Genomic DNA, 52,636 nt, shown 5'->3' with positions numbered 1-52,636 from the left:
CTGAAAGGGGGCAACGAGGACCTCCAGATGCGCTCGGACTGGTTCATCCCCCTCTGCACCGGCGAGGAGCGGCTGAAGGATGCGGAGGGCCGCAAGGTCCACCCGACCCAGAAGCCCGAGGCCCTGCTCGCCCGGACGCTGCTCGCGGCGACGAATCCCGGCGACGTGGTGCTCGACCCGTTCTTCGGCACCGGCACGACCGGCGCCGTCGCCAAGCGCCTCGGCCGCCGCTTCATCGGCATCGAGCGCGAGGCGACCTACGCCGAGGCGGCCCGGGAGCGGATCGCCGCCGTGGAGACCCTGTCGAGGGCCGCCCTCATGGTGGCGCCGACCAAGCGCGCCGAGCCGCGGGTCCCGTTCCTGTCGGTGATCGAGGCGGGCTATATCCGGCCGGGCGAGACCGTGACCGACGAGCGCCGCCGGTTCCGCGCCACGGTGCGCCCGGACGGCCAGCTCGACAACGGCCTCGTCATCGGCTCGATCCACAAGATCGGCGCGCTGGTGCAGGGCCTGCCGGCCTGCAACGGCTGGACGTTCTGGCACGTGGAGCGCGGCGGCAAGCCGGTGGTGATCGACAGCTACCGGGCCGGTCTCCGGCAGGCGATGGCCAACGGCTGAGCCAGCACACCGTATCTGCGAGCGGAGCGAAGCAGTCCAGCAGCGCCACGCAGACAGATGTCGCGCTGCCCTGGGTCGCTTCGCTGCGCTCGCGATGACGGTCGGCTACCGCTTCCGGGCCGGCCCCGGTCGCCGCGGCGATGACCAGGCCCGCGCCGGTGCGGGCGATGGCTCGACCTCCCCGTCGAACAGTTCGTCCGTCTCCTGCGGCGGCACCGGCGCCGCCTTCGGCTGCGGCTTCGGGACGGCGCGCACGCGCGGGCGCGGGTCCGGATCCGGCATCGAGACCGGTGGCTCCATCGCCGCCAGCAGCGGCATCGGCGGCGGTTCCTTCCTCGGGCGCCCGCGCGGCTTCTTCTCGGGCTCCGGCTTCGGGTCGAAGGCGTGCGCCAGGACCTTGCGCATGAGGCCGGGCAGCGGTTCGTCCGCGAGGGCGCCGCGCGGCGTGAAGCGCATGCCGGCCGGAGCCGGCGTCGCCAGCGCGACGCGGGCCACGAACACCGTCAGCTCCAGGGGAAAATGCGTGAAGCCGTGGCGGACGAGGCCCGGGAGCCGCTTCCACCGCGCGTCGAGGGGCGCGTCCAGCAGGGCGGCGGCCACGTCGTAATCCGGCTCCCAGGCGCTCCCCGGCGGCTCGGCCATGTTGCCGAGCAGCCCCTCGGGGGCGCGGGTCCGCAGCAGCACCGCCTCGTCGCCGCTGCGGATCGCCACGAAGGCGGCGCCGCGGCGGAGCGCCCCCTTGGCGACCCTGATCTTGCGCGGGAAGGTCTCCTGCGTGCCCAGCGACCGCGCCCGGCAGGGCCGCATCCACGGGCAGAGCGCGCAGGCGGGGCGCTTGGGCGTGCAGATCGTCGCGCCGAGGTCCATGAGCGCCTGGGCGAAGTCGCCCGGCCGCTGCTGCGGGACGAGCGCCTGCGTCAGGCGGCGGATCTCCGGCCGGCTGCCCGGGAGCGGCGCCTCCACCGCGTAGGCCCGGCTCAGGACCCGCTCGACATTGCCGTCGACGGCGGCCTCGGGCCGGTCGAACGCGATCGCGGCGATCGCGCCGGCCGTGTAGGCGCCGATTCCCGGGAGCTTGCGCAGGCCCTCGGCGGTGTCGGGGAAGCGCCCCCCGGCCGCCGCGACCGCCTTCGCGCAGGCGTGCAGATTGCGCGCGCGGGAGTAGTAGCCGAGGCCGGCCCAGGCCGACATCACCGCCTCCTCGGGGGCCTCGGCCAGGGCGAAGATGTCGGGGAAGCGCGTCAGGAAGCGCTCGAAATACGGCCGGACCGCCGCGATGGTGGTCTGCTGCAGCATCACCTCGGACAGCCAGACCCGGTAGGGATCGGGGGCCGCGCCGGCGAGCGCCCGCCAGGGCAGCACCCGCCGATGCCGGTCGTACCAGGCGAGCAGGTCGTCGGCGCGCGGTCCGGGACCGGCTTCAGGATCCGTGGCTGGGCGAGGCATGGGCGGGTCGACAGGGGTCGCGCTGCATAGCCGGAGCGCCGCGGCGATCATAGGGCGGCGAAAGCGCCGGCGCGTGCTCCCTTCGTCAACCATCCTGCGCTAACCTTCTCGGATCCACGGGGCCGGAACCACCATGGCGCGCGTCAAACCGCTGGCCGAACTGATCGAGAGTTGCATCGGGCCGGCCTTCGCGGCGCAGGGTTTCGCCTCGACCGACATCCTGGCCGCGTGGCCGGAGATCGTCGGCGAGCGGCTGGCCCGCTACTGCCGCCCGTCCAAGCTGGAATGGCCGAAGCGCCGCCGGAGCGACTCCGCCGCGCCCGAATCCGGCACGCTGGTCGTGCGCGTCGAGGGCGTCTTCGCGCTCGAGTTGCAGCATCTCGCACCGGTGGTGATCCAGCGGATCAACGCCCATTACGGCTGGGCCTGCGTCTCCCGGATCGTGCTGCAGCAGGACCGGGTCGGGCGCGCCGGCCGGGCGCCCGCCCGCGCGCGGGTCGATCCGGCCGCCGCCGTCGAGGTCCAGCGCGCCGTGGCGGGGATCGCCGATGATGGCCTGCGCGCGGCCCTCGACCGCCTCGGCACCGCCGCCGTGGCGACGCGCCCGGAGCGGTGAACGGTCGATTCGGTCACCTTGCCAGGACGGTCGCGCCCGAGTACCGGCATCCGGACGCCACGACTGATCAATCCGGCGGAGCCTGCCCGATGACGACGCGACGCGACGCTCTCAAGTTCTCCGGCCTCGCCCTCGGCGCCGGCCTCGCCCTGCCGTATCTCGGGCGGCCCGCCCGGGCGCAGAATTCCGAGATGGCGGCCCTGCTGCAGCCGGGCCCGCTCGGCGATGTCTGGCTCGGCCCGGCGGACGCCAAGTGCACGATCATCGAGTACGCCTCGATGACCTGCTCGCACTGCGCGGCCTTCCACCGGACCACGTGGCCGACCCTGAAGGAGCGCTACATCGACACCGGCAAGGTGCGGTTCACGCTCCGCGAATTCCCCCTCGACCCGCTGGCCACCGCGGCCTTCATGCTGGCGCGCTGCCAGGGCGACGCCAAGTACTACCCGATCACCGACCTGCTGTTCGATCAGCAGTCGGCCTGGGCCTTCACGCCGAAGCCCGTGGACGCGCTGGAGCAGATGCTCCGGCAGGCGGGCTACAACAAGCAGACCTTCGAGGCCTGCCTGAAGGACCAGAAGATCTACAGCGCGGTCAACGCCGTGAAGCAGCGCGGCCTCGACGTCTTCAAGGTGGATTCGACCCCGACCTTCTTCATCAACGGCGAGCGCTACACCGGCGAGATGACCGTCGAGGGGATGGAGAAGGTGATCAAGCCGATCATCGGCGCCTGATCGACCGGCCGGAGCCTCGTGCGCGACGCGGCTCCGGCGCATCGCACAAAGTTGGAATACCAGACTAAAATCAATTACTTACGGTGTATGGGGTTCGCCTTGACACTCAAGATAGGCGAAACTATGGTGCGCCCCGCTTGCTGGGGGTGTCCAGCCGGTTCCACAGCCTCCCGCCCGATGAGTTTTGAGCCGTGAACGGCGACGATCCGAGGGACGGGAGAGGGACCGAGCAGACGCCGACGGACAGCGAACTCTCCGCGAGGCTCAGACGTCTCGAGACGCAGATCGAACGGAAGCGGCCGCAGGCTGCTCCCGGTCATTCCACGCGCCCTCGGAACGGCGGGCCATCCTCGCTGGGCCAGGCCATGACGCTCTCCACGGAGTTCGTCGCGGGCGTGATCGCGGGGGGCATACTCGGCTGGATCGTCGATCATGTCTTCGGGACGAAGCCCTGGGGCCTGATCGTCCTCCTGATGCTGGGGTTCGTCGCGGGGGTCTACAACGTGATGCGGGCGTCGGGTTTCGCCGGCGCGCGTCCGGGACGGCGCGATCGGCAGGAGCCATAAGGCGCGCCGGTCAGTGGGGAATGTGGGGCGGCCGACACCCGTCGGCGCGCCGGACAAGAAGGGCGGAAGCGGGAATGGCGGTCACGATCGACCCGATCCATCAGTTCGAGCTGAAGCCGCTCGTGTCGCTGGGCCATATCGGCAACCAGCAGCTCGCGTTCACGCAGTCGGCCCTCTACATGTTCGCCGCCGTCGGCGTGATCGCGCTCATCACCATCGTGGCGACCGCGTCCCGCTCGGTCGTTCCGGGCCGCATGCAGTCGCTGGCCGAGATCTTCTACGAATTCATCGCCGACACCGTGCACCAGGCGACGGGCGACGGCGGCAAGCGGTTCATGCCGCTCGTGTTCTCGCTGTTCATGTTCGTGCTCGTCCTGAACCTGTTCGGCATGATCCCCTACGCCTTCGCGGTGACCAGCCACCTGATCATCACCTTCGGCCTCGCCGCGCTGGTGATCTCCACCGTGGTGATCTTCGGCGTGATGAAGCACGGCACCCACTTCTTCGGCCTGTTCGTGCCGTCGGGCGTGCCGAAGCCGCTCCTCGCGATCCTGGTCCCGATCGAGGTGATCTCGTTCATCTCGCGCCCGATCAGCCTGTCGGTCCGTCTGTTCGCCAACATGCTGGCCGGCCACATCGCGATGAAGATCTTCGCGTTCTTCGTGGTCCAGCTCCTTCTCGCGGGCGCCTGGAGCGTGCTATCGCCGCTCCCGCTGTTCCTGACGATCGCGCTGACCGCTCTCGAGTTCCTCGTTGCGGCGCTTCAGGCCTACGTCTTCGCGACGCTGACGGCGATCTACCTCAACGACGCCCTTCACCCCGGCCACTGATCGGCCGGCTCCACCCGCCGCAAACGTCACCGCACGTTTCGATCTGAAGAGACCTCAGGAGTTACCATGGATCCCGTCGCTGCGAAGTACATCGGCGCCGGCCTCGCCTGCCTCGGCATGGCGGGTGCGGGCATCGGCCTCGGCAACCTGTTCGGTCAGTTCCTCGCCGGCGCCCTTCGCAACCCGTCCGCGGCCGACGGCCAGCGCGCCACCCTGCTCCTGGGCTTCGCCCTCACCGAGGCGCTCGGCATCTTCTCGCTGCTGATCGCGCTGCTGCTGCTCTTCGCCGTCTGATCGGCGCCGGAGGCCGCGGTCCCCGCGGTCTCCTCCCGGGCCCCGGCCCGATGAACGGGTGGACGCTCCCGCGACGGGGCGTCCGCCTTCGTCCGTCACCGCGCCGGCGGTGGCCTCAGCGAACGGTGTCAGTGTAGCGGTCTCATGGCGCAGCCCAATCCCCTCACCACGCCGCCCCCGGGCGCCGACACGCAGGTCGTGCCGGGCCATGTCGAGCATACGGAAGCGCATTCCGGCGCCTTCCCGCCCTTCGAGACCTCGGGCTTCCTGGCGCAGCTGATCTGGCTCGCCCTGGCCTTCGGCCTCCTCTACTACCTGATGGACAAGATCGCGCTGCCGCGGATCCAGTCGATCCTGCACGCCCGCGCCGAGCGCCTGCGTGCCGACCTGGACCAGGCGCAGGCGATGAAGGCCGAGGCGGATGCTGCCGGCGTGGCCTTCGAGACCGCCCTCCGGGACGCCCAGGGCAAGGCGCGCGACATCGCGCAGACCACCCGGAACGAACTGGCCGCGGAAGCCGAGACCAAGCGCAAGGCGCTGGAGGACGAGCTGAACGCCAAGCTCTCCGCCTCCGAGGCGACGATCCGCACGCGGACCGAGGCCGCCATGGGCAACGTCCGCTCGATCGCGGGTGAGGCCGCGTCGGCCATCGTCGAGCGTCTGACCGGGCAGGCCCCGGACCGGATGAGCCTCGACCGCGCCCTCGACGCCACCGCACACTGACGGGATCCCACGATGCTGCTCGAAGCCGAATTCTGGGTCGCCGTCGCGTTCGTCATCTTCATGGGCATCGCCTGGAAGGCCGGCGCCTTCTCGACGATGCTCAAGGGCCTGGACGGGCGCGCCAACCGCGTCCGCCACGAGCTCGACGAGGCCAAGCGCCTGCGCGAGGAGGCCGCCGCCGTGCTGGCCGACTACAAGCGCCGCCGCGCCGAGGCCGAGAAGGAGGCCGAGTCGATCGTCGCCGGTGCCCGCGAGGAGGCCCAGCGCGCCGCCGAGGAAGGCCACCGCAAGCTGGACGACTTCCTGGCCCGCCGCACCAAGGCCGCCGAGACGAAGATCGCCCAGGCGGAAGCCCAGGCCGAGGCTCAGGTCCGCGCCGCCGCCGCGGAGGCCGCCGTGAAGGTCTCGGAGACGATCCTGCGCGAGCGGATGCAGGGCGACGCCGCCCAGAACCTGATCCGCGCGAGCCTCGGCGAGGTGCGGACCCGCATGCGCTCCTGATCCGGACGCAGCAGCGCGACGTTCACGAAAGCCGCCTCCGGGCGGCTTTTTTCATGGTCGACGGCCCCTGTGGGCCGACGCGATCCCGCCCGGCGCGGGATCGGGGGACGGGCCGCGCAGGACGCGCTTCCGACGCCGGGCGGAATCGGCGCGCGCCGCGGCGAACATCGAGGCCGTGACCGGCGTTCCCGACCCGTGAGGATGCGGAGACGTCATGGCGGAGAGACCACGGATCGTGATCGTCGGCGGCGGCGTCGCCGGGATCGAGGTGGCGACCAGCCTCGGACGCGGCGGCCGGGCCGACGTCACCCTCGCCGATCGCAGCCTCTCGCACGTCTGGAAGCCGATGCTGCACACCTTCGCGGCGGGTACGGCCCGGGCCGACCGGCAGAAGGTGGATCTCTTCGCCCAGGCGCGCCGCAACGGCTTCCGGTTCCAGCCCGGCGCCCTCGTGGGCATCGACCGGGCGGCCAGGCGCGTCCGGCTCGCGGTCGAGGCCGCGGAGGGGGTTCCGGAAGTGGAGCGCGCCTACGACCTGCTGGTGCTCGCCATCGGCAGCCGCGCCAACGATTTCGGCACGCCGGGCGTGGCCGAGCATTGCCTGACCATCGACGACCTGACCGAGGCCGAGCACTTCCACGAACAGCTGCGGTGCCATCTCCTGGCCCGGCTCGACGGCGGCGGCCTGCTGGAGATCGCCATCGTGGGCGGCGGTGCGACCGGCGTCGAGCTGGCCGCCGAGCTCAAGCACGCCATCAACCTCTTCGCGGCCTACGGCTCGCCCGACCTGCCGGGGCGCCTGCGCCTGACGCTGATCGAGAGCGGGCCGCGCCTGTTGCCGGCCTTCCCCGAGAAGGTGTCGCGCGCCGCCGCCCGCACCCTGTCGGATCTCGACGTCGAGGTCCGGACCGGCGCGACGGTGACGGCCGCGGACGCGGACGGGTTCATCCTGAAGGACGGCCGCCGCATCCCGGCCGGGCTGAAGGTTTGGGCCGCCGGCGTCAAGGCGCCGGACGTGCTCGCCGGCCTCGACGGCCTGGAGCGCTCGCGGGCCGGGCAACTCGTCGTCTGCCCGGACCTGCGCACGACCCGGGATCCGGCCATCATCGCCCTCGGCGACTGCGCCAGCCTCACCGACTGCCGGACCGGCCACCCCGTTCCGGCAACCGCGCAGGCCGCACGCCAGCAGGCGCAGCATCTCGCGCGCCATCTCGGCCGCGCGCTGGCCCGCGGGGATTCGCCCGACGCGGACCTGCCTCCGTTCCACTATGCCGAGAAGGGCGCGATCGTCTCGCTCGCGGATTTCAACGGCTGGGGCACGCTCGGCCGCTACACGTTCGGCGGCGGGCGCCTGAACGGGCTCTCGGCGCGGCTGACGCACGACCTCCTCTACCGGCAGCACCAGATCGGGCTCTACGGGCCGCTGCGCGGGACGATGACCTGGGTCCTCGACGATCTCGACCACCTGATCAGCCCGCCGGTGCGGCTCGACTGAGGCGGTCGGCGCGGATCCGGCGTCGCGGGCGACGCGCGGTGCCGCCCGGCTGCCCAGTCCTCGGCCCGAGTTCTCGGTCTCAGTCCGGACGTTCGCCCTCGACCGCCTTGGTCTCCTCGACCTCGGGGGCGACCTGCCCGTAGTTCAGCACCGCCACCAGCGCCACGCCGCCGAACGTGTTGCCGAGCAGCGTCGGAAGGAAGAACTTCACCGCGTAATCGTGCAGCGAGGCGGCGCCCGTGACTACGAGGTAGAAGGCCTCGACGGAGCCGGCCACGATGTGGGCGAGGCTGCAGAGCGCGACCAGCCACGTCATCAGGAGGATCACGAACGGCGCCGCGCTGGCGGTGGCCGGCAGGAACCAGACCATCAGGGCGATCATCCATCCGGCGAAGACGGCCTTGATGAAGGTCGCCCAGAAGCCGTGCGCGATGGCGTCGTGGCTGATCTCCGCGAAGGCCCGGAGGACCGGAGGCTCGAAGGCGCCGGAATAGGCCAGCAGCGTCGCGATCGCGAGCGTGCCCAGGATGTTGCCCGACAGCACGATCGTCCAGAGCCTGACGACGCGGAGCGCCGTCTTCACGGAGCGGTCGTGCAGGAGCGGCAGGATCGGCGTGATGGTGTTCTCGGTGAAGAGCTGCTGGCGCCCGAGGACGACGACCAGGAACCCGACCGCGTAGCCCATCGAGCTGACGATCTTGGCCCAGTCAGTCTCCGGGAGATGGCTTCGCAGCACGCCCGGCACGATCAGCGACAGGGCGATGCTGAGCCCGGCCGCGAAGGCGGAGAGGAACAGCGCGAGGCCGTGGCGGCGCAGTTCCTCGTCGCCCTCGAGCCGGATGACCTCGTGCAGGACGTAGGCGTCGGGCCGGCCGATCTCGGAGACTTCCTTCAGCAGCTCGTCCCGGCGCGTCTCGGGGTCGGCCCGCTTGTCCCTATCCCGCACCATCCGACAGCTCCGCTACGCAACACGATCGATCGGACGGGACGAGTCAGGCCGAGAGCCGCGCCAGAAGGGCCTCGACGGCGCCGCGCGCCTCGGCGAGGGCCTCCGGGTCCCGGCTGCGCACGACGATCCGGTTGCGGAAGCCCTCCGGCGTGATCGCCGGGTACGAGCCGATGGATACGGCTTGCCGCGCCCTCGCGATCTCGCCGAGGCCGCCCGCGTAGCTGCCCTCCGGGAGGCCGGCCGCCTCGATCGTCTCGGACAGCATCGCGGCGCCGCCCGTCAGCTTCGGGGCGATCGAGTCCAGCATGGCCTGCATGATGCTGGGCACGCCGGCCATCACGTGGACGTTGCCGATGCGGAAGCCCGGCGCCTTCGAGACGGGATTGGCGATCAGGTCGGCCCCGAACGGGATCCGCGCCATGCGCAGGCGGGCCTCGTTGAGATCCTCGGGTTTGTGCCGCTCCAGCAGCATCGCCCGGGCGCGCTCGTCGACGTCGATGCCGACCCCGAAGGCCTCGGCCACGCAGTCGGCGGTGATGTCGTCGTGGGTCGGGCCGATCCCGCCGGTGGTGAACAGGTAGGTGTAGCGGGCGCGCAGGGCGTTGACCGCCTCGACGATCATGGCCGCCTCGTCGGGCACGATCCGCACCTCGCGCAGGTCGATCCCGGCGGCGGTGAGGAAGTCGGCGATGGTGCCGATGTTCTTGTCCTTGGTGCGACCCGAGAGGATCTCGTCGCCGATGACGAGGATCGCGGCGGTGACGGATTCGGAAGGCTGGCTCATGGAACTCTGGCGTCGGGCGGGTCCTGCAGGCAGATAGCGCGACCGCGGCCCGCGACTACGTGAACCCCGAGGATCCCATGCAGTTCGCCGCGTCGCTGGTGCCGGGACGGCTCGTGCAGCGCTACAAGCGCTTCCTCGCCGATATCGACACCGATGACGGCCGCCTCACCGTTCACTGCCCCAATCCCGGAGCCATGCTCGGGCTCAACACGCCGGGCGCGCGCGTGCTGCTGTCGCGCTCGGGCAACCCCGCGCGCAAGCTGCCGCTCACCTGGGAGCTGGTGGAGGCCGACCTCCCCGGCGGGGCGCAGTGGGTCGGCATCAACACGATGCGGCCGAACGCGCTCGTGGCCGAGGCCTTCCGGGCCGGCGCGATCGCGGCGCTCGACGGCCACGACGCGCTGAGGCCCGAGGTGCGCTACGCGGCGGCCAGCCGGGTCGACTTCCTCGCGAGCGGCGCGGCTACGGGGCCATGCCACGTCGAGGTCAAGAACTGCCACCTGATGCGGCGGGCGGGCCTGGCCGAGTTCCCGGACTGCAAGGCGGCCCGCAGCGCCCGGCACATGCGCGACCTGGCGCAGGTCGTGGCCGAGGGCGGTCGCGCGCTGGTGGTCATCGTCGTGCAGATGCGGGCCGAGGCCTTCGACGTCGCCCGGGACATCGATCCCGCCTTCGACCGGGCGTTCCGCGAGGCGCGCGCGGCGGGCGTCGCGGTCCGCGCCTATCGCTGCGCCGTCGCGCCGGAGGGCGTCGCCATCGCCGAGGAGATCCCGGTGATCACGCCGGCCTGACGGCGCCGCGCTCGAACATCAGGTTGAGACGCGAGCGCGCGATCTCGCGGTAGCCGTAGCGCCCCAGATGCCGCAGCAGGTCGAGCTGCCACTGGCCGGTGCCGTTCTCGACCAGCAGGATCCGCGGCAGGAGCGCGTCCGGCGCCTCGCGGAGGAACGGTTCCAGGATCAGGTCCTCCGCGCCCTCGACGTCGAGCTTGATGGCGTCGACGCGGTCGAGGCCCTCGCTGCGCAGCAGGTCGAGGAGCGTCACCGCCGGCACGGTGATCCGCGCGCCCTCGTTGGTGCCGACGATGCGCAGGCTCGACTCGCCGCGGTTGCGCGGATCGATGAACAGGGTCAGCTCGCCGGCCTTGTCGGCCACCGCGCAGGCGACCGCCTTGACGGTGTGGAACGGGTTCTGGGCGATGTTGTAGGTCAGGCGGTCGAACACGTCCGGCTGCGGCTCGACGGCGACGATCCGCGCCCCCGGCCCCGAGAACGCGGCCACGCAGAGGGCGTAGGCGCCGACATTGGCGCCGATGTCGAGGAACACGCAGTCCCGCGGCAGGCGCTCCTGCAGCAGCGCCCGCTCCTCCGGATCGAAGAACTGCGGGGTGAAGAGCACCTTCTTCTCGCAGTTGTTGTTGTACGGGTGCAGCCGCATCCGCGCGCCGTAGCGGGTCACGTCGAGGGGCTTGCCCCCGAGGCGCGCGATCGCGATCCGGCGCAGGAACAGCGCGAGGCGCCGCCCGTACCAGGACTCGGCCGGGATCCGGTTCGTGCGGCGGGTGATCGCCGCCACGAGGCCGGACGGTTCGTAGGTGCCGTAGGGCTGCGTGTCCGTCATGACCGGGGCGGTTTGCCAGCCGGCGCTCCGACCCGCAAGCGGATCGATCCGCGTTGCTCCCGCGCGCCCGGGTGGTCTAAGCCGTGGCCGAGCTTGATGAACACAGGTTGCGTGGCATGGAGACCTTCAATTCCGACGGCGTGCGGATCGCCTATATCGACGTCCCGCCGGCGGACGGTCCGGGCAAGCCGATCCTGCTGATCCACGGATTCGCGTCGAACCACGCGGTCAACTGGGTCAACACCCAGTGGGTGAAGGCCCTGACCCAGGCCGGCTACCGCGCGATCGCGCTGGACAACCGCGGCCACGGCGAGAGCGAGAAGCTCTACGATCCGGCCGCCTACAGCTCCGAGGCCATGGCCGGCGACGCGGTCCGGCTCCTCGACCATCTCGGGATCGGGCGCGCCCACGTCATGGGCTACTCGATGGGCGGGCGGATCACCGCGCATCTCGCGCTCGACCACGCGGACCGGGTGCGCTCGGCCCTGATCGGCGGCCTCGGGATGCACCTGATCGAGGGCAAGGGCCTGCCCTCCGGCATCGCCGAGGCCCTGGAGGCGCCCGCCGGGACGCCCGCGCCCAACCCCACGGCGGCGGCCTTCCGGATGTTCGCCGAGCAGACCCGGAGCGACCTGCGGGCGCTCGCCGCCTGCATGCGCGGCTCGCGCCAGACGCTCAGCCGGGGCGAGCTCGCGCAGATCGAGGTGCCGGTCCTGGTCTCGGTCGGGACCCTCGACACGGTCGCGGGCTCGGGGCCGGCCCTCGCCGCCCTGATCCCGGACGCCCGGGCCCTCGAGATCGAGGGCAAGGACCACTCCACGGCGGTCGGCGCCAAGCCGCACCGGGACGGGGTGCTGGCCTTCCTGGCCGCGCAGCCCTGAGGCCTCAGCTCTTCAGCCGGTAGCCCGTGCGGAAGATGTAGGTCACGAGGCCGAGGCAGATCACCAGGAACAGCGCGGTCATGCCGAGGCTGACCGCGATGTTCACGTCCGCCTTGCCGAAGAACGCCCAGCGGAAACCGCTGATCAGGTACACGACCGGGTTCAGCAGGCTCACCGCGTGCCAGAACGGCGGCAGCATGCTGATCGCGTAGAAGCTGCCGCCCAGGAAGGTGAGCGGGGTCACGACGAGGAGCGGCACCAGCTGCAGCTTCTCGAACCCGTCGGCCCACAGGCCGATGACGAAGCCGAACAGGCTGAACGTCACAGCGGAGAGCAGCAAGAACCCGATCATCCAGAGCGGGTGGTCGATCCGCAGCGGCACGAACAGGGCCGAGGTGGCCAGGATGATCAGCCCGATCAGGATCGACTTCGAGGCCGCGGCGCCGACGAAGCCCAGCACCACCTCCAGCGGCGAGATCGGCGCCGACAGGATCTCGTAGATCGTGCCGGCGAAGCGCGGGAAGTAGATGCCGAACGAGGCGTTGGAGATGCTCTGCGTCAGCAGCGAGAGCATGATCAGGCCGGGCACGATGAACAGCCCGTAGGGCACGTCGTCGACCGCCGAGACCCGGGAGCCGATCGCCGCGCCGAAGACCACGAAGTACAGGGTCGTCGAGATGACGGGGGCCAGGATGCTCTGCCCGGCGGTGCGCCAGAAGCGGCCCATCTCGAACAGGTAGATGGCCCGGACCGCCGGCCAGTTCATGCTGAACGCCGCGCTCATGGCTGTGCCCTCTCCTCGCGCACGAGGCCGACGAAGATGTCCTCCAGCGAGCTCTGCTCGGTGTGGAGGTCGTTGAAGCGGATGCCCGCCGCCGCGAGGCCGGTCAGGAGCCCGGTGATGCCGGTGCGCTCGGCGCGGGTGTCGTAGGTGTAGACCAGCTCGGTCCCCTCCCCGCCGAGTGCCAGGCCGTAATCGGCGAGTTCCGGCGGTACCGCGGCGATCGGCTGCTGGAGGTGGAGCGTCAGCTGCTTGCGCCCGAGCTTGCGCATCAGCGCGGCCTTCTCCTCCACGAGGATGATCTCGCCCCGGCGGATCACGCCGATGCGGTCGGCCATCTCCTCGGCCTCCTCGATGTAGTGGGTGGTGAGGATGACGGTGACGCCCTGCTGGCGCAGGTCGCGCACGAGGCGCCACATGTCCTGGCGCAGCTCCACGTCGACGCCCGCGGTGGGCTCGTCGAGAAACAGCACCCGGGGCTCGTGCGACAACGCTTTGGCGATGAGCACCCGCCGCTTCATGCCGCCCGACAGGGTCATCAGCCGGCTGTCGCGCTTGTCCCAGAGGGACAGCGCCCGGAGGATCCGCTCGATATGCCCGGGATCCGGCCGCAGCCCGAACAGGCCGCGGGAGAAGCTCACGGTGTTCAGCACCGTCTCGAAGGCGTCGGTGGTGAGTTCCTGCGGGACGAGCCCGATGGCCCGGCGCGCGGCGCGGTAATCCGCCGCGATATCGTGGCCGTCGACCAGGACGGTCCCCGCACTCGCGGTGACGATCCCGCAGACGATGTTGATAAGCGTGGATTTGCCCGCTCCGTTCGGACCGAGCAGCGCGAAGATCTCGCCGCGCTCGATGGCGAGGTCGATGTCGCGCAGGGCTGTGAAGCCGGACGTGTAGGTCTTCGACAGCTTCGAGATGGAGATGATCGGCATCAGAGCCTGGTGCGAGCGGGAGCGTGCACGGGTCCGGCAGCCATGCTCAGGCACCGGACACGCGAGGGGCCGGCCGAGCGGGGCGCCTCCGGCGGCGGGCGCCCCTATAGCATGGTGAATGACCGGCGCTGACCGAGCCCGTGTGCGCCACCGCACCGCGAGGGCGCCCGCCGCTCACCGGCGGCCGAGGCGCTCCGCCAGCGCGAGGCACTCCTTGCGGAGTTCCGGATCCTCGATGCGCGAGAAGGCGGTCAGCAGGGCGGCGCATTCCGCGGCGCTCGGGCCGCCGGCTGCCGGGGACCCCGGCGGCCCGCGGAAGATCGAGACCGGGACGTTCAGCGCGTGGGCGATCTGGCGAAGCAGCACTTCCCGCTCGTGAGCGGATTTCGCCGTGCCGTCGAGATCGAATCCGCCCGCGTCCGTCATGATCTCTTCGAAACCAGTCCTTCGGCCGAGCTCGGATGCACGGGATGCCCACAGACGCTGCTCACGCGGCGCGCGGCACGACCATCCACACTTTCTCGGCGGGTGCAACCTACCGTTATGGTATCAGCTTGGCAGGGCCGCACTGTCCAGAACGCGCGGACAGCCACCCCGGACCGAGATCTTGTGCCGCTCATCTGTAATCGGCGAAGTCGGTTCAGCCTCCGTTCCGAATCAACATCCAGAAATACAATTGCCGGTAGCATGGTTCCGGCACTAGGCCGCTCGCCGAAGCGTGATCAGCGCGGCCAGGCCGATCAGGGTCGCTGCACCGAGGATCCGGCGCCAGGGATTCACGCCGCGCAGGAGCTCGTCGATCGCCCACCATGTCAACGCGATATCGGCCCCGAAGGACAGAGAGGAGGCCGGCAGCCAGGGGGCCAGCTCTCCCCTGTCCCGGGCCAGCCAGGCCGCGAGGCTCAGGCCCGCGAAGAGCCAGAGCGGCAGGTTCGGCCACTGCGCCACGGTGATCGCGCCGGTGGTCCTGTCGCGAAACATCCAGTCGACGGCCCGCCCGAAGGTCGTGCGCGGACGTGGGGACATGGCTCGAACCTTCGTGAGTTCCGGCCGGCGCAGATCGTGCCGCCCCGCCGGACCAGAATGAGCCGACGGCTCCGGAAGAGGTCTTAACACATCGGTAACGTTAGCAAACGGAAACCGTCGGTAAATCCCTAACGGATCCTGAAAGGACTCGCGAAAAATTCGTTAATCTGGTGATCATCGGTCATCGGAACGGCGGCCAATCAGCCGAACATCGAGGATCGATCATGAGCGCCCGTCTCGAAGACCTGAAGTTCATGCTGACGCTCAGCGCCGTGGTCCTGCTCGGCAGCGGCCTCGACGTCATCCTGCGCTGATTGCGCCAATCAACCCGGCCCGCGGCGCCGCGCCGCCGGACGTGAAGGCGCGTCCGAGCGCCGCGCGGGCGGCCGACGGACGAGCCTCCGGAGCACCGCCCCGGCCGGTCGTGTACGGGACGGCGATCAGCCGCGCGGCAGCGTCCGCGGGACGGCGCATCCCCCCGATCTCGACAATCGGGATCTGTCCGGAGCGAAGGAAGCTCCGCAAGTCCGCGGCCCGCGCCCGCCGCTCCGTCCGCATCTTGAGCACGGCGATCACGAGGCCGGCCAGCCCGGCCGCCTCCAAGAACGCCGCGACCACGTAGCCCGCAGCCATCCGCTTCCACCAACTGTATCGAGGAGAGGCCGCCCTCGCGGCGGCCGCCACCGATCTGCGGGGTCATGGTTAGCGGGGCCTTAACGGCTGCGTAGAAGTCCGCAGATCGCGCCGGCGTCGACACTCGCCACCCGCGTCCGGGGCGCGGTGCGAGCCTTTCTCGCGCAACGACGATCGGGCGCCGCGCAGGGTCCGCGCGTCGCGCCCGGGAGTCCCTTCGGGAAGCCGTGAGGCTCCGCCGGAGCGCTACCACATGTCGAGGGCGACGCGGGCCTCGTCCGACATGCGGCTCTGGTCCCACGGCGGGTCGAAGACCATGGTCACCGCGCAGGACTGGACCCCGGGCACGGCGGACACGGCGTTCTCGACCCAGCCGGGCATCTCGCCCGCGACCGGGCAGCCGGGCGCCGTGAGGGTCATGTCGATCGCGACGACGCGATCGTCGCCGATATCGACCTTGTAGATCAGCCCGAGCTCGTAGATGTCGGCCGGAATCTCGGGATCGTAGACCGTCTTCAGCGCCGCGACGATGTCGTCGGTCAGGCGGTCCAGTTCCGCCTGCGGGATCGTCGAGTCGCCGGCGACGTCGGGGGCGTTCTTGCCGCCCGTGATGGTGGCGTCGGTGCTCATCGCTTCACTCTCCCCGGGCCCGCGCGGGCGGGACCAGCCTCATCCCAGTATCAGGTGAACAGCATTTCTGCTCTGCCGAGCGCCTCGGCAAGGGCATCGATCTCGGCGGTCGTGTTGTAAAGCCCGAACGAGGCGCGGCAGGTCGAGGTGACGCCGAAGCGGTTGAGCAGCGGCATCGCGCAGTGGGTCCCGGCCCGCACCGCCACGCCCTGCCGGTCGATCACCGTGGCGATGTCGTGGGCGTGCGCGCCCTTCATCTCGAAGGCGATCACGCCGCCCTTGCCCGGTGCGGTGCCGATGAGGCGCAGGGCATTCATCGCGCCGAGGCGCTCCTGCGCGTAGGCCGTGAGCTTCGCCTCGTGGGCGGCGATCGCGTCGCGCCCGAGATTCATCATGTACTCGAGCGCGGCGCCGAGACCGACCGCCTCGATGATGGCCGGGGTGCCGGCCTCGAACCGGTGGGGCGGATCGTTGTAGGTGATCGCGTCCTCGCTCACCGTCCGGATCATCTCGCCGCCGCCCTGGTAGGGCGGCAGGCGCTCCAGCCATTCCTTCTTGCCGTAGAGCACGCCGATCCCGGTCGGGCCGTAGACTTTGTGGCCGGTGAAGACGAAGAAGTCGCAATCGAGCGCCCGCACGTCGACGGGCTGGTGCACCGCGCTCTGGGCCCCGTCGAGCAGCACCGGCACGCCGTGGGCGTGGGCGATGCGCACGATCTCGGCCGCGGGCGTCACCGTGCCGAGCACGTTCGACATGTGGGTGATCGCCACCATCTTGGTCCGCGGCGAGAACAGCTTCTCGTATTCCTCGACCAGGAAATTGCCCTCGTCGTCCACCGGCGCCCACTTGATCACGGCGCCCCGGCGCTCGCGCAGGAAGTGCCAGGGCACGATGTTGGAGTGGTGCTCCATGATCGAGAGGATGATCTCGTCCCCCTCCCCGATCAGGCCGGCCCAGCCCATCGACGAGGCCACGAGGTTGTAGGCCTCGGTGGCGTTGCGGGTGAAGATGATCTCGTCCGTCGAGGCGGCGTTGAGGAACTGGCGCGTGGTCTCGCGCGCGCCCTCGAAGCCCTCGGTGGCGGCGTTGGCCATGTAGTGCAGGCCGCGATGGACGTTGGCGTAGCCGGTCTCCATGCAGGCGACCATCGCGTCGATCACCTGCCGGGGCTTCTGCGCGGAGGCGGCGTTGTCGAGGTAGACGAGCGGCTTGCCGTAGACCTGCTGCGCCAGGATCGGGAAATCCTTCCGGATCGCCGCGACGTCGTAGGCGGGGGTGAGGACGGGTGCGTTCATGGTCGCGACCTTCCGAAGACTTCGCCGATCCCGGGAACAGCCCTCATCCCGAGGTGCCGGAGCGAAGCGGAGGCCTCGAAGGAGGCCTCCAGCTGGCGTTGCGATCCCTGGATCCCGCTCATCAGGGCCCGCTGCCGCGGCGCCCTCGGGACGGGATCAGGTTTCGAGGAGGGCCGGTCCGCGGAGCGGGACCGGCCGGGACGATCAGCCGCGCGCCTTCAGCCAGGCCTCGATCTCGCCGATGAGCGCCGCGCGGGCCTCCTCGTGCGTGACCGCCTCCACGGCCTCGCCGACGAAGGCCTGCACGAGCAGGCTCTCGGCGGTCGCGCGCGGCAGGCCGCGGGCCATCAGGTAGAACAGCAGGTCCTCGTCCGGCGCGCCGCAGGTGGCCCCGTGGCCGCAGGCGACGTCGTCGGCGAAGATCTCCAGCTCCGGCTTGTTCATCATCTGCCCCTCGTCGGTGAGGAGAAGGCAGTCGGACTTCATCTTGCCGTCGGTCTGCTGGGCAGCCTGACGGACGATGATCTTGCCCTGGAACACGCCGGTGGCGTCGCCGTCGATGATCCACTTGAACTGCTCGCGGCCGACGCCGCCGACCGCGGCATGGTCGGCGAGCAGCGTCGAGTCGGCGAGCTGACCCTTGCGCAGCATCGCGGCGCCGTTGACCACGACGTTGGTGTCGTCGCCCGCGACGTGGACGAAGATCTGGTGGCGCGACAGGACCGCTCCGGTCACGAGGTTCACGGTCTCGACCTGACCCTCCGCCTCGACCTTGAGCGACAGGGTCGAGAGCGCGATGGCGGCGTCGCCCTGCTTGTTCAGGCGGGTGTGCCGGAAGGCGGCCTTGGGGCCGACCACCACGTCGAGGGCGTCGTTCGGCTGGCAGGTGAGCCCGTCCGGACCCTCGTGGCTCTCCAGGAGACCGAACTCCGCGCCCTCGCCGATCTGGACGAGCACGCGGGTCGCCGTCGAGAACGGCGTGTTTCCGGCGCCCACGAAGCGCAGGTGCAGCGGCCGCGCCGGCTTCGCGCCGGGCGCCACCGTGATCAGCGCGCCGTCCGCCAGGAAGGCGGTGTTGAGCTGGTAGACCGGGTTCTCCCGGGCCTGCGCTACCGGCGCGAGCTGCTTCAGGTCGACATGCGCCTTCGTCAGCGCCTCGGACATCGCGACGACCGTGACGCCCTCGGGGATCCGGTCGAGATCCGACAGCTCGCGGACGAGATGGCCGTTCACGAAGGTCAGGCGCGCGGCCTCGATGCCGGAGAAGCCCTTCGCCCCGGCGACGGCCGCCCGAGCGGCGTCGAGGCTCGGCGCCTCGGCCGGGGGCGCGGCCTCGGTGATGGCGGCGCGCAGGTCCGTGTACTTGAAGGCCTCGACCCGCCGGCTCGGCAGGCCGGTCGCCTCGAAGAAGCGGAAGGCCTCCTCGCGGGCGATCGCCTTCTCGCTGGCGAAGCTCTGGCGGGCCGACTCGAACAGCTTCGACAGGCCGGCCTCGGCGGGGGAGCGGAGGTTCGTGACGTCGGCCATGGCTCAGGCCGCCTCCCCGGTGCGGTACTCGGCGTAGCCCGAGGCCTCGAGCTCGAGGGCGAGCTCCTTGCCGCCGGTCTTCACGATCTGGCCCTTCGACATGACGTGCACGGTGTCGGGCACGATGTGGTTGAGCAGGCGCTGGTAGTGGGTGATCACCAGGAACGAGCGGCCCTGGTCGCGGAGCGCGTTCACGCCCTCGGAGACGATCCGCAGGGCGTCGATGTCGAGGCCGGAATCGGTCTCGTCGAGCACGCAGAACTTCGGCTGCAGCAGCGCCATCTGGAGGATCTCCATGCGCTTCTTCTCGCCGCCGGAGAAGCCGACGTTGAGGGCGCGCTTGAGCATCTCCTTGTTGATCTCGAGCTTGTCGGCCGCGCCGTTCACCGCGCGGATGAAGTCCGGGGTCGACAGCTCGGCCTCGCCGCGCGCCTTGCGCTGCGCGTTCAGGCAGGCCTTGAGGAAGGTCATGGTGCCGACGCCGGGGATCTCCAGCGGGTACTGGAAGGCCAGGAAGATGCCGGCCGCGGCGCGCTCGTCGGCGGCCATCTCCAGAACGTTCTGCCCGTCGAGCAGGATCTCGCCGTCGAGAACCTCGTAATCCTCCTTGCCGGCGATGACGTAGGAGAGGGTCGACTTGCCCGAGCCGTTCGGGCCCATGATCGCCGCGACCTCGCCGTCGTTCACGGTCAGGTTGAGGCCGTTCAGGATGCGGTTGTCCTCGATCTGCACGACGAGGTTCTTGATTTCCAGCATGTCAGTCCAAGTCCTTCAAAACCATTCGTCCCGCATCGCCCGCAGGAACGCGGCGCTCCCGGCCGGGTAGCCGGAGAGGTCGCCGATCACCGCGTCGATGCCGCATCGGGGACAGAGGGCGGTGCCCTCATCGGCGATCCAGCCCGCGATCTCGTCCGGCGCGAAAACCTCGAGGCAGAAGAAGCATCCGCACAGGACGCTGCTCCTGACCTCGTCGGCGTGCCGCGCGCTGTGCCGATGGGCCGCGCGCAGCACGTCGTCGTCGTATCCGCCCAGGCGGTCAGCCCACCGAGCCTTCCAGGCTGATCGAGATCAGCTTCTGCGCCTCGACGGCGAACTCCATGGGCAGCTGCTGCAGCACGTCCCGGACGAAGCCGTTGACGATGAGCGCGGTCGCCTCCTCCTCGGAGAGGCCGCGCTGCTGGCAGTAGAACTTCTGCTCCTCGGAAATCTTCGAGGTCGTCGCTTCGTGCTCGAAGACGGCCGAGGCGTTCTTCGACTCGATGTAGGGCACGGTGTGCGCGCCGCACTGGTCGCCGATCAGCAGGGAGTCGCAGTTCGTGAAGTTGCGCGCGCCCTTGGCCTTCCGGTGCGCCGAGACGAGGCCCCGGTAGGTGTTCTGCGACCGGCCGGCCGAGATGCCCTTCGAGATGATCCGGCTCGTCGTGTTCTTGCCGAGATGGATCATCTTGGTGCCGGAATCGACCTGCTGCATGCCGTTCGACACCGCGATCGAGTAGAACTCGCCGCGGGAATCGTCGCCGCGCAGGATGCAGGACGGGTACTTCCAGGTGATCGCCGAGCCGGTCTCGACCTGGGTCCACGAGATCTTCGAGCGGGCGCCGCGGCAATCGCCGCGCTTCGTCACGAAGTTGTAGATGCCGCCCTTGCCCTCGTTGTCACCCGGGTACCAGTTCTGAACGGTCGAGTACTTGATCTCGGCATCGTCCAGGGCGACGAGTTCGACCACCGCGGCGTGGAGCTGGTTGTCGTCGCGCTTCGGGGCGGTGCAGCCCTCAAGGTACGAGACGTAGGAGCCCTTGTCGGCGATGATCAGCGTGCGCTCGAACTGGCCGGTGTCGCGCTCGTTGATGCGGAAGTAGGTCGACAGCTCCATCGGGCAGCGCACGCCCGGCGGGATGTAGACGAACGACCCGTCGGAGAAGACGGCCGAGTTCAGCGTCGCGAAGAAGTTGTCGGTCACCGGCACGACCGAGCCGAGGTACTTCTGCACCAGCTCGGGGTGCTCGCGCACCGCCTCGGAGATCGGCATGAAGATCACGCCGGCCTTCTCCAGCTCCTTCTTGAAGGTGGTGGCAACCGAGACCGAATCGAACACGGCGTCGACCGCGACCCGGCGCTCGGGCGCGATGCCCTCCAGCACCTCGACTTCGCGCAGCGGGATGCCGAGCTTCTCGTAGGTCTTCAGGATCTCGGGATCGATCTCGTCGAGCGATTCCGGCCCCTGCCGCTTCGGGGCGGCGTAGTAGTAGATGTCGTTGTAGTCGACCTTGTCGTAGGAGACGCGGGCCCACTCCGGCTCCTTCATGGTGAGCCAGCGCCGGTAGGCGTCGAGGCGCCACTCCAGCAGCCACGCGGGCTCGTTCTTCTTGGCCGAGATGAAGCGGACGACGTCCTCGGAGATGCCCTTCTCGGACTTCTCCATCTCGATCGTGGTCTCGAACCCGTACTTGTACTGGTCGAGGTCGATCGAGCGGACCCGGTCGATGGTTTCCTGCACAGCAGGCATCAGCGTCTCCTAGGCATCTCCGGCGTCAAGGACCGGGAAGCGTCTGTCGGAAAGCGGGGGTGCGGCGCTCAGGCCGCCTGGCCTCGCCGTCTATATAGGGTCTCCACGACCCGTTCGAAGGCGTCGAGGAAGCATGCCACCTCCTCGTCCACCGTGTTCCAGCCGAGGCTGACGCGCAGCGCCCCCCCGGCGAGGTCGGAACCGACGCCCATCGCGGCGAGCGTCGCCGAGCGCGCGACCTTGCCCGACGAGCAGGCCGAGCCCGACGACACCGCCACGCCGGCGAGGTCGAGGGCGATCAGGGCCGAGGGCGCGTCGAGCCCCGGGACCGAGAAACTCAGAGTGTTGGGCAGGCGCGACGCTCCGGCGGCGAACACCACCGCGTCCGGCGCCATGGTGCGCACGCCAGCCTCGATCCGGTCCCGAAGGGCGGAGAGGCGCGCGGCCTCCGCGTCGAGCGCCGCGCGGGCGATCCGGGCAGCCTCACCCATGCCGACGATGGCCGGCAGGCACTCGGTGCCGCAGCGCAGCCGCCGCTCCTGGCCGCCCCCGCGCAGGAAGGCGCTCTCCAGGCTGACGCCCTCGGCCAGGACCAGCGCGCCGACCCCCTTGGGCGCCGCGAACTTGTGGCCCGAGAGGGTCAGCGCGTCGAGGCCGAGCGCCGCCATGTCGAGGGGGATCTTGCCGGCCGCCTGTACGGCGTCGCTGTGGACCAGGGTCCGGCCGTGCGCCCGCGCCAGGCCGACGATCTCGGCCAGCGGCTGCACCGCGCCGGTCTCGTTGTTGGCGGCATGGACCGAGAGGAGCAGGGTCTCGTCGGCGAGAGCACCCAGGCGCGCCTCCAGGGCGGCGAGATCGACCACGCCGTCGGCGGTGACCGGGACTTCCTCGACGGCCGCGTCCGGGAACCGGTGACCGGCGGCGACGCAGGGATGCTCCGTGGCGGAGTGGAGCAGCCGCCTCGGGGCCGCCACGCCGCCGCGACGGAGGGCGCCCGACAGGACCGCGTTCGCCGCCTCGGTCCCGCCGCTGGTGAAGACGACCTGCTCGGGCCGGGCGTTCACGAGCGCCGCCACCTGGGTGCGGGCCGCTTCGAGGGCGGCCCGGGCCGCCCGTCCCTCCGCGTGGATCGAGGACGGGTTCCCGGGGAGCATGAGCGCGCGCGCGACCGCCTCCGCGACGTCCGGGCGGACCGGTGCGGTGGCGTTGTAGTCGAGATAGGCGCGTGCCCGGCTCATCCGCGTTCCGTTAAGCCCTCTGCTGCGGCGCGTCACAATTCCTTGCCCGCGCGCCGGCTCGCCGTGCTAAGGCGCGCCGAGACAATGAGATCCCGCCGACCCGGCACGGTCGGCGTGGCAGCCAACGCGGTGCTTCGGACGGGTTGTTTAGAATAGTTCTAATCGCCTAGAACTGTTCTAAGACTGCTTTTATGGTGCGCGCGCGACGAGTCAAGGCTGCTGCGCCGCCGGGTCGATAGCCCGGCGGGCGATCTCCGGAGCGAGAGACGAGCGATGCCCGAAGTGATCTTCACCGGCCCGGCCGGCCGCCTGGAAGGCCGTTACCAAGCTCCCAAGAAGCGCGGCGCGCCGATCGCCATCATCCTGCACCCGCACCCCCAGTTCGGGGGCACGATGAACAATCAGATCGTGTACAACCTGTTTTACACGTTCGCCAATCGCGGTTTCGCGGCCCTGCGCTTCAATTTCCGCGGGGTCGGACGCAGCCAGGGGTCATTCGACCACGGCTCGGGCGAGCTGTCGGACGCCGCGGCCGCCCTCGACTGGGTGCAGTCGGTCAACCCGGAGGCGAAGTCCTGCTGGATCGCGGGCGTGTCCTTCGGCTCGTGGATCGGGATGCAGCTCCTGATGCGCCGCCCCGAGATCGAAGGCTTCATCTCCATCGCCGCCATGGCGAACCGCTACGACTTCACCTTCCTGGCCCCCTGCCCCTCCTCCGGCCTGTTCGTGCACGGCTCCGAGGACCGCGTGGCGCCCGCCCGCGAGGTCATGCCGGTAATCGAGAAGGTGAAGACCCAGAAGGGCGTCATCATCGAGCACCAGATGGTCGAGGGCGCCAACCATTTCTTCGACGGCAAAGTCGAGGAACTGACCCAGACGGTCGACACCTACCTCGACAAGCGCCTCGGCAAGCGCGAGGAGGCGGCCTGACGGATCCGGCCCCGCGCCTTGACGGGGGGAGCCCCGGAGGAATAGGGCGCGGGTTTCGGAATTGAGACGCACCTTCGCAGGTCTGATGTCAGATAGCCCGTCCGACCATCCCGTCGTTCTCCTGGTGGAAGATGACGGCCTCCTTCTGATGGAGGCCTCGGACACCCTCGCGGATGCCGGCTTCACCGTCGTCGAGGCGACGCATGCCGACAAGGCGCTGAAGGTCCTGGAGAACCGCGACGACGTCGGCGTCCTGATGACCGACGTCGACATGCCGCAGGGATCGATGGACGGCTTCGCCCTGGCCCGCCTCGTCGCGCATCGCTGGCCCTCGATACCCGTGCTGGTGGTATCGGGCATGGGCACGCCCGGTCCCAACGACATGCCGGAGGGCGCCCGGTTCATCCCGAAGCCCTACGAGCCGACCACCCTGGTCCGGACCCTGCAGGCCTTCATCCGCCGCGCGGCTTGACGCACGGATCCGCTCGGGCTGACACCCGGTCCGGGCCCTGAACACCCGACCGAGAGCCATGACGGACAAGAATCGACCGCACCGCTTCGCGACCCGGGCCATACACGCCGGCGCGGCGCCCGATCCCGCCACGGGTGCCCGGGTCCAGCCGATCTACTTCACCAACGGCTTCGTCTTCGACTCGACCGAGCAGGCCGCCGACATCTTCGCGGGCCGCCGGACCGGCTTCTCCTACTCGCGCGGATCCAACCCGACGGTCGCCGCGCTGGAGCGCCGGATCGCCGATCTGGAAGGCGCGAAGGCGGGTGTGGCGGTGTCCTCCGGACAGTCGGCCATGCAGCTCATTCTGATGACGCTGTTGAAGAGCGGCGACGCCTACGTCGCGTCGCCGCGCCTGTTCGGCGGGTCGCTCGGCCTGATGCGCCGGCTTGATGGGCGCTACGACCTGAAGCCGCGCTTCGCGCGCGGTATGGCCCCGGAGGATTTCGAGGCGGCGATCACCCCGGACTGCCGGGCCATCTTCTGCGAATCGATCGTGAACCCCTGCGCGTCGGTGGTGGACCTCGACGGCATCGCCGCGGTGGCCCGCCGCCACAACCTGCCGCTCGTCGTCGACAACACCCTCGCCTCGCCGGCCCTGATCCGGCCGATCGAGCACGGCGCCGACATCGTCTGGCACTCCACCTCGAAGTTCCTGAGCGGCTCCGGCCAGACCATCGGCGGCGTGATCTGCGACGCCGGCCGCTTCGACTGGGCGAAGGCCGGTGGCTACAACCTGATCACCGAGCCCTGGCCGGACTACGACGGGCTGGTGCTCACCGAGGCCTTCCCGGCGACCCCCTTCGCGGCGGCGTGCCGGTTCTTCGGCCTGCGGGACCTCGGGCCCGGCCTGTCGCCGATGAACGCGTTCCTGACGCTGATGGGGATCGAGACCCTGCCGCTGCGCATGGAGCGTCACTGCGCCAACGCCCGGGCGGTGGCGGCCTTCCTGAAGGATCACCCGGCCGTGGCCTGGGTGAGCTACCCGATGTTGCCGGGCCAGACCGGCGAGGACCTCGCCCGCCGCTACACCCCGGACGGGCCGGGCTCGATCTTCACCTTCGCGCTGAAGGGCGGCGAGCCGGCGGCGCTGCGGTTCATCGCCGGCCTGGAGCTGATCTCGCACCTGGTGAACATCGGCGAGATCAAGTCGCTGGCGATCCACCCGTCCTCGACCACGCACCGGCAGCTGCCGGAGCACGAGAAGGCCGCCGCGCAGGTCGGGCCCGAGACCGTGCGGTTGTCGATCGGGCTGGAGAACGAGGCCGACCTCATCGCCGATCTCCAGCAGGCGCTGGATCGCCTCCTCTAGTCCGTCATCGCGAGCGCGGCGAAGCGACCCAGAGCCGCGCGATCTCGACGATCGTGAGGCCGCTGGATTGCTTCGCGCTGCCCGCGAGGACGGCCACGGCGGGCAGGGATTGGCCGCAACCGGGACGGCCTCAGCGCCGCCGCTCCAAGATCGACACGTAGTTGGCGACCGCCGCGCCGCCCATGTTGAAGATCCCGGCGAGCTCCGCCCCGGGCACCTGCATCTCACCGGCCTCGCCCATGAGCTGGAGGCAGGCCATGACGTGCATCGACACGCCGGTCGCCCCCACAGGATGACCCTTGGCCTTCAACCCGCCGGACGGGTTGATCGGCAGCCGGCCGCCCTTCTCGGCGAGTCCCTCGCGCACCACGCGAAAACCCTCGCCCGGGGCGGCGAGACCCATCGCCTCGTACTCGATCAGCTCGGCGATCGTGAAGCAGTCGTGGGTCTCCACGAAGGAGAGGTCCTCGTTGGCGATCCCGGCCTGGGCCCGCGCCCTCTCCCAGGCCATTCGCGCGCCCTTGAACTCTGCCGGGTCGCGGCGGGACAGGGGGAGAATGTCGTTGACGTGCGCGCGCGCGCGGAAGCCGATCGCCCGCTCCAGGCCCTCGGCGGTCTCGGCATCGGCCACCACAAGCGCCGCCGCCCCGTCAGAGATCAGCGAGCAGTCCGTGCGCCGCAGGGGGGCGGCGACGTAGGGGTTCTTGTCCGAGACCCGGTTGCAGAAGTCGAAGCCGAGGTCCTTGCGCAACTGCGCGTAGGGGTTGCCGACGCCGTTGCGGTGGTTCTTGGCGGCGATGCGGGCCAGCTCCTCACTGCGGTCGCCGTAGCGCTGGAAGTAGCCCGCCGCGATCCGCCCGAACACGCCCGCGAAGCCGCCCTCGATATCGGCCTCCTCCTTCCGGTAGGAGGCGCCCAGCAGGATGTCGCCGGTCTCTGCGACGGTCTTGGCCGTCATTTTCTCGGCGCCGATCACCAGGGCCACGCGGCCGCGGCCGCTGTCGACGAAGTCGAGGGCCGCGTAGAGCGCCGCCGACCCGGTGGCGCAGGCGTTCTCCAGGTGGGTCGCCGGCGCGTGGGCGAGGCCCGGCCGGTTCACCGCCACCAGCGAGCCCTCGAAGCCCTGCTTCGAGAAGCCGGTGTTCATCGAGCCCACGTAGATGCCGTCGACCTGCGACTCCTCGACGCCGGCATGGGCTAGCGCCTCCCCCGAGACCCGGGCGATCAGCCCCTCGACATCGGGCTCCTCGAGCTTGCCGAAGGGGGTGTGGGCCCAGCCCACGATGCAGGCGCGCGTCATCCGGTGACCTCCCGTGTGTGGACAGGACGATGGGCCCGCCACGGCCGCCGATCAAGACATACGCGGATTGTTCGACGCGCCGGACACGCCGGACGAAACCCGCCCGGGCCCGGCTCAGCGCAGGTGAAAGGCCACCCACGCGACGCCGACAAGCACTAGCGCGGTCAGCAGCCCCCGGGCGAGCGCGCGTCGGCGGTGTCTCACGGGGCGAACAGCTCCGGGTGGCGTGCGCGGAGCGCCAGGACCAGGGTGAGCGTCTTGAGGTCGGTGATCTCGGCGCGGTCGGCGCGGGCGGCGAGCTCGGCCAGCGGCATCTCGACCACCCGGATGTTCTCGTGCTCGCCCTCGGCCCCGCCGCCCGCCTCCGCGCGATCCGCCCGGCCGTAGGGCGCGAGGTAGAGATGGATCTTCTCGGTGGTCAGACTGGCGCAGGAATAGGTGGCGCCGACGAACTCGAGCGCCCGCAGGCGAAGGCCCACCTCCTCCAGCGCCTCCCGGCGGGCGTTCTCCTCCGGGCTGCCGGCGTCGATCAGGCCCGCCGGCGCCTCCAGCTGGACCTGCTCGCCGGCCGCGAAAAGCGGCGGCACCCGCAGCTCGCGCACGAGCGTCGCGACCTTCCGCTCCGGGTCGTAGGGCAGGATCCCGACCGAGTCGCCGTGGTCCTCGATCTCGCGCTCGACGACGGCCCCGTCGGCGAGGCGCACCCGCGCGATCCCGAAGCGGCTCCAGCCCTCGTGGACGAAGCGGATAGTGAGGATCTCGGCTTTCATGTGCACGCCCACTCCTCATCGCCTTACACGGAACCGTGTCCCCGGGTTCCGGGAACGCCGGCGCCCGCGGCCACGTTTGGTCGGACACGCGCATGGTCACGCTTCCGCGGGGCGCGCCGGTCAGGATCGATGCGGGCAGGATCGACGCAGGCAGGACCGATCGGCGGGCTCGGGAAGCGTTCGCGGCGCGACGGCGCAGCGATCTGGGTCGTCCTCGCCCTCATCTACATGGTCTTCGCCGGCTCGGTGAGCCTGAACGAGGGGATGGCCGCCGTCGGCTGCGCCAGTCTCGGCACGCTCTGGTGGTGGGGCGTCGGACGGCGCGGCGGGCTGCGCTTCCGCTTCGACCGTGAGGCGCTCCGCCCGCTCGGCCCCGCCATCCGCGACATGCCGCGTCAGAGCGCCCGCGTCGGGCTGCACCTCCTGCGCGCGGTCCTCGGTCGCGCCGGCGGCGGCGCGACCCGGGAGCGGAGCGCCGCCGAGATCGCCTGGGCCACGCCGGAGGGCGAGGCGGCGCCGGCGGCGCGGGCGGTCGGGTTGCTGGCCGCGTCGCTCGCCCCCGACAGCTACGTGCTCACCCTCGACCGCGCGCACGGAACCGTGGTGACGCACGGCCTGGAGGAGGCGCGATGAGCGTCTGGACGGTCGCCATCCTGGCGCTGCTGCCGCCGCTCGCGGTGGCCGCGGCGCTCGCGTGGCGGGGCAGACCCGGCCAGCGTTTCGCCGCCTACCAGCTCGCCGGCAGCGTCACGGTCCTGATCCTGACGCTGATGGCCTTCGCCACCGACCAGGCGTCGATCACCGATCTCGCCCTCACCCTGGTCCTGCTCAACCTGCCCGGCACGATGCTGCTCGCGGTCTTCCTAGAGCGCTGGATATGAGCGTCGCGATCGGCTCGGTCCTGGCCCTTGCCGTGGCAGCCGCGTGGCTCGCGGCCCTCGCCCTCTGGCGCCTGCCCCGGGCGCTCGACCGGATGCACGCCGTCGCGTTCCTGAACGTGGCGGCCGCGATCCTCGTGACGGTGGCGGCCTTCCTCGCGGACGGCGTCTCCGGGCGCTCGCTCAAGATCCTGGTGATGATGGTGGTGTTCCTCGCCTGGGCGGCGGTGCTGTCGCACGTCTCCGGCCGGGCCGTGTTGATGCGCGAGGGCCGCTCGGCATGACGGTCATCCTGCCGCTGCTCTTCCTGCTCACCGCGGTCTCCGGCACCGCCGTGGTCCTCGTGCGCGACCCCGCGCGGCAGGTCTTCGCCATCGCGGTCAACGGGCTCATCCTGGCGATCCTGTTCGACGCCCTCCAGGCCCCCGACGTCGCGCTCTCGGAGCTGGCGGTCGGTTCGGCGGCGGTGCCGCTCCTCTTCCTCGTGGCCCTGATGGCCGTGCGGACGCAGCCGCCCGAGGAGGAATCGTGAGCCCGCGCGCCCGCGTCGCGCTCCTGGCCGTCGCGGGCCTCGTCCTCCTCCCGGGCGCGGCCGCGGTGATCGCCGGCCTGCCGCCCTTCGGATCGACGATCGCCCAGTACGGTGCGCGCATCAACGCGATCACCCCGGAGGCGCGGCACGTCGCCAACATGGTGAGCGCGATCAACTTCGACCTGCGCGGCCTCGACACGCTCGGCGAGGAATTCATGCTGCTCGCCGCCATCACCGGCACTGTGGTGCTGCTGCGCGGACACCGCGGCGAGGGTACCACCGAGCGTGCCATGCGCCGGCCCGGCCGCGCCGTGATCCCGCGCTCGGAGGCGACGGTGCTCGCGTGCCGGATCGCCGGGCCGCTGACCTGCCTGTTCGGCCTTTACGTGGTGCTGCACGCCACCGTCACCCCCGGCGGTGGCTTCCAGGGCGGCGTGATCCTCGCCTCCGGGACCCTGCTGATCTACCTCGGCGAGGGCTATTCCGGCTGGCGCGACGCGGTCCACAGCCACTGGCTCGACGCCATGGAGGGTGGGGGCGCGCTCCTGTTCGCCCTGTGCGGACTGGCGCCGATGCTCGTGGGCGCCGCCTTCATGCAGAACATCCTGCCGCTCGGCACGTTTCGCGACCTGTTTTCCGGCGGCCTGATGCTGGTCGAGAACCTCGGCGTGGCCTTGGCGGTGACGGGTGGCTTCACCCAGCTCTTCCTGGAATTCATGGAGGAGACCCGCGAGGCCGAAGAGCCGGACGAACCCGGGGAGGAATCCGCGTGAGTGCGGTCACCAGTTTCTTGCCCTACGCGGTCGCCGCGTGGTTGTTCGGCGTCGGCCTCTACGGCATCACCACGAGCCGCAACTTCATCCACCTCGTCGGCTGCCTCGGCGTCTGCCAGTCGGCGACCTACGTGCTGCTGCTGGGCCTCGGCTATCGCTGGGGCAGTATCGCGCCGATCTTCTATGATCATCCACCGGGCACGCCGGCGGTCGATCCCGTGATGCAGGCCCTGGTGCTGACCGACATCGTCGTCGGCGCGACGCTCACCGCCCTGCTCCTCGTTCTGACGGTCCAGGCCTACAAGCGCGGCGGCAGCCTGGATCCGGAGAAGCTCCGGCCGATGCGGGCCGGGGGCAAGTCCGGCCGGAGCCAGGGTTCGAGCCAAGTCTCCGGCCAAGTTTCCAGCCAAGTCTCCGACGGTGGGCGCCAAGCCTCGTGACGTTCGCTCCCGCCGCCCTCCTGCCGCTCCCGGTCGCCATCCCGCTCGTGGTCTGTGCGGCGCTGCTCGCGACCGCGCACCTTCTGCCGGGCCGGGTGCCCGACATCCTGGCTCTGCTCGCGGCTCTCGCCGCGGCGATCCTCTCGGCCGTGATCGCCGGGCACGCGGCCGACAAGCCCCTCGTCTACTGGTTCGGGGGCTGGGAGCCGCGCGACGGCGTCCATCTCGGGATCGGCTTCTCGGTCGACGCGGCGAGCGGCTGGATCGCGGCGTTCATCGGCCTGCTCTACGCCCTGACCTTCGTGTTCGCCTGGGGCTTCTTCGACCGCACCCACGGCCACTTCCACATCCTGATGCTGCTGTTCCTGGCCGCCATGGTCGGGTTCTGCTTCACCCGGGACATGTTCAACCTGTTCGTGTGGTTCGAGGTGATGAGCGTCGCAGCTTTCGCGCTCACGGCCTATCACCTCGCGGAATCGTCGCTGTCGGGGGCCATCAATTTCACGGTGGTCAACAGCCTCGCGGGCTTCCTGATGCTCGGCGGCATCGGGCTGATCTACGCCCAGACCGGCACCCTCGATTTCGACGGCATCGCGGCCGCGGTGGCGCGGGGCGGCCGGGATCCGGTGGTGGCCGGGGCGTTCTGCCTCGTCGCGGCCGCCCTGATGATCAAGGGCGCGATCGTCCCGTTCCAGTTCTGGCTCGCCGACGCGCACGCGGTCGCGCCGAGCCCGGTCTCGGTGATCTTCTCCGGATCGATGGTCTCGCTCGGCCTGTTCGGCCTCGCGAAGGTGAGCGCCGTCGTGTTCGGCGGCTCCGATCAGGTCCAGCACGCCCTGCCGGGGCTCCTCATCGGCCTGGGCAGCTTCACCGCCCTCCTGGGCGGCTCGATGGCGCTGCTGCAGCGGCACCTCAAGCGGCTGCTCGCCTTCTCGACCATCTCGCACGCCGGCATCATGCTCACCGGCCTCGGCGCCCTCTCGGTTGACGGGACCGGCGGGATGCTCGTCTACGTGGTCGGGCACGGGCTGGTGAAGGGCGCCCTGTTCATGATCGCCGGCATCCTGCTCGCCACCCAGGCCAGCATCGACGAGATCGCCCTGCGCGGCCTCGGACGGGGGATCTGGCCCGCCGGCATCGCCATGGCCCTGGCCGGGCTGCTGCTCTGCGGCCTGCCCCTCGGCGTGCTCGACCAGGGCACGCGCCTCGTCCAGGGCGCGCTCTGCCAGCAGGGTCACGGGGTGGCGCTGGCGGCCGGTGCCATCGGCGCGGCGCTGACCGGGGCCGCGGTGCTGCGGGCCGCGGGCCGGATCTTCCTCGGCCTCGGGCCCGATCCCGGCGACGAGGCCGGCGCCCCGAGCGCGGACGAGCGCGAGAAGGCCAATCGGCCGCTCTGGCTGATGCTGGCGCCGTGCTGCCTTCTCCTCGCGCTCGATATCGGTCTGCCGGCGGCTCTCATCGAGCACGCCCTCCCGCGGGCGGCGTCGGCCTTCATGCATCGGCCGACCGTGCACGCGCTGGCGGAGGGGCCCGGCTGGCTCCCCTGGGCCTCGGTCGCCGCCGCTCTGGGCGGCGCGGGATACGGGCTGTTCCGCAGACATCTGCCCGCGTTCGTGGTCCGGCCGGTCAGCGCGACGCAATCCGCGCCGACCCGCGTGCTGGAAATGCTCCATAGCGGCTTGATCGGCGATTACGCCGCCTGGCTCGCCGTGGGCGTGGCGGCGATCGCGGCCGTGCTGGCCATCGCCTGAGCGCGCCCGTCGCCGCGCGCCTCAGCCGGCGGGCTCACGCGGGCTCGAGCCGGCACAGGCCATCGGCCAGCGGCTCGCTCGTGTATGCTTTCGGGAAACGCCTGGGGGAAATGGTGCCGCAAGAGGGATTCGAACCCCCGACCCCCTCATTACGAATGAGGTGCTCTACCAGCTGAGCTATTGCGGCCCTGGCCCCGACGGGACCGTCGGCGGCGCGCGGTGACCGGCGCCGGACGTGGCAGGCTCATAGCGGCCCGGCCTGCGTTAGGCAAGGCCACAGCCGGCGCTCGCGGGCGTCAGGCGGCTTGGTCCGACGCCAATTCATCCTGCAGGAACGCCGCCACCTCCGCCCGGTCCACGCCGGGGGCGATGAAGCTCTGGCCGATCCCTCGCGCGAGGATGAAGGTCAGCGCGCCGTCGCGGACCTTCTTGTCCTGGGTCATCGCGTCGAGGAGCGCCTCGGCGTCGCCGCACCCGCCCGGAACGGCCTGCAGACGGGTCGGCAGGCCGGCGAGCGCGAGATGGTTGGCGACCCGGCCCGCATCCTGGCCGGCGCAGAGCCCGAGGCGCGCCGAGAAGCGGAAGGCGAGCGCCATCCCGATCGCGACGCCCTCGCCGTGGACCAGGCGGGCGGAATCGTAGCCGGTCAGGCGCTCCAGGGCGTGGCCGAAGGTGTGACCGAGATTGAGCAGCGCCCGCTCGCCGTCCTCCCGCTCGTCGCGGGTGACCACCGCGGCCTTGGCCCGGCAGCAGGCGGCGACCGCCTGCTCGCGCTCCGGGCCGCCGGCGAAGATCCCGCGCCAGTTCGCCTCGCACCAGTCGAAGAAGCCCGGATCGGCGATCAGCCCGTACTTGGCGACCTCGGCGTAGCCGGCGCGCATCTCGCGCTCGGACAGGGTATCGAGGGCGGCCGTGTCGGCCAGGACGAGGCGCGGCTGGTGGAAGGCGCCGATCAGGTTCTTGCCCAGCGGCGCGTTGATGCCGGTCTTGCCCCCGACCGAGGAATCGACCTGCGCGAGCAGGCTCGTCGGCACCTGCACGAAGCGCACGCCGCGCCGCAGGGTGGCGGCCGCGAAGCCCGCGAGGTCGCCGACCACGCCGCCGCCCAGCGCCACGACGAGGTCGCCGCGCTCGACCTTGAGGGCGAGCAGCCCGTCGCAGACCTCCGCGTAGCCCGCGTAGGATTTGGAGGCCTCGCCCGGCGCCACCGTCACCACGCCCGCCTGGAGGCCGGCGCGCTCCAGGCTGGTCCGCAGCCGCGCGGCGTAGAGCGCGCCGACCGTCGCGTCCGTCACGATCGCCGCCCGGCGCGCCCCGAGCGCGGCGACCGCGGTGCCGGCTGTGTCGATCAGCCCGCGCCCGATCTGGATGTCGTAGGCGCGGCCGGCGTCGAGGGGCACGTGGACGGTCAGGAGGTCCGGACGGGGCTCGGTCATGGATCGGTTCGCTCGGGTCTCACTGGGCGGCCACCGGGATGGATCCTTCGCCGCTGAGATGGGCATCCAGCGCCTCCAGTACGTCCTGGACGACCCGGTCGTGCGAGACCTCCCGCGAGATGACCATCACGTCGGCGGCGGCGTAGACCGGGTGGCGCACGGCCATCAGGTCGCGCATCGTCGCCTCGGGATCCTCGGTCTGCAGCAGCGGGCGGTTGCCGCGCTTGCGGACCCGCCGCATCAGCACGTCCAGATCGGCCTTCAGCCAGACGGAGACCGCCGATTCAGCGATGCGCGCGCGGGTCGCCTCGCGCAGGTAGGCGCCGCCGCCCGTCGCCAGGACCAGCGGGCCGGCCCGCAGCAGGCGCGAGATCACCCGCTCCTCGCCGTCGCGGAAGCTCGGCTCGCCGTAGATCGCGAAGATGTCGGGGATCGTCAGGCCAGCCGCGGCCTCGATCTCGATGTCGGCATCCTTGAAGATCAGGCCGAGGCGGCTCGCCAGACGCCGGCCGACGGTGCTCTTGCCCGCTCCCATGAGGCCGACGAGCACGATCGAGCGCAGGCCGAGCGCGCGGCGCAGACGCGCCTCGATCGGTTCCCCCGCCTCCTCCCCGCTCATGGCCTCCTGCATCGACTCCTGCATCGCATCCGTGCGGCGTCCCCGCCTCTCCACCGGCCCCCGCGCGCCTGTCGCCCGGGCAGCCTCACATCCTGCGGCAGGCTCTTAGCGCGATTCAAGCGGCCTGCGAAACGCATCCCTGTGTCGTCGTGGGCCTTGTCAGCGCCTCGTTCACGTGGTCGAACCCGGGCATCGGCGGCGGCTCGGAGAAGGCCTTCGCCCGCCCCCTCCCCGCCGCCAGCGCCCGTCTGCCCGAGGTTCGACCGACGTGCCGACCCTGTTCCGTTTCTTTGCCACCCTCGCGATCCTGGCGGGTCTGGTCTACGCGGCCATGTTCGCGCTCGCGCATTTCGTCCAGCCGACGCCGCGGGAGATGAGCGTGACCATCCCCGCCTCGAAGCTGCAGCCGGGCAACCGTTGAGCGGGCCGGAGGGCAGCGGCGACGCCGCCCGGGCGCCGCGCCCCGAGGTCGCCGAGTACCTCGACATGCTGGCCGCCGAGCGCGGTGCCGGGCTGAACACCCTGAGCGCCTACCGCCGGGATCTGGACGATTACCTCGACTTTCTCGCGCGCTCGGGCACGGCGCTCGGCGACGTGGAGGCCGGCACGCTGCGGGCCTTCCTGATCGACCTCGAGACCCGGGGCCTGAAGGCGTCCTCGGCGGCGCGGCGCCTGTCGTGCGTGCGCGGTTTCCACAAGTTCCTCTACGCCGAGGGCGGCGCCGAGAGCGATCCGAGCGTCGCGGTGTCCGGTCCGCGCCGCGGGCGCGCGCTCCCCAAGGTCCTGTCCATCGCGGAGGTCGACCGGCTGCTCGCCACGGCGCAGGCGGCCGCCGCCGCCGATCAGGCCCCCGGCCCGGCCCGGCGGGCGCGCCGGATGGCGTGCCTGCTCGAGCTGCTCTACGCCACGGGCCTGCGCGTCTCGGAACTGGTCGCCCTGCCCCGCGCGGCGGGCGCGACGCGCGAGCGCTACCTCATCGTCAAGGGCAAGGGCGGCCGCGAGCGCCTCGTGCCCCTGACCGATGCGGCCCGCACCGCGATGGCGGTGCATCTTCCGGCCGTGCCGGAGGACAACCCGTGGCTGTTTCCCGCCGACAGCGACAGCGGCTATCTCACCCGGCAGGCCTTCGCCCGCGATCTCAAGGTGCTGGCCTCGGCGGCGGGGCTCCACCCAGATCGGGTGAGCCCCCACGTGCTCCGCCACGCTTTCGCGAGTCACCTCCTGCAGAACGGCGCCGACCTGCGCATCGTCCAGGAGCTGCTCGGCCACGCCGACATCTCGACGACGCAGATCTACACGCACGTCCTCGACGAGCGCCTGAAGGCGATGGTCCGCGATCTGCATCCGTTGATGGATGGCTGAGCGCTGCCGGGCGGATGGTGTGGCAACTCTCGGTCGGTCGCCCCAATTGTATACGTTTAGCGAACTGCCTAGAAGTAGCCCCTCGCCATACCGGTACGCGAGCCAGCCTTTACCAGAGAGAGTTTTCCTATGTCAGGCCCCACGGCCTCGCAGATCGGCATCGAGCCGGATCGAGCGGGGCACACGCGTGCCGACCAGCTTTCGCAGCGGGAGCGGCAGCGCCTCGACAATCAGCTGTGCTTCGCGGTCTACGCCGCCGCGCACGCGTTCGGCCGCGCCTACCGCAACCTCCTGGGGCGCCACGAACTGACCTATCCGCAATACCTCGTCCTGCTGGTCTTGTGGGAGCAGGACGGATTGTCGGTCAAGGAGATCGGGAACCGCCTGTTCCTGGATTCGGGGACGCTGACGCCGCTCCTGAAGCGCCTGGAAGCCTCCGGGCGCGTGCGCCGCGCCCGCGACAGGGTCGACGAGCGTCAGGTCAGCATCTTCCTCACCGCCGCCGGCGAGGCGCTGCGCGAGGAACTCGCCTGCCTGCCCGACGAGGCGGGGGGCATGACCGGTCTCGATATCCAGGGCCGCAAAGACCTTCTTCAGGATCTCGTCACGCTCAGGCTGAGCCTGCAGGCCGGCCTCACGCCCGACTAGGGCGCGGCCGGAGCCCCGGGAGCGGCCGGGCGGCCGCTCCCGGTTCGTACCGATCTTCGCCTCTCAGGACTGCGTCTTGAGGTAGGCGATGACGTCATTGATCTTCTTGTCGTCGGGGTAGCCCTGGAAGATCATCTTGGTGCCGGGCACCTTCGCCTTCGGGTTCTTCAGCCACTCGTGCAGGTTGGCCTCATCCCAGGTGATGCCGGAGTTCTTCAGGGCGGCGGAGTAGTTGTAGCCCTCGTAGGTGCCCGCCTTGCGGCCGACGACGCCCTTCAGGTCGGGACCCACGCCGTTCTTCTGGAAGTTGTGGCACGCCTTGCAGGGGGCGAACGCCTTCTCGCCGGCCGCGGCGTCGCCGGCGTCCTGGGCCTGCGCGGCGAACGGCATCACGACGGCAAGGACGGCGCCGAAAACGAGTGAACGCATGGATTTCCTCCTGTTGGCCGCCGCTTGGGCAGCGATGCGGGCAGAGCTTGCCTGCCTGGAACAGCTCTAAATGAATGTGCCCGGCGCGCGCAACGGCCCAGTCTGGGATAGCCGTCATCCGGGGCCGGTTGGCGGCTGCTGCAGGCCGCCGCCCCACTCAACACCGCGTGAACGGATTGGCTCCGTGCGACGGCGCGCGGCGCCGTTCCCTCAGATCCCGTGATAGGTCCGATACCAGTCGACGAAGCGCCCGATCCCGGTCTTCAGCGGCGTGGCGGGCCGGAAGCCGGCGTCCCGCACGAGGTCGTCGATGTCGGCGTAGGTCGCCGGGACGTCGCCGGGCTGCATCGGCAGGAGGATCTTCTCCGCCTTGCGGCCCAGGGCGTCCTCGAGGAGCGCGATCATCTCCAGGAGCGCCACCGGCTCGTTATTGCCGATGTTGTAGATCCTGTAGGGGGCGGAGCTGGTCCCGGGATCCGGCGCCGCGCCGCTCCACGCGGGGTCGGGCGCGGCCGGCCGATCGGCCAGGGCCCGGATCCCCGCGACGATGTCGTCGATGTAGGTGAAGTCCCGGAGCATCCGCCCTTCGTTGAACACGCGGATCGGTTCGCCCGCCAGGATCGCGCGGGTGAACAGGTACAGCGCCATGTCGGGCCGGCCCCAGGGGCCGTAGACGGTGAAGAAGCGCAGACCCGTCGTGGGCAGGCCGTAGAGATGGCTGTAGCTGTGCGCCATCAGCTCGTTCGCCTTCTTGGTCGCGGCGTAGAGGCTGAGCGGATGGTCGACGTTCTGGTGCACCGAGAACGGCATCGCGGTGACGCCGCCGTAGACGGAGCTGGAGGACGCGTACAGGAGGTGTCCCACGCCGCCGTGGCGGCAGGCCTCGAGGATGTTCAGGAAGCCGACGAGGTTGCTCGCCGCGTAGGCGTGCGGATCGGTGAGGGAGTAGCGCACGCCGGCCTGGGCCGCGAGGTGGATCACCGTGCGGAACGCGTGGCGGCGGAACAGCGCGTCGAGGCCGTCGCGGTCGGCGAGGTCGAGGCGCGCGAAGCTGTAGCCCGGGAAATCCGCGAGGCGTTGCAGCCGGGCTTCCTTGAGGCGCACGTCGTAATAGGCGTTGACGCTGTCCAGCCCGACGACCTGCCGGCCGTCCTCGAGGAGGCGCAGGGCGAGCTGGTTCCCGATGAAGCCTGCGACGCCGGTGATCAGTACAGGTGGCAGGGACATGCGCGCGGACCGACGGGCTGACTGGCCGCCCGGGGTCGAGCTGTAGCATGGGGTATGGGCGCGACAAATCGGTGTCCGACATGAGCCTGCCGACATGAGCCTGCCGACGCTCCGAGCGGCCTGTCGCGCGGGCGCGTGACGCGCTAGGCTCGCGGCTGCCGTGCAGCCCGATCCGAGACCGCTCCCCGACAGCCTGACGCGCCTGCTGACCGTGCCCGAGCAGCGCCCGGTCCGGGCGCGTCCCGAGCCTTCGCTGAGGGAGCGGGCTTCGGAGCCGCGCTCCGCACACGCGGCGCTTGAAGCGGCGATCCTCCGCGGCTTCGTGTTCGGTCTCTCGGGGCTCGTCTGGCTCGTCGTGCTGGCGCTGTCGGTCCGGCATATCGCGCACTGATCGCGCCCCGAGCCCCCCGCAGCCCCGGCGTGACGCTGTGGATATCGGTGGTGCGCCTGTTCGCCCGCGTCCTCAATCAGTACGCGAACAGCCAAGTTCGCTATTGAGGCGGCCAGACCGGGGGCGGCTCGACGGCGAGGATGGGACGATGTCTCTGACAGGGCGTTTCTGGTTCCGGAAGACCTGGACGGGGCGGCTGGTGCTCCTGGTCGAGGAGGAGCGCCCCCGCTGGTTCGGCCGCGGCTCCGGCAAGCCGCGCTGGCGCAACGCCAAGCTCCTCGATTTCGCCGAGCCCGAGCTGCGGCCGCTCATGGCGATGGAGAAGCAGCACCGCGCGGGCGGTTCCAGCGGCCAGGTGCGGGCGCTGCGCCCGGTCCCGTCCGCGCCGGCCGCGCGCGCCGCGCACGGCTGAGGGCCGAGACAGGGGGGCGCGCCGCATCTGGTCCGACGCGCGGCCATCACCACCTGTCGTGGGTCGCTCCGCCCGGGGCGGCACCCCTGCAATCGGTGAAGACCATGCCGCGCTACTTCTTCCACTCGCAGATCGGCGAGGACGTCATCTCCGACCCGACCGGGATCGAGCTGCGGGATCCGGACGCGGCCTGGGAGGCGGCGCGGGAGACGATCCGCGCCGCCCTGCGCCAGCCGCAGGATCAGGCCCGGCTGATGACGGCGCGCCTCGTGGTCACGGACGACGACGGCGAGGTCGTGCTGGAATTCCCGTTCAGCGAGGCCGTGGCGCTGCCCGCCGACGCGGACCCGACGCGTCACTGAGATCGGCGACGCGCGCGCTCCGCGCCCTACATCGCGCCGCAGCCCACCGGAACGGAGCTGCGCCCGTATGGATACGCCACCGAACGACCTCGATGCCCGCGCCCTCGGCCGGGCCGCGCCCGCCAAAGGGCTCGCCCGGGAAGCCTGCCCCTACGCGGAGGGGACGGAGGCGCGCGCGCTCTGGCTGGCCGGTTACGACGCGGCCCTGGCGGAGGGCGAGACGCCCGTGACCGGCGGTCTCGCCAAGCACCCGGTCGACGGGTCGGCCCGCTGATGGACGCCCGGACCGCACCGCATCCCGGCGCGCATCATTCGACTCTCGACCGCAAGTCGGTCGGGGCCGTCGTCCTGGGCAACGCCCTCGAATTCTACGACTTCACCGTCTACGCCTTCTTCGCCAAGCCGATCGGCGAGGCCTTCTTCCCGGCGAACGACCCGACCCACAGCCTGTTGGCATCGCTCGCCCTGTTCGGCATCGGCTACGTCATGCGGCCCATCGGCGGTGTGCTGATCGGCGCCTTCGCGGACCGGGCCGGCCGCAAGCCCGCGATGCTGATCACCATCGCGCTGATGGCCGTCGGCATGCTCATGCTGGCCGCCTGCCCCTCCTACGCTACGATCGGCGGCTGGGCGCAGGTCATCGTCATCGCCGGACGCCTCGTGCAGGGCCTCGCCCTCGGCGGCGAGGTCGGTCCCTCGACCGCCTTCCTGCTGGAGGCCGCGCCCCCGGACCGGCGCGGCTTCGTGACGAGCTGGCAGATCGCCAGCCAGGGCTGCGCCGCCCTGTTCGCCGGGATCATCGCGACCGCCCTGGCGCTCGCGGTCGGCGACCAAGCGATGGCGCAGTGGGGCTGGCGGCTGATGTTCGCCCTCGGCCTGTGCGTCGTACCGGTCGGCCTCATCATCCGCAGCCACCTGCCCGAGACCGCCGGCGCCGAGGAGGATCCGCACGCGGCGGCCTCGACGATGGCGGTGGTCGGCCGGCTCCTGCGCGAGCACGGCCGCCTGCTGGGCCTGACCTTCCTGGTCATCGCGGCCTCGACCGTGTCGAACGCGGTCGGCACCAACATGCCGGTCTTCGCGGGCGCGACCCTCGGCCTGAGCGAGACCGCCGCGACGGCGGTGCCGATCGCCCTCGGGCTCGCCTCGGTGATCTTCCCGCTGCTCGGCGGCTGGCTGGCCGACCGGTACGGGCGGCGACCGGTGATGATCTGGCCGCGGGCGCTGATCCTGATCCTGGCGGTCCCGGCCTTCGCCTGGGTGGTGCGGGCGCCGAGCGCTGCCAGCGTCTACGCGGTCACCTTCCTGCTCTCGGCGCTATCGTCCATCAACGCGGCGGCCGTGATCGTCGGCATTCCCGAGGCCCTGCCGCGGGCGGTGCGCAGCGCCGGGTTGTCGATCGTCTACGCGGTCTCCGTCTCGGTGTTCGGCGGCAGCACGAACTACGTGGTGAACTGGCTGATCGCCGCGACCGGCGACCGGCTCGCGCCGGCCTACTACCTCGCCGCATTCAGCCTCGTCGGGACGATCGCCGCGTTCCTGCTGCCCGAGACCCGCGGAAGGGACCTCGACGCCGACGCGGAGGCCTGAGTCGGTCGCGCCGGGGCGTTCCGCATTATGTATGCACGTGCTGCATCGGGGCGCGTCATCCATGCGCCCATCGCGGGGCCGACGCCGAGCGGATGTGCGCCCGCGCACGGATCTCGCCGCGGAGAGGCCGGTTGCCCGAGCCAACGCTAGGTGTGCAGGCGCGGCGGGCCTAGATCGGCCCGATGCCCAAGTCCCTCGAGACGCGCCGCCCGCTGGTCCTCGCCGCGGTCATGGCGTCGATGTTCATGATCGCCATCGAGGCGACGATCGTCTCGACGGCGATGCCGCAGATCGCCGGTCATCTGGGCGACCTTCACCTCTACGCCTGGGTGTTCGCGTCCTTCCTGTTGACGCAGACGGCCACCACGGTGGTGTTCGGCAAGCTCTCGGACCTCTACGGACGCCGGCCAGTCCTGCTGTTCGGCATCGCGGTGTTCCTGACGGGCTCCCTCCTGTGCGGGCTCGCGTGGTCGATGCCCTCGCTGATCCTGTTCCGCCTCATCCAGGGCGTCGGCGCAGGGGCGATCCAGCCGGTGAGCCTGACCGTCATCGGCGACCTTTACGCGGTGCGGGAACGCGGCAAGGTCCAGGGCTACCTCGCGAGTGTCTGGGGGATCTCGTCGGTGGCCGGCCCGCTGGTCGGCGGCCTGATCATCGGCCACCTGAGCTGGCCCTGGATCTTCTGGATCAACCTGCCGATCGGCGTGATCGCGGCCGGCCTGTTCCTGCGCTACCTCCACGAGGGCGTCGAGCGCCGCCCGCGCCAGATTGACGCGATCGGTGCGGCCCTGTTCACCGCCGCCATCGCGGCGCTGATGATCGCGCTGACCGAGGCGGGCGAGTCGGCCGAAGCGGCCCTGTGGCCGGCGGTGGCCTTCGTGGTGGCCGCGACCCTGTTCGTCGTCCAGGAGCGGCGCGCGCCGGACCCGATGCTCGACATCCGCCTGTGGTTGCAGCGCCCCATCGCGACCGCCAACACCGCGACGCTGCTCTCCGGCATGACGGTGATCGGGCTCACGGCGTTCCTGCCGATGTACGTGCAGGGCGTCATGCGGCAGTCGCCCCTGATCGCCGGACTGACCCTGACCCTGATGGTGCTCGGCTGGCCGATCGGCGCCACGACGGCGGCGCGCAACTTCGTGCGGTTCGGTCTGCGCCCGATCCTGCTGGTCGGCGCGACGCTCCTGCCCCTCGGCGCGGTCGCCTTCGTGGCCCTCGGGCCCGACACCTCCCCGGCGGTGGCGGCCTGCGGCTCGGTCGTGATGGGGCTCGGCATGGGCTTCCTGTCCACGGCCGCCATCGTGATCATTCAGGACAGCGTCGCCTGGGCGCAGCGCGGGGCGGCGACGGCCTCCAACATCTTCTCGCGCAACCTCGGCTCGACGCTCGGCGCGACCGTCCTCGGCGCGGTGCTGAATTACCGGCTCGCGAACCCGTCGAGCGGCCCGGCGGTGAACTCTGATCAGCTGCGGCGCCTGCTCGACGATCCGGCAAGCCTCGGGGCCGGCGGCGAGGCGATCCGGGCCGGCTTGGAGCACGCCCTGCACGGCACGTTCTGGACGGTGTTCGCCGTGGCGGGGCTGACCCTGCTCCTGTCGCTGCTGGTCCCGCCGGTGGCGATCTCCGACCGGCCGCGCGAGCTCGCCGTCGAGTGAAGGGAGCGGCTTTCGCCGAGGGAGAGGCGCCGCAGGCGCGGCGCCGGCCGAGCGATCCCGTCTCCACAGCGGGCCTTTGACTGTCCCGCCGGAGGCCCCTAGCGTCGGCTCATGCCCCTCGTGCCGCCCCCGCGCCCCGCAGCCCAGCAAGCGGCGGACATCCCGCCGACCAGCGTGCTCAACGCCAACCAGCCGGAATGGTCGGTCGGCGAGCTCGCGGGCGCCCTGAAGCGCACCCTCGAGGACGCCTTCGGGCACGTCCGGCTGCGCGGGGAGATCTCGGGGTATCGCGGCCAGCACGGCTCGGGCCACGCCTATTTCTCCCTGAAGGACGGGCAGGCGCGGATCGATGCGGTGGTCTGGAAGGGCGTGTTCGGACGCCTGCGCCAGCGGCCGCAGGAGGGGTTGGAGGTCGTCGCCACCGGCCGCATCACGACCTTCGCGGGCAAGTCCTCGTACCAGATCGTCATCGAGAGCCTGGAGCCCGCGGGGCTCGGCGCCTGGATGGCGCTCCTGGAGGAGCGCAAGAAGCAGCTCGCGGCCGAGGGCCTCTTCGCGCCGGACCACAAGCGGCCGATCCCCTACCTGCCGCGGGTCGTCGGCGTCGTCACCTCGCCGACCGGCGCGGTGATCCGCGACATCCTCCACCGGCTGGAGGACCGCTTTCCCCGTCCGGTCCTCGTCTGGCCGGTGCGGGTCCAGGGCGACGGCGCGGCCGAGGAGGTCGCGGCCGCGATCCGCGGCTTCAACGCCCTCGCGGCCGGGGGGCCGATCCCGCGCCCGGACGTGCTCATCGTGGCCCGCGGCGGCGGCTCGATCGAGGATCTCTGGGCCTTCAACGAGGAATGCGTCGTCCGCGCCGCCTTCGCGAGCGCGATCCCGCTGATCTCGGCGGTGGGGCACGAGACCGACACCACGCTGATCGACTACGTCTCGGATCGCCGCGCGCCGACCCCGACGGGCGCCGCCGAGATGGCGGTGCCGGTCCGCGCCGACCTGATCGCCACGGTGGCGGACCTGTCGGCCCGCGGCCGGGGGGCGGTCGGGCGCCGGATCGACCGCGACCGGTCGGACCTGCGCGCCCTCGGACGCGCCCTTCCGAGCGCCGACGCCCTGCTGGCGGCCAAGCGCCAGCGGCTCGACCTCGCCGAGGCGCGCCTCGCCCCGGCGCTGGCGGCGGGCGCGAGCCGCCACCGCGCGCGGCTCCAGCTGCTCCTCGACCGGATGGCTCGCCGCTCGCCCGACGTGGCCCTCGCCAACGCCCGCGCCCGGCTGGCGCGGATCGACCACCGGCCGCTCCACGCCCTGCGCAACGACGTCCAGCGCAAGGGCGAGGCCCTGGTCCAGCTCGGGCGCCGCCTCGTCGTCGCGCGCGAGGCCAGCCTGGAACGGGCCCGGGCGCTGCAGGCGCGCCGCACCGACCGGCTCCTCGCCCTGTCGGAGCGCCTCGCCCAGGCGGGCGCGCGCGGCATCGAGCGGCGCCGCGACCGGCTCGACGGTCTGGCGGGCCTGCTCGGCTCGCTCAGCTACCGCGCGGTGCTCGACCGGGGCTACGTGCTGGTGCGCGACGCCGCGGGGCTGCCCGTCCGCCGCGCCGCGGAGGCGGCGGCCGCCCAGCGCCTCAGCCTGCAATTCGCCGACGGGACCGTGACGGCCGTGCCCGACGGGACGGCCGATCCGTCCCTGTCGGCCGCTCCATCCCCGTCCGCGAAGCCCGCTCGGCGCGGCGGCGCGGCCGCGCCGGCGACGGCCGGCAAGCGGACCGGCGCGAGCCCCGCCCCCACGCGGCAGGGCTCGCTGTTCGACGCCTGAAACGGTCGCCGCGGCCGGATGTAAGGGCCGGCCCGCGACCCCCCGCGTCTCAGCCGGGCTCCGGTCCGACCCGGTAGTGATAGCGGTACAGTTCGCGCTCGAATCCGAGGGCGCTGTAGAGCGCCCGCGCCGGCGTGTTCGCGGCCACGACCTGCAGGCAGGCGGCCCGGGCGCCCTCCCCGCGGCCCCAGCGCAGCAGCGCGCCGACCGCGCGCCGGGCATGGCCGCGGCCGCGCAGGGGTTCGGGCGTCGCCACCGCCTCGATGACCATCAGCTCCCGGTCGAGAACCCCGAAGGCGATGGCGCCGATGCCCCCCTCGGCCGCTGCCGCCGCGAAGGCTCGCGGCAGGGCCAGGGCGGCGACGGTGTCGCGGAACACCCGCGCGGCCGCTTCATCCGCGCGGTTCACCGCGTCGCGCAGGGCCAGCCAGTCCGGCCCGGGCGCCGCGGCGACCGCCACGGCCGGATCGGGCGCAATCGGCAGGTCGTCGAGACCGCGGATCAGCGTGCAGGTCTCGTCGACCACATCGTAATCGCCGCCGGCGAGGAGCGGCTCCATCTGCGGGGCGATGGCCGGCACGCGGAAGATCGGGCGCTGCCCCAGGCGGCCGTAGATCGCGCGCGCCGCCGCGATGGCCGGTCCGGGCGCGCCGCTCCCGCGCATGGGGTTCACGGAATTCTGCCGCTTCGAGCGGCCGCCGGCGGCGCGCAGCAGGTAGCCGTGGACCAGGAGCTCGCGCGGGCTCGGCCAGGCGTTGAGGCAGGCCTCCTCCACGCGCCAGGCCTGTTCGAGATCCACCATCGCCGCCTCCTCCGATACTCCTGATCGCACGCGGCCACGACTCGGCCAATGAGTCCGAGACAAGACTTCGGCCATGCGGCGTCGCGTACGCTTGAAGCATTCCGGCGCCGCGCGATGTCTCGCCTATGTCCGAGCCCGAAGTCCTGTTCTGCCTGCACTTTCTGGGCGGAAGTGCCCGAAGCTGGGAGCGTCTCGCGCGCGCCCTCGACGGGACGCCGTTGACTTGCGTGCCCGTAGACTTGCCGGGCTTCGGCGATGCCGCCGGCACGCCGGGCTACTCTGTCGCCGCCATGGCCGATCACGTGGCCGAGGCCATCCGCGCGCGGGCTCCGGCGCGCTACGCGATTGCCGGCCACAGCATGGGGGCCAAGGTTGCGCTGGCGCTCGCGCGCCGGGCCGAGGATGGCGAGGCGGGGCTGGCGGGGCTCACCGACCTCGTCCTGGTCTCCGGTTCGCCGCCGAGCCCGGAGCCGATCCCGGAGGACCGGCGCGCCGACATGCTTGCTTGGATCGACGCCGATCCCGAGACCCGGCGCCGCGAGGCCGAGGCCTTCGTGCGCGCCAACGTGGGCGACGGCCTGGATCCCGAGAGCGAGGCGCGGGCGGTGGCCGACGTCCTGCGGGCCGAGCCGGCCGCCTGGAAAGCCTGGCTCGAGGAGGGCGCCAACGAGGATTGGTGCCGCCGGGTCGGCGTCCTGCGCACCCCGGCGCTGGTCCTCGCGGGGTCCGAGGATGCCGACCTCGGGCCGGACGCGCAGCGGGCCCTCACGGCGCCCCACCTCGCGCACCATCGTCTCGTCACCGTGGACGGCGTCGGCCACCTCCTGCCGCTGGAGCGGCCCGCGGCCCTGGCCGACCACCTGCGCGCCCATCTCGGTGACCGGCCCCGGCCGCCCGTCGAGGCCGGCCCGGCGGTGCCGCCGGACTACGCGGCGCTGATCGCCTCCGAGCGCGTGAACAGCCGCCTTCGTGAGGCGCTCGCGGAGCGCGCCGCACCGGGCGATCCCGCCTATCGGCCGGCGGCCCTCGACCCGGTGGAACTCGCGATCCTGCGGGCCGCCCTCGCCCGCGTCGTGCCGGTGCCGCACCTCGATCTGGCCGGCCGCCTCGACCGGCGGCTTTCCTCCGGCGACGGGGACGGCTGGCGCTTCTCGGCCCTGCCGCCGGACGCGGAGGCCTACCGCGCCGCCCTTCGGACGCTCGACGCCGCCGCCCGCATCGCCCGCAACCGCCCGTTTGTGACCCTCGACGCGGCCGAGCAGGACGGGCTGCTCACCCTGTGCGCGCGCGCCGCGCTGAAGGTTCCGGAGAGCCTCGGCGGCCGCCTCGACGCCGACCGGATGCGGTTCTGGTTCGAGGATCTCCGCGCCGACGCGGTCCGCCTCTGGCTCGGCCACCCGGCGGCCCTGGCGCGGATCGGCTTCTCGGGCATCGGTGCCGGCGGCGACCGGCCGGGCGAGATCGCGGACGGCCTGCCGGGCTTCCACGCCGTCGGACTCGACGCGCCGGAACCCTGGGAGCCGCGAGCGCTGCGGGCGGAGGCGGGACGATGAACCTCGCGGGGATGCGGACCTACCGCGCGGACGAGGCCGTCGACGCGGTCGTGGTGGGGACCGGCGCCGGCGGCGCGCCGCTCCTCGCGCGCCTCGCCGCGGTGGGGCTGAAGGTCGTGGCCCTGGAGGCCGGACCGAACTTCACCCCGGAGCGCTTCGCCTTCGACGAGACGCTGGCCGACGAGATCTACTGGACCGAGGAGCGGCTGAGCGGCGGCTCGACCCCGGAGGCCTTCGGGGCGAACAACAGCGGGACCGGCGTCGGCGGCTCGACGCTGCACTGGGGCGCCTTCGTGCCACGGGCCGACGCCCGCGACCTCCGACTGCACACGGAGAGCGGCGAAGGGGTCGACTGGCCATTGTCCTACGAGGACCTGCTCCCGTTCTACGAGCGGGTCGAGCGCTTCCTCGGCGTCTCCGGCGCGCAGAGCTATCCGTGGGATGCCGGCCGCCGTTATCCCCTGCCCCCGGTCCCGCGGAACGGGCCGGCGCAGATCATGGCGCGGGCCTGCGAGGCCCGCGGCATCCGGTGGGCGGACGCGCCCGCCGCCGTGGTCTCGCGGGACTTCCAGTCCGAGGACGGGCCCCGCCGCAACGCCTGCATCAATTGCGGCTTCTGCCACCAGGGCTGCCGCACGGGCGCCAAGGCCAGCATGGACGTGACCTACCTGCCCTACGCGGTCGCCCACGGCGCCGAGATCCGGGCCGAAGCCTTCGTCCACGGCCTGGAGCGGGGCGCCGATGGCCGGATCACCGGCGTGGTCTACAGGCAGGACGGCGCGGAGCGGCGGCAGCGCTGCGGCGCCGTCTTCCTCTGCGCCGGGGCGGTCGAGACGCCGCGCCTGCTGCTCCATCTGGGCCTGGCCAATTCCAGCGGCCAGATCGGGCGCAACTACATGGGGCACGTGGCGACCCAGGTCTGGGGCACCTTCGACCACGAGGTGCGCATGAACCGGGGCTATCCGTCCTCGCTGATCACCGAGGACTTCATCCGCGCCGGCGCCGACTTCGCCGGCGGCTACCTGATCCAGAGCCTCGGCGTGGTGCCGGTGACCTTCGGCAACTCGGCGGCGCGGGGGCGCGGCCTGTGGGGGCAGCCGCTGCTCGACTACCTCGACCGCTACAACCACTTCGCCGGCATCGGCATCAACGGCGAGACGCTGCCCTGCGACGCCAACGTGCTGACCCTCGCCGACGAGACTGACGCGCACGGGATGCGCAAGGCCCATATCAGCTTCGGCTACAGCACCAACGAGAACCGCCTCAACGCGCACGCCACGAAGGTCATGCGCGGTCTCTGGGAGGAGGCGGGGGCCGACGACGTCTGGGTGCTGGAGCGCGTCGCCCACACGCTCGGGACCTGCCGGATGGGCCGCGACGGGACGAGCGCCGTCGTCGACCCGCACGGCCGCAGCTTCGACATCGACAACCTGTGGATCTGCGACGGCTCGACCTTCCCGAGCTCGCTCGCGGCGAACCCGGCCCTGACCATCATGGCGCTCAGCCTGCGCAGCGCGGAGGCGTTCCTGGCCGGCAGCCCCTGAGCCTGCTCAGTCCGCGGCGGCGCGCATCTCCGCGAGCCCGCGCCGCTGGCGACCCGCCCCGTCGAAGTTCGACGGGTCCAGCCACGCCGCGAAGCCGGCGCGGACCCGCGGCCACTCGGCATCGGTGATGGAGAACCACGCCGTGTCGCGGGAGCGGCCCTTCACCACCACGGCGTTGCGGAAGATGCCCTCGAAGGTAAAGCCGAGGCGCAGCGCCGCCGCCCGGGACGGGGCGTTCAGGCTGTCGCATTTCCACTCGTAGCGCCGGTAGCCGAGCTCGTCGAAGGCCCGGGCCATCATCAGCGCCATCGCCTCCGTGGCGGCGGGCGCCCGCTGCAGACGCGGGCCGAAATGGAGGTGGCCGACCTCGATCACGCCGTTGGCGGGATCGATCCGGAGATACGAGGCGATCCCGAGGGCGTCGCCGCTCTCGGGATCCAGGATCGCGTGAAACAGCGGGTCCTCGCTCGTCTGCTGCCGCGCGAGGCGCGCCCGGTAGGCCTCCGCGCTCTCCGGCATCTCGTCGCCGAGATAGGTCCAGCCGCGCGTGTCGGGGGCGGCCCTGTAGGTGGCGTAGAGTGCGTCCGCGTGCGCCGCGGCGTCGAGCGGTACGAGCCGGCAGAAGCGGCCCTCCAGGGGCGTGCGCGGCGGAAGCGGGCGCGGGCTCCAGTCCGGTAGCGCCGGGCCGACGGGCTGGCCGAAGCCGTTGAGGCGCGCGCTCACAGCCCGCTCCGCTCGGCGACCAGCCCGGCGAGACCCGCCTCGCCCTCGGCGCGCAGCCCCGCGATGACCCCGTGCCGGTCGGCCTCGGGCCTGTTCTGGCTCATCTTCCACTTCCCCTCGACCCGCGTGATCGGAATCTCGATGCCGATGATGCCCCGAACCTGCGCGGCGACGAACGGCGCCGGCGCGTCCGCGACCGCCCACGGCTCGGCCCGGGACGCCTCGCGCAGGGCGGTGAGGTCGGCGATCTGGCGCCCGAGCCAGTCCGCATCCTCGATCATCCGCGGCCGGCCCCAGGCGTGGACCGTGGCGTAGTTCCACGTCGGGACCACCCGGCCGTGCTCGCGCTTGCTCGCGTACCAGCTCGGCGTGACGTAGCCCTGCGGCCCCTGGAACACGATCAGGCACTCCTCCGCCGCGGCGAGATCCTGACCCTGCGGGTTGGCGCGGGCGAGATGCGCCCGCAGCACCCCGTGGGGACCGTCGTCGTCCAGGAGGAACGGGATCGGGTTGGCGGTCAGGCCACCCGCCCCGGCGGTCACCAGCAGGCCGAGGGGGTTGGCGCGGATCAGCGCGTGCTGCGCGGCGCGTGAATCGTCCCGGAAATGGGGCGGCTGGTACATGGGCCTGTCCTGCGGCGATCTTGCGGATCCGGGCTTGACCGTTCGGCGGTCCAGGCGAAAGGTCCAATTCTCGCACCGCGACTGGACCAGTTCGCCTCATGGCCCGGGCTCCCCTGCCCCTGACGCTCACCCTCGACACCGCGGCCGCGGCGCCGCTGCACGCGCAGCTCCGGGAGGGCCTGCGCGCGGCGATCCTCGAGCGCCGGCTGCCGCGCGGGGCCCGGCTCCCGGCCTCGCGGGTCCTGGCCGCCGACCTCGGCTGCGCGCGCGGGACCGTCGTCCTGGCGCTGGAGCAGCTTACCGCCGAGGGCTACCTGACGGCTCGGCCCGGCTCCGCAACCCGCGTCGCCGCGACCCTGCCGGACGACGCGCTGCCCGCGCCCGGCCCGCTCCGACGCCCGGGGGACGAGCCGGCCCCGACCCTGTCCCGTCGGGGCACCCGCCTCGTGTCCGCGCCGCCGCGGCGCTACATGGCGGGTGCGGACGTGCCCGACGCCTTCGCGCTGGGCAGGCCGGCGCAGGACGCTTTCCCCTTCGAGGTCTGGGGTCGCCTGCTCCAGGCCGAGTGGCGCCACGGCCCGACCGAGCGGCCGGACCCGCGCGGCTCGCCGGCCCTGCGCGGCGCCATCGCCGCCTACCTGGCGCAGGCGCGCGGCGTCGCCTGCGAGGCCGACGACGTCATCGTCACCGCGGGTATCCGACAGAGCCTGCGCCTGCTCGCCGAGCTGCTCCTCGATCCCGGCGAGACCGCCCTGGTGGAGGAGCCCGGCTTCCCGGGCATCGCGCAGGCCCTCGCCGGCGCCGGCCTGAACCCCATCCCCGTCCCGGTCGGTCCCGGGGGCCTGCCGGTGGCCCTGGCCGCCGCGGGGGCGCCCGGCGCGCGGCTCGCGGTGGTGACGCCGGCCCACCATTACCCCCTCGGGCACGCCATGAGCCTGGAGAACCGCCTCGACCTGCTGGCCTGGGCCGAGGCGGTCTCGGGCTGGATCGTGGAGGACGATTACGACGGCGCCTACCGCTACGCCGGACGCCCGCTCGCGCCGCTGCGCGCCCTCGATCGCGGCGGCCGGGTGATCTACGTCGGCAGCTTCTCGAAGCTGCTGCTGCCCGCCCTCGGCCTGAGCTACCTCGTCCTGCCCCGCGGCCTCGTCGCGCCGGTCAATCAGGCGCTGGCCGAGACCGGTCCCGCCCCGCCCGGGATCGGCCAGTGGGCGCTGGCGCGCTTCATCGAGGACGGCCACCTCGCCGGCCATCTGCGCCGGACGCGCCGCCTCTACGCCCTGCGCCAGGAGGCGCTGATCGAGGCCGCGCGCCGCCACGCCGGGGACGTCGCGGCGATCGCCGCCATGGAAGGCGGGATGCACGTCATCGCCCGGCCGGGGCCGGCCTGGCGCCCGGCCCTCACCGACGTGGCCGCCGCGGCGGCGCTCGGCCGCGCGGGGATCTCGGCGGTCGCGCTCTCGGCCTACCACGCCGGTCCGGCGGAGCCGGGCCTGCTCCTCGGCTACGCCGCCGTGCCCGAGCGGGCGATCGAGCCGGCGGTGCGGCGCATGGCGGAGGCCCTGCGGGCGGCGGTCAGTGGAGGATCGCGCCCGTCTCCATGAACCGGTTCAGCCGCTCGACCAGCGGCGCGACCATCACCCGCTCGTACTGCGGCAGCAATCCGCGCCGCGCGTGGGCCACGTTGGCCTCGGCCTGCTCCCGGGCGAGGCGATGCCAGCGCGCCCGGTCGTCCCGGCACGCGGCCCAGGCGCGCTCGATCGACTGGAACACGAGCGGCAGCCGCTCGGCCGGGTCGGACACGAGGTCGTAGTGGTGGTCGATCAGGCCGCCGAAGGTCTCGAAGCCCAGCTCGGACAGCCGCGCGACGGCGCGCGGCGCGCCCACCGTCACGAAGGGCAGGCCCGTCGCCGCCGCCTTGATCGACTTCTCGGTGATCCGCTCGACGCCCGGCTCGAAGAAGTCGGTCTCCGAGATGACAGTCAGGTCGCACGCCGCGTAGGCCTGGGTGTCGAGGGTCATGACCATGTCGGTGCCCTGATCGGCATCGATCCGCCGCGCCCGGCGCGGGATCCAGCTGCCGACATCGGCGAGCAGCGGCCCGAAGGCCGCCTCGATCTCCGGCGGGGCGTGGAAGACGTCGATGCCGCCCGCCTTCGGGTTGTCCTCGCCGATGCCGTGGAAGGAGATCAGCCCGTCGCGGTCCAGCCCGGCGAGCTGGAACCAGCGGTAGAGCAGCACCCGGTGCCAGCGCAGGGCCGCGTTCTGGCAGAGGAACCGGGCCGGGCCGGCGGCGCGGGCGAAGGGCGCGTAGCCGGTGCGGTCGAGGGGGTGCTGGGGGAAGAGCCGCGGACCCTCGGCGTCGTCCAGCCAGAGGGCGACCTGGAGCGGGAAGAACTCGAAGGTCCAGAACCGCAGGCCCTCGCCGTAGAGGCGCTCGTAGTCGAGCCGCAGCAGCCGGTTCTGCGTGACCAGGATCACCCGCTCGCGCGGGATCCCGCGGTCTTCGAGGTTCCGGTGCAGCGCTTCGAAGGTCGGCGCGTGCAGGCCCGGCCCCTCGTTCGAGAGGTCGAGGAGCAGCGCGGCGCGCCCGGCGCGGAGGTTCTCGGCGTCCCCCGGTTCGAGGAGGTCGAGGCGCCCGTTCGCCTCCGGGAAGCCCAGACGCACGAAATCGAGGACCGGCAGGCAGAGGACGTGGTTCGCCGGGCCGGGTTGGGCGGTGACGGTGACCCGCTTGCCCAGCCAACCGAGCGCCGCCGGCAGGAAGTGCCCGGCCTCGCCCCGGGGCACAAGCAGGATCTCGGACGGGACTGGCCCGGATTGGACTTGGCTCATCGTGACGCCCGCGCGGCCGGTTCGGACGCGGTCCGCCGCCGCGGGACCGCGCCGAGCCGGATAAAGCCTCGGCGCGGGTGCGTCGAGGTCAGGCCGGGACCGGCTCGGCGGCGCGCACCGGTGTCGGCCCGGCCCGGTACGCCGCCGAGGCCTCCTCGGTCCGCCAGCAGGCGACGCGGTGGCCGGGGGCGATCTCGACGACCGGCGGCATCTCCCGGCGGCAGCTTTCCTCGGCCAGGAAGCAGCGCGGCGCGAACGGGCAGCCCGGCGGGCGGTTGGCGAGGTCGGGCGGGCTGCCGGGGATGGTCTGGAGCCGGGAGCCCTTGGCGAGCGCCCCCTCGGCCCGGCTGCGCAGCAGGCCGATCGTGTAGGGATGGTGCGGGTTCAGGACCACCTGATGCGCCGTGCCGGTCTCGACGATCTTGCCCGCGTACATCACGGCGATCCGGTCAGCGACCTCGACCGCCGCGCCGAGATCGTGGGTGACGATCACGATCGACAGGCCGAGGTCGCGCTGCAGCTCGCGGAGCAGCAGCAGCACCTGGATCTGCACCGTGGCGTCGAGCGCCGTGGTCGGCTCGTCGGCGAGCAGGACTTGCGGCCGGCAGGCCAGCGCCAGCGCGATCATGGCCCGCTGGCGCATGCCCCCCGACATCTCGTGCGGGTAGTTGTCGAGCCGCCGCTCCGGGCTCGGGATCCGCACCCGCTCGAACAGGGCGAGCGCCCGCTTCCGCGCCGCGTCCTTGGAGATCGTCTCGTGGCGCAGGATCGCCTCGGTGATCTGCCGGCCG

At 71.8% G+C, this 52,636-nt stretch carries 61 protein-coding genes and 1 tRNA gene (2 of these 62 only partly in view); 34 read left to right on the top strand and 28 right to left on the bottom strand.

Annotation, left to right across the window (positions count from 1 at the left end):
- Window positions 1-618: the 3' portion of a DNA methyltransferase gene (locus ACLBYG_RS04010; RefSeq protein ID WP_447680657.1), read on the top strand. It extends 573 nt beyond the left edge of the window; 618 of the gene's 1,191 nt are visible here — the last part of the coding sequence; its start codon lies beyond the left edge, outside the window; the stop codon is at window positions 616-618.
- A 105-nt stretch (window positions 619-723) separates the two neighbouring features.
- Here the strand turns inward: ACLBYG_RS04010 and mutY are convergent, their stop codons facing one another.
- On the bottom strand, window positions 724-2,064 hold the full coding sequence (mutY, locus tag ACLBYG_RS04005; RefSeq protein WP_447680656.1) for an A/G-specific adenine glycosylase: 1,341 nt from the start codon (window positions 2,062-2,064) through the stop codon (window positions 724-726).
- A 133-nt stretch (window positions 2,065-2,197) separates the two neighbouring features.
- Between mutY and ACLBYG_RS04000 the strand changes: the two genes are divergently transcribed.
- The 8 genes from ACLBYG_RS04000 (at window position 2,198) to ACLBYG_RS03965 (ending at window position 7,823) form a co-directional block, all read left to right on the top strand.
- Entirely contained in the window at window positions 2,198-2,680 is a 483-nt protein-coding gene (locus ACLBYG_RS04000) for a DUF721 domain-containing protein (RefSeq protein ID WP_447680655.1), read from the top strand.
- 89 nt (window positions 2,681-2,769) lie between these two features.
- A complete protein-coding gene (locus ACLBYG_RS03995) occupies window positions 2,770-3,414 on the top strand; it encodes a DsbA family protein (RefSeq protein ID WP_447680654.1) in 645 nt (214 codons plus the stop codon).
- A gap of 191 nt (window positions 3,415-3,605) precedes the next feature.
- Window positions 3,606-3,980 carry an AtpZ/AtpI family protein gene (locus tag ACLBYG_RS03990; RefSeq protein ID WP_026604967.1) on the top strand — a complete coding sequence of 125 codons (375 nt, stop codon included), beginning with the start codon at window positions 3,606-3,608 and terminating at the stop codon, window positions 3,978-3,980.
- Window positions 3,981-4,054: 74 nt separating this feature from the next.
- On the top strand, window positions 4,055-4,810 hold the full coding sequence (locus ACLBYG_RS03985; RefSeq protein WP_447680653.1) for a F0F1 ATP synthase subunit A: 756 nt from the start codon (window positions 4,055-4,057) through the stop codon (window positions 4,808-4,810).
- Window positions 4,811-4,876: 66 nt separating this feature from the next.
- A complete protein-coding gene (locus ACLBYG_RS03980; RefSeq protein WP_007566773.1) occupies window positions 4,877-5,104 on the top strand; it encodes a F0F1 ATP synthase subunit C in 228 nt (75 codons plus the stop codon).
- 144 nt (window positions 5,105-5,248) lie between these two features.
- A complete protein-coding gene (locus tag ACLBYG_RS03975; protein ID WP_447680652.1) occupies window positions 5,249-5,827 on the top strand; it encodes a F0F1 ATP synthase subunit B family protein in 579 nt (192 codons plus the stop codon).
- A gap of 15 nt (window positions 5,828-5,842) precedes the next feature.
- The gene (locus ACLBYG_RS03970) at window positions 5,843-6,328 is read left to right on the top strand and encodes a F0F1 ATP synthase subunit B family protein (protein WP_170855147.1); all 486 of its coding nucleotides are present in this window, start codon (window positions 5,843-5,845) and stop codon (window positions 6,326-6,328) included.
- Window positions 6,329-6,542: 214 nt separating this feature from the next.
- The gene (locus tag ACLBYG_RS03965; protein WP_020093397.1) at window positions 6,543-7,823 is read left to right on the top strand and encodes an NAD(P)/FAD-dependent oxidoreductase; all 1,281 of its coding nucleotides are present in this window, start codon (window positions 6,543-6,545) and stop codon (window positions 7,821-7,823) included.
- A gap of 79 nt (window positions 7,824-7,902) precedes the next feature.
- Here ACLBYG_RS03965 and ACLBYG_RS03960 read toward each other — a convergent pair whose 3' ends face one another.
- Entirely contained in the window at window positions 7,903-8,772 is an 870-nt protein-coding gene (locus tag ACLBYG_RS03960) for a formate/nitrite transporter family protein (RefSeq protein WP_447680651.1), read from the bottom strand.
- 43 nt (window positions 8,773-8,815) lie between these two features.
- Complete coding sequence (locus tag ACLBYG_RS03955) at window positions 8,816-9,556, bottom strand: competence/damage-inducible protein A (protein ID WP_447680650.1); 741 nt, start codon at window positions 9,554-9,556, stop codon at window positions 8,816-8,818.
- 77 nt (window positions 9,557-9,633) lie between these two features.
- On the opposite strand from ACLBYG_RS03955, the gene sfsA reads away from it, so the two are divergent.
- Window positions 9,634-10,347 carry a DNA/RNA nuclease SfsA gene (sfsA, locus tag ACLBYG_RS03950; RefSeq protein WP_447680649.1) on the top strand — a complete coding sequence of 238 codons (714 nt, stop codon included), beginning with the start codon at window positions 9,634-9,636 and terminating at the stop codon, window positions 10,345-10,347.
- On the opposite strand, the gene ACLBYG_RS03945 is transcribed toward sfsA, so the two are convergent.
- The gene (locus ACLBYG_RS03945; protein WP_020093401.1) at window positions 10,334-11,176 is read right to left on the bottom strand and encodes an FkbM family methyltransferase; all 843 of its coding nucleotides are present in this window, start codon (window positions 11,174-11,176) and stop codon (window positions 10,334-10,336) included. The two genes, sfsA and ACLBYG_RS03945, sit on opposite strands and share 14 nt — an antisense overlap.
- Before the next feature lie 116 nt (window positions 11,177-11,292).
- Between ACLBYG_RS03945 and ACLBYG_RS03940 the strand changes: the two genes are divergently transcribed.
- Window positions 11,293-12,057, top strand: coding sequence for an alpha/beta fold hydrolase (locus ACLBYG_RS03940; RefSeq protein ID WP_091679936.1), 765 nt, complete (start codon window positions 11,293-11,295; stop codon window positions 12,055-12,057).
- Between the two features lie 4 nt (window positions 12,058-12,061).
- Here the strand turns inward: ACLBYG_RS03940 and ACLBYG_RS03935 are convergent, their stop codons facing one another.
- From ACLBYG_RS03935 to ACLBYG_RS03880, 12 genes are all read right to left on the bottom strand, one after another.
- Window positions 12,062-12,823, bottom strand: coding sequence for an ABC transporter permease (locus ACLBYG_RS03935; RefSeq protein WP_447680689.1), 762 nt, complete (start codon window positions 12,821-12,823; stop codon window positions 12,062-12,064).
- A 14-nt stretch (window positions 12,824-12,837) separates the two neighbouring features.
- The gene (locus ACLBYG_RS03930; protein WP_042673784.1) at window positions 12,838-13,773 is read right to left on the bottom strand and encodes an ABC transporter ATP-binding protein; all 936 of its coding nucleotides are present in this window, start codon (window positions 13,771-13,773) and stop codon (window positions 12,838-12,840) included.
- Between the two features lie 171 nt (window positions 13,774-13,944).
- On the bottom strand, window positions 13,945-14,196 hold the full coding sequence (locus ACLBYG_RS03925) for a hypothetical protein (RefSeq protein WP_447680648.1): 252 nt from the start codon (window positions 14,194-14,196) through the stop codon (window positions 13,945-13,947).
- 273 nt (window positions 14,197-14,469) lie between these two features.
- Window positions 14,470-14,796, bottom strand: a complete 327-nt coding sequence (locus ACLBYG_RS03920; RefSeq protein ID WP_042673770.1) for a hypothetical protein — start codon at window positions 14,794-14,796, stop codon at window positions 14,470-14,472.
- A gap of 300 nt (window positions 14,797-15,096) precedes the next feature.
- Window positions 15,097-15,414, bottom strand: coding sequence for a hypothetical protein (locus ACLBYG_RS03915; RefSeq protein WP_447680647.1), 318 nt, complete (start codon window positions 15,412-15,414; stop codon window positions 15,097-15,099).
- Between the two features lie 261 nt (window positions 15,415-15,675).
- The gene (locus ACLBYG_RS03910; RefSeq protein WP_020093409.1) at window positions 15,676-16,059 is read right to left on the bottom strand and encodes an SUF system Fe-S cluster assembly protein; all 384 of its coding nucleotides are present in this window, start codon (window positions 16,057-16,059) and stop codon (window positions 15,676-15,678) included.
- A gap of 50 nt (window positions 16,060-16,109) precedes the next feature.
- The gene (locus ACLBYG_RS03905; protein WP_447680646.1) at window positions 16,110-17,354 is read right to left on the bottom strand and encodes a cysteine desulfurase; all 1,245 of its coding nucleotides are present in this window, start codon (window positions 17,352-17,354) and stop codon (window positions 16,110-16,112) included.
- A 204-nt stretch (window positions 17,355-17,558) separates the two neighbouring features.
- A complete protein-coding gene (locus ACLBYG_RS03900; protein WP_447680645.1) occupies window positions 17,559-18,881 on the bottom strand; it encodes a SufB/SufD family protein in 1,323 nt (440 codons plus the stop codon).
- Window positions 18,882-18,884: 3 nt separating this feature from the next.
- Complete coding sequence (sufC, locus tag ACLBYG_RS03895; RefSeq protein ID WP_020093412.1) at window positions 18,885-19,637, bottom strand: Fe-S cluster assembly ATPase SufC; 753 nt, start codon at window positions 19,635-19,637, stop codon at window positions 18,885-18,887.
- Between the two features lie 15 nt (window positions 19,638-19,652).
- Window positions 19,653-19,892 (bottom strand): hypothetical protein, encoded by a 240-nt coding sequence (locus tag ACLBYG_RS03890; RefSeq protein WP_020093413.1) that lies wholly within the window; start codon window positions 19,890-19,892, stop codon window positions 19,653-19,655.
- A 25-nt stretch (window positions 19,893-19,917) separates the two neighbouring features.
- The gene (gene sufB / locus ACLBYG_RS03885; protein ID WP_026604969.1) at window positions 19,918-21,387 is read right to left on the bottom strand and encodes a Fe-S cluster assembly protein SufB; all 1,470 of its coding nucleotides are present in this window, start codon (window positions 21,385-21,387) and stop codon (window positions 19,918-19,920) included.
- 68 nt (window positions 21,388-21,455) lie between these two features.
- On the bottom strand, window positions 21,456-22,625 hold the full coding sequence (locus ACLBYG_RS03880) for a cysteine desulfurase family protein (RefSeq protein WP_447680644.1): 1,170 nt from the start codon (window positions 22,623-22,625) through the stop codon (window positions 21,456-21,458).
- 273 nt (window positions 22,626-22,898) lie between these two features.
- Between ACLBYG_RS03880 and ACLBYG_RS03875 the strand changes: the two genes are divergently transcribed.
- From ACLBYG_RS03875 to ACLBYG_RS03865, 3 genes are all read left to right on the top strand, one after another.
- The gene (locus ACLBYG_RS03875) at window positions 22,899-23,555 is read left to right on the top strand and encodes an alpha/beta hydrolase (protein ID WP_010686946.1); all 657 of its coding nucleotides are present in this window, start codon (window positions 22,899-22,901) and stop codon (window positions 23,553-23,555) included.
- Window positions 23,556-23,640: 85 nt separating this feature from the next.
- The gene (locus tag ACLBYG_RS03870) at window positions 23,641-24,027 is read left to right on the top strand and encodes a response regulator (protein ID WP_026604970.1); all 387 of its coding nucleotides are present in this window, start codon (window positions 23,641-23,643) and stop codon (window positions 24,025-24,027) included.
- 58 nt (window positions 24,028-24,085) lie between these two features.
- Window positions 24,086-25,378: an O-acetylhomoserine aminocarboxypropyltransferase/cysteine synthase family protein gene (locus ACLBYG_RS03865; protein WP_447680643.1), complete on the top strand. Its 1,293-nt coding sequence runs from the start codon at window positions 24,086-24,088 to the stop codon at window positions 25,376-25,378.
- A 130-nt stretch (window positions 25,379-25,508) separates the two neighbouring features.
- Here ACLBYG_RS03865 and ACLBYG_RS03860 read toward each other — a convergent pair whose 3' ends face one another.
- Both ACLBYG_RS03860 and ACLBYG_RS03855 read right to left on the bottom strand, forming a co-directional pair.
- Window positions 25,509-26,678 (bottom strand): acetyl-CoA acetyltransferase, encoded by a 1,170-nt coding sequence (locus ACLBYG_RS03860; RefSeq protein ID WP_447680642.1) that lies wholly within the window; start codon window positions 26,676-26,678, stop codon window positions 25,509-25,511.
- A 200-nt stretch (window positions 26,679-26,878) separates the two neighbouring features.
- Window positions 26,879-27,448, bottom strand: a complete 570-nt coding sequence (locus tag ACLBYG_RS03855; RefSeq protein ID WP_447680641.1) for an NUDIX domain-containing protein — start codon at window positions 27,446-27,448, stop codon at window positions 26,879-26,881.
- 129 nt (window positions 27,449-27,577) lie between these two features.
- Between ACLBYG_RS03855 and ACLBYG_RS03850 the strand changes: the two genes are divergently transcribed.
- The 7 genes from ACLBYG_RS03850 to ACLBYG_RS03820 are packed head-to-tail and all read left to right on the top strand — an operon-like array spanning window position 27,578 to window position 31,822.
- The gene (locus ACLBYG_RS03850; RefSeq protein ID WP_447680640.1) at window positions 27,578-28,081 is read left to right on the top strand and encodes a hypothetical protein; all 504 of its coding nucleotides are present in this window, start codon (window positions 27,578-27,580) and stop codon (window positions 28,079-28,081) included.
- Window positions 28,078-28,329: a monovalent cation/H+ antiporter complex subunit F gene (locus ACLBYG_RS03845; protein ID WP_012317693.1), complete on the top strand. Its 252-nt coding sequence runs from the start codon at window positions 28,078-28,080 to the stop codon at window positions 28,327-28,329. Before ACLBYG_RS03850 ends, ACLBYG_RS03845 begins: the two co-directional genes overlap by 4 nt.
- Window positions 28,326-28,610: a monovalent cation/H(+) antiporter subunit G gene (locus ACLBYG_RS03840; protein ID WP_447680639.1), complete on the top strand. Its 285-nt coding sequence runs from the start codon at window positions 28,326-28,328 to the stop codon at window positions 28,608-28,610. Before ACLBYG_RS03845 ends, ACLBYG_RS03840 begins: the two co-directional genes overlap by 4 nt.
- Window positions 28,607-28,858 (top strand): Na(+)/H(+) antiporter subunit B, encoded by a 252-nt coding sequence (locus ACLBYG_RS03835; RefSeq protein ID WP_056525210.1) that lies wholly within the window; start codon window positions 28,607-28,609, stop codon window positions 28,856-28,858. The genes ACLBYG_RS03840 and ACLBYG_RS03835 overlap by 4 nt, the downstream gene beginning before the upstream one ends.
- Complete coding sequence (locus tag ACLBYG_RS03830; RefSeq protein WP_447680638.1) at window positions 28,855-29,631, top strand: MnhB domain-containing protein; 777 nt, start codon at window positions 28,855-28,857, stop codon at window positions 29,629-29,631. Before ACLBYG_RS03835 ends, ACLBYG_RS03830 begins: the two co-directional genes overlap by 4 nt.
- Window positions 29,628-30,071, top strand: a complete 444-nt coding sequence (locus ACLBYG_RS03825; RefSeq protein WP_447680637.1) for a sodium:proton antiporter — start codon at window positions 29,628-29,630, stop codon at window positions 30,069-30,071. Before ACLBYG_RS03830 ends, ACLBYG_RS03825 begins: the two co-directional genes overlap by 4 nt.
- A complete protein-coding gene (locus ACLBYG_RS03820; RefSeq protein ID WP_447680636.1) occupies window positions 30,068-31,822 on the top strand; it encodes a complex I subunit 5 family protein in 1,755 nt (584 codons plus the stop codon). Before ACLBYG_RS03825 ends, ACLBYG_RS03820 begins: the two co-directional genes overlap by 4 nt.
- Window positions 31,823-31,933: 111 nt before the next feature.
- Here ACLBYG_RS03820 and ACLBYG_RS03815 read toward each other — a convergent pair.
- From ACLBYG_RS03815 to ACLBYG_RS03805, 3 genes are all read right to left on the bottom strand, one after another.
- Window positions 31,934-32,009 (bottom strand) — tRNA-Thr (locus ACLBYG_RS03815).
- Between the two features lie 109 nt (window positions 32,010-32,118).
- A complete protein-coding gene (aroB, locus tag ACLBYG_RS03810) occupies window positions 32,119-33,258 on the bottom strand; it encodes a 3-dehydroquinate synthase (RefSeq protein ID WP_020093427.1) in 1,140 nt (379 codons plus the stop codon).
- Between the two features lie 19 nt (window positions 33,259-33,277).
- A complete protein-coding gene (locus ACLBYG_RS03805) occupies window positions 33,278-33,901 on the bottom strand; it encodes a shikimate kinase (RefSeq protein ID WP_020093428.1) in 624 nt (207 codons plus the stop codon).
- A gap of 244 nt (window positions 33,902-34,145) precedes the next feature.
- Between ACLBYG_RS03805 and ACLBYG_RS03800 the strand changes: the two genes are divergently transcribed.
- The 3 genes from ACLBYG_RS03800 to ACLBYG_RS03790 all read left to right on the top strand — a co-directional run bounded on the left by ACLBYG_RS03800 (window position 34,146) and on the right by ACLBYG_RS03790 (window position 35,887).
- Window positions 34,146-34,298, top strand: coding sequence for a hypothetical protein (locus ACLBYG_RS03800; protein ID WP_012317685.1), 153 nt, complete (start codon window positions 34,146-34,148; stop codon window positions 34,296-34,298).
- Window positions 34,295-35,239, top strand: coding sequence for a site-specific tyrosine recombinase XerD (locus ACLBYG_RS03795; RefSeq protein ID WP_447680635.1), 945 nt, complete (start codon window positions 34,295-34,297; stop codon window positions 35,237-35,239). The genes ACLBYG_RS03800 and ACLBYG_RS03795 overlap by 4 nt, the downstream gene beginning before the upstream one ends.
- 129 nt (window positions 35,240-35,368) lie before the next feature.
- Window positions 35,369-35,887 (top strand): MarR family winged helix-turn-helix transcriptional regulator, encoded by a 519-nt coding sequence (locus ACLBYG_RS03790; RefSeq protein WP_020093430.1) that lies wholly within the window; start codon window positions 35,369-35,371, stop codon window positions 35,885-35,887.
- Between the two features lie 63 nt (window positions 35,888-35,950).
- Here ACLBYG_RS03790 and ACLBYG_RS03785 read toward each other — a convergent pair whose 3' ends face one another.
- Window positions 35,951-36,316, bottom strand: a complete 366-nt coding sequence (locus ACLBYG_RS03785; RefSeq protein ID WP_042673136.1) for a c-type cytochrome — start codon at window positions 36,314-36,316, stop codon at window positions 35,951-35,953.
- Between the two features lie 210 nt (window positions 36,317-36,526).
- Window positions 36,527-37,543 (bottom strand): NAD-dependent epimerase, encoded by a 1,017-nt coding sequence (locus ACLBYG_RS03780; RefSeq protein WP_447680634.1) that lies wholly within the window; start codon window positions 37,541-37,543, stop codon window positions 36,527-36,529.
- Window positions 37,544-37,703: 160 nt separating this feature from the next.
- Between ACLBYG_RS03780 and ACLBYG_RS03775 the strand changes: the two genes are divergently transcribed.
- From ACLBYG_RS03775 to xseA, 7 genes are all read left to right on the top strand, one after another.
- A complete protein-coding gene (locus ACLBYG_RS03775; RefSeq protein WP_447680633.1) occupies window positions 37,704-37,934 on the top strand; it encodes a hypothetical protein in 231 nt (76 codons plus the stop codon).
- A 148-nt stretch (window positions 37,935-38,082) separates the two neighbouring features.
- Entirely contained in the window at window positions 38,083-38,346 is a 264-nt protein-coding gene (locus ACLBYG_RS03770) for a hypothetical protein (protein ID WP_056522641.1), read from the top strand.
- Window positions 38,347-38,450: 104 nt separating this feature from the next.
- On the top strand, window positions 38,451-38,708 hold the full coding sequence (locus tag ACLBYG_RS03765; protein ID WP_447680632.1) for a DUF6894 family protein: 258 nt from the start codon (window positions 38,451-38,453) through the stop codon (window positions 38,706-38,708).
- 67 nt (window positions 38,709-38,775) lie between these two features.
- Window positions 38,776-38,982, top strand: coding sequence for a ribosome modulation factor (locus ACLBYG_RS03760; protein WP_020093436.1), 207 nt, complete (start codon window positions 38,776-38,778; stop codon window positions 38,980-38,982).
- Complete coding sequence (locus tag ACLBYG_RS03755) at window positions 38,982-40,298, top strand: MFS transporter (protein WP_020093437.1); 1,317 nt, start codon at window positions 38,982-38,984, stop codon at window positions 40,296-40,298. Before ACLBYG_RS03760 ends, ACLBYG_RS03755 begins: the two co-directional genes overlap by 1 nt.
- Before the next feature lie 182 nt (window positions 40,299-40,480).
- Entirely contained in the window at window positions 40,481-41,953 is a 1,473-nt protein-coding gene (locus tag ACLBYG_RS03750; protein WP_447680631.1) for an MDR family MFS transporter, read from the top strand.
- A gap of 111 nt (window positions 41,954-42,064) precedes the next feature.
- Window positions 42,065-43,765, top strand: coding sequence for an exodeoxyribonuclease VII large subunit (xseA, locus tag ACLBYG_RS03745; protein WP_447680630.1), 1,701 nt, complete (start codon window positions 42,065-42,067; stop codon window positions 43,763-43,765).
- 49 nt (window positions 43,766-43,814) lie between these two features.
- On the opposite strand, the gene ACLBYG_RS03740 is transcribed toward xseA, so the two are convergent.
- Entirely contained in the window at window positions 43,815-44,567 is a 753-nt protein-coding gene (locus tag ACLBYG_RS03740; RefSeq protein ID WP_447680629.1) for a GNAT family N-acetyltransferase, read from the bottom strand.
- 125 nt (window positions 44,568-44,692) lie between these two features.
- Here ACLBYG_RS03740 and ACLBYG_RS03735 point away from each other — a divergent pair, with 125 nt between their 5' ends.
- Together ACLBYG_RS03735 and ACLBYG_RS03730 are read left to right on the top strand one after the other, a co-directional pair.
- Window positions 44,693-46,120: an alpha/beta hydrolase gene (locus ACLBYG_RS03735; RefSeq protein ID WP_447680628.1), complete on the top strand. Its 1,428-nt coding sequence runs from the start codon at window positions 44,693-44,695 to the stop codon at window positions 46,118-46,120.
- Window positions 46,117-47,664, top strand: a complete 1,548-nt coding sequence (locus ACLBYG_RS03730) for a GMC family oxidoreductase (RefSeq protein ID WP_447680627.1) — start codon at window positions 46,117-46,119, stop codon at window positions 47,662-47,664. The genes ACLBYG_RS03735 and ACLBYG_RS03730 overlap by 4 nt, the downstream gene beginning before the upstream one ends.
- A gap of 6 nt (window positions 47,665-47,670) precedes the next feature.
- Here ACLBYG_RS03730 and ACLBYG_RS03725 read toward each other — a convergent pair whose 3' ends face one another.
- Both ACLBYG_RS03725 and ACLBYG_RS03720 read right to left on the bottom strand, forming a co-directional pair.
- Window positions 47,671-48,387, bottom strand: a complete 717-nt coding sequence (locus ACLBYG_RS03725) for a GNAT family N-acetyltransferase (RefSeq protein WP_447680626.1) — start codon at window positions 48,385-48,387, stop codon at window positions 47,671-47,673.
- On the bottom strand, window positions 48,384-49,010 hold the full coding sequence (locus tag ACLBYG_RS03720) for an FMN-binding negative transcriptional regulator (protein ID WP_020093444.1): 627 nt from the start codon (window positions 49,008-49,010) through the stop codon (window positions 48,384-48,386). The genes ACLBYG_RS03725 and ACLBYG_RS03720 overlap by 4 nt, the downstream gene beginning before the upstream one ends.
- Before the next feature lie 98 nt (window positions 49,011-49,108).
- Here ACLBYG_RS03720 and pdxR point away from each other — a divergent pair, with 98 nt between their 5' ends.
- Complete coding sequence (pdxR, locus tag ACLBYG_RS03715; protein ID WP_447680625.1) at window positions 49,109-50,614, top strand: MocR-like pyridoxine biosynthesis transcription factor PdxR; 1,506 nt, start codon at window positions 49,109-49,111, stop codon at window positions 50,612-50,614.
- On the opposite strand, the gene ACLBYG_RS03710 is transcribed toward pdxR, so the two are convergent.
- Entirely contained in the window at window positions 50,586-51,845 is a 1,260-nt protein-coding gene (locus ACLBYG_RS03710) for a hypothetical protein (RefSeq protein WP_447680624.1), read from the bottom strand. The two genes, pdxR and ACLBYG_RS03710, sit on opposite strands and share 29 nt — an antisense overlap.
- A gap of 88 nt (window positions 51,846-51,933) precedes the next feature.
- On the bottom strand, window positions 51,934-52,636 hold the 3' portion of the coding sequence (locus ACLBYG_RS03705; RefSeq protein WP_091679999.1) for an ABC transporter ATP-binding protein. The gene runs 323 nt beyond the window's last position; the window shows 703 of its 1,026 coding nt (coding positions 324-1,026); its start codon lies off the right edge, out of view — the gene reads right to left on this strand; it ends in the stop codon at window positions 51,934-51,936.

It is taken from the genome of Methylobacterium sp. D53M, from assembly GCF_053345625.1.
This window is presented reverse-complemented; position numbering and strand designations above follow the sequence as displayed.

Bases quoted from the DNA above. Each gene is read 5' to 3' on its own strand.
- mutY (WP_447680656.1), bottom strand. From the start codon at position 2,064: ATGCCTCGCCCAGCCACGGATCCTGAAGCCGGTCCCGGACCGCGCGCC.
- ACLBYG_RS04000 (WP_447680655.1), top strand. From the start codon at position 2,198: ATGGCGCGCGTCAAACCGCTGGCCGAACTGATCGAGAGTTGCATCGGG.
- ACLBYG_RS03995 (WP_447680654.1), top strand. From the start codon at position 2,770: ATGACGACGCGACGCGACGCTCTCAAGTTCTCCGGCCTCGCCCTCGGC.
- ACLBYG_RS03985 (WP_447680653.1), top strand. From the start codon at position 4,055: ATGGCGGTCACGATCGACCCGATCCATCAGTTCGAGCTGAAGCCGCTC.
- ACLBYG_RS03980 (WP_007566773.1), top strand. From the start codon at position 4,877: ATGGATCCCGTCGCTGCGAAGTACATCGGCGCCGGCCTCGCCTGCCTC.
- ACLBYG_RS03975 (WP_447680652.1), top strand. From the start codon at position 5,249: ATGGCGCAGCCCAATCCCCTCACCACGCCGCCCCCGGGCGCCGACACG.
- ACLBYG_RS03965 (WP_020093397.1), top strand. From the start codon at position 6,543: ATGGCGGAGAGACCACGGATCGTGATCGTCGGCGGCGGCGTCGCCGGG.
- ACLBYG_RS03960 (WP_447680651.1), bottom strand. From the start codon at position 8,772: ATGGTGCGGGATAGGGACAAGCGGGCCGACCCCGAGACGCGCCGGGAC.
- ACLBYG_RS03955 (WP_447680650.1), bottom strand. From the start codon at position 9,556: ATGAGCCAGCCTTCCGAATCCGTCACCGCCGCGATCCTCGTCATCGGC.
- sfsA (WP_447680649.1), top strand. From the start codon at position 9,634: ATGCAGTTCGCCGCGTCGCTGGTGCCGGGACGGCTCGTGCAGCGCTAC.
- ACLBYG_RS03945 (WP_020093401.1), bottom strand. From the start codon at position 11,176: ATGACGGACACGCAGCCCTACGGCACCTACGAACCGTCCGGCCTCGTG.
- ACLBYG_RS03940 (WP_091679936.1), top strand. From the start codon at position 11,293: ATGGAGACCTTCAATTCCGACGGCGTGCGGATCGCCTATATCGACGTC.
- ACLBYG_RS03935 (WP_447680689.1), bottom strand. From the start codon at position 12,823: ATGAACTGGCCGGCGGTCCGGGCCATCTACCTGTTCGAGATGGGCCGC.
- ACLBYG_RS03925 (WP_447680648.1), bottom strand. From the start codon at position 14,196: ATGACGGACGCGGGCGGATTCGATCTCGACGGCACGGCGAAATCCGCT.
- ACLBYG_RS03920 (WP_042673770.1), bottom strand. From the start codon at position 14,796: ATGTCCCCACGTCCGCGCACGACCTTCGGGCGGGCCGTCGACTGGATG.
- ACLBYG_RS03910 (WP_020093409.1), bottom strand. From the start codon at position 16,059: ATGAGCACCGACGCCACCATCACGGGCGGCAAGAACGCCCCCGACGTC.
- ACLBYG_RS03905 (WP_447680646.1), bottom strand. From the start codon at position 17,354: ATGAACGCACCCGTCCTCACCCCCGCCTACGACGTCGCGGCGATCCGG.
- ACLBYG_RS03900 (WP_447680645.1), bottom strand. From the start codon at position 18,881: ATGGCCGACGTCACGAACCTCCGCTCCCCCGCCGAGGCCGGCCTGTCG.
- sufC (WP_020093412.1), bottom strand. From the start codon at position 19,637: ATGCTGGAAATCAAGAACCTCGTCGTGCAGATCGAGGACAACCGCATC.
- sufB (WP_026604969.1), bottom strand. From the start codon at position 21,387: ATGCCTGCTGTGCAGGAAACCATCGACCGGGTCCGCTCGATCGACCTC.
- ACLBYG_RS03880 (WP_447680644.1), bottom strand. From the start codon at position 22,625: ATGAGCCGGGCACGCGCCTATCTCGACTACAACGCCACCGCACCGGTC.
- ACLBYG_RS03875 (WP_010686946.1), top strand. From the start codon at position 22,899: ATGCCCGAAGTGATCTTCACCGGCCCGGCCGGCCGCCTGGAAGGCCGT.
- ACLBYG_RS03870 (WP_026604970.1), top strand. From the start codon at position 23,641: ATGTCAGATAGCCCGTCCGACCATCCCGTCGTTCTCCTGGTGGAAGAT.
- ACLBYG_RS03865 (WP_447680643.1), top strand. From the start codon at position 24,086: ATGACGGACAAGAATCGACCGCACCGCTTCGCGACCCGGGCCATACAC.
- ACLBYG_RS03860 (WP_447680642.1), bottom strand. From the start codon at position 26,678: ATGACGCGCGCCTGCATCGTGGGCTGGGCCCACACCCCCTTCGGCAAG.
- ACLBYG_RS03855 (WP_447680641.1), bottom strand. From the start codon at position 27,448: ATGAAAGCCGAGATCCTCACTATCCGCTTCGTCCACGAGGGCTGGAGC.
- ACLBYG_RS03850 (WP_447680640.1), top strand. From the start codon at position 27,578: ATGCGGGCAGGATCGACGCAGGCAGGACCGATCGGCGGGCTCGGGAAG.
- ACLBYG_RS03845 (WP_012317693.1), top strand. From the start codon at position 28,078: ATGAGCGTCTGGACGGTCGCCATCCTGGCGCTGCTGCCGCCGCTCGCG.
- ACLBYG_RS03840 (WP_447680639.1), top strand. From the start codon at position 28,326: ATGAGCGTCGCGATCGGCTCGGTCCTGGCCCTTGCCGTGGCAGCCGCG.
- ACLBYG_RS03835 (WP_056525210.1), top strand. From the start codon at position 28,607: ATGACGGTCATCCTGCCGCTGCTCTTCCTGCTCACCGCGGTCTCCGGC.
- aroB (WP_020093427.1), bottom strand. From the start codon at position 33,258: ATGACCGAGCCCCGTCCGGACCTCCTGACCGTCCACGTGCCCCTCGAC.
- ACLBYG_RS03805 (WP_020093428.1), bottom strand. From the start codon at position 33,901: ATGCAGGAGTCGATGCAGGAGGCCATGAGCGGGGAGGAGGCGGGGGAA.
- ACLBYG_RS03790 (WP_020093430.1), top strand. From the start codon at position 35,369: ATGTCAGGCCCCACGGCCTCGCAGATCGGCATCGAGCCGGATCGAGCG.
- ACLBYG_RS03785 (WP_042673136.1), bottom strand. From the start codon at position 36,316: ATGCGTTCACTCGTTTTCGGCGCCGTCCTTGCCGTCGTGATGCCGTTC.
- ACLBYG_RS03780 (WP_447680634.1), bottom strand. From the start codon at position 37,543: ATGTCCCTGCCACCTGTACTGATCACCGGCGTCGCAGGCTTCATCGGG.
- ACLBYG_RS03770 (WP_056522641.1), top strand. From the start codon at position 38,083: ATGTCTCTGACAGGGCGTTTCTGGTTCCGGAAGACCTGGACGGGGCGG.
- ACLBYG_RS03765 (WP_447680632.1), top strand. From the start codon at position 38,451: ATGCCGCGCTACTTCTTCCACTCGCAGATCGGCGAGGACGTCATCTCC.
- ACLBYG_RS03760 (WP_020093436.1), top strand. From the start codon at position 38,776: ATGGATACGCCACCGAACGACCTCGATGCCCGCGCCCTCGGCCGGGCC.
- ACLBYG_RS03755 (WP_020093437.1), top strand. From the start codon at position 38,982: ATGGACGCCCGGACCGCACCGCATCCCGGCGCGCATCATTCGACTCTC.
- ACLBYG_RS03750 (WP_447680631.1), top strand. From the start codon at position 40,481: ATGCCCAAGTCCCTCGAGACGCGCCGCCCGCTGGTCCTCGCCGCGGTC.
- xseA (WP_447680630.1), top strand. From the start codon at position 42,065: ATGCCCCTCGTGCCGCCCCCGCGCCCCGCAGCCCAGCAAGCGGCGGAC.
- ACLBYG_RS03740 (WP_447680629.1), bottom strand. From the start codon at position 44,567: ATGGTGGATCTCGAACAGGCCTGGCGCGTGGAGGAGGCCTGCCTCAAC.
- ACLBYG_RS03735 (WP_447680628.1), top strand. From the start codon at position 44,693: ATGTCCGAGCCCGAAGTCCTGTTCTGCCTGCACTTTCTGGGCGGAAGT.
- ACLBYG_RS03730 (WP_447680627.1), top strand. From the start codon at position 46,117: ATGAACCTCGCGGGGATGCGGACCTACCGCGCGGACGAGGCCGTCGAC.
- ACLBYG_RS03720 (WP_020093444.1), bottom strand. From the start codon at position 49,010: ATGTACCAGCCGCCCCATTTCCGGGACGATTCACGCGCCGCGCAGCAC.
- pdxR (WP_447680625.1), top strand. From the start codon at position 49,109: ATGGCCCGGGCTCCCCTGCCCCTGACGCTCACCCTCGACACCGCGGCC.
- ACLBYG_RS03710 (WP_447680624.1), bottom strand. From the start codon at position 51,845: ATGAGCCAAGTCCAATCCGGGCCAGTCCCGTCCGAGATCCTGCTTGTG.